Source organism: Synechococcus sp. OH30 (assembly GCF_047462175.1).
Classification (GTDB): Bacteria; Cyanobacteriota; Cyanobacteriia; order Thermostichales; family Thermostichaceae; genus Thermostichus.
The window spans coordinates 9,095-65,906 of sequence record NZ_JANSIP010000004.1; the positions used below are offsets into that span (position 1 = coordinate 9,095).

A 56,812-nucleotide genomic window follows, 5' to 3' on the forward strand; every position below is an offset into this window, starting at 1 on the left:
GCCAGCGGGTCTACGTCTATCGCCCAGGCCAGCCCCCCCAAATCCTAGAGCGGCCCGCCTGTCTGGAAGGGGATCCCGTCCTCCCCGGCTTCGTTGCTGATCTCAGTTTGGTCTGGGAATAGTTCCCAGGGAACTGGCCTATGATCGCGCTTAACCTACGGCCCAGCCTGGAGTTGACTGATGAAGTCTTTGAGCAGCTCTGCCGGCAGAACCCTGAGCTGCGCTTGGAGCGTACTGCCCGGGGGGAGCTAGTTGCCATGGCCCCTGTCGGCAGTGAGAGCGGACTTCGCAGTGCCGATCTGCTGGGGCAGCTCTGGCAGTGGAACCGACGCACGAGCTTAGGACTGGTCTTCGACTCCTCCACCGGTTTCGCCCTGCCCAATGGGGCCATTCGCTCTCCAGACGCCGCCTGGGTGGCCAAGGAGCGCTGGCAGCAGCTTACCCCTCAGCAGCGGCGCCGCTTTGCGCCCCTTTGTCCAGATTTTGTGCTGGAGTTGCGCTCCCCTACGGATGACTTGGCCACTCTGCAGGCCAAGCTACAGGAGTACCTTGAGAATGGCTCCCAGCTGGGCTGGCTCATTGACCCGGAAAGCCAGCGGGTCTACGTCTATCGCCCAGGCCAGCCCCCCCAAATCCTAGAGCGGCCCGCCTGTCTGGAAGGGGATCCCATCCTCCCCGGCTTCGTTGCCGATCTCAGTTTGGTCTGGGCGTAAACGGCGCGCTGGGATTGGCCTCTCCAACAAGCTGCCTCTAGCTCTTCCGAAAACCTTGCCTATCCTTTTCGTGGCTAACGTCCCTTAAGCCTCAACCCCATGCTGTAAGCCAAATTGCGGATGGTGGACCTCAAAGCGCAATTCCTTGGTTTGGTCACCTTCCTCAGGATCATGGCCAACCTCATCCCCAAAGCTGTGGAAGGGAGTTCCTGGCAATCCCCACCAACAGGCCTAGGGCCTTTAGCTCGTGCAGCAGTGTTACTCCCTGCTAGCGGGGCGTTTGGCCCAGGCGACGGTCTTGCAAACAGAGCCATGGTTTGGTGGGCCACCTGCCAACCCTGTCCCGAAAACTCATGGCGCAGAGTTGCCGCTGCCACAGGTCTCAAGGTGAGGGATCCTGGGTCATCCGTCCTAGCCGCATGAAATCTAGCCCCCGCTCCTTGGCCAGGGCACCCATCTGGCTTCGGCCCCATCACCGCCACCCCGCCCAGGATCCCGCCTAGGAGCCCTCGCAGACCAAGGGGGTGCCTACTGCTTGCAAGCTATGGACACAGCGGCAGTGCAAGCCAAAGGTGCAGCGGCGGTAACCGTCCTCCCAACGTTTTTCCCATCCGCCGGCGTAGGTCTGCTCCATCTCGAACTGCCCCAGCGAAAGTGCCGCTGGGGCTGGAGGTGCGCGGCCACACGTGCCTCTTGTCCAGGTGGGTGTGGACACACCTGCTACGCTCGCGATCCCCTGAGGTGGGATCCCAGTGGCTGCTCCCTTGGGGGTAGTCCCTGGCACCGCATCTTTGAGCACTGAGACGGAAACTTGGGCGTTTAGCAGCCAGTAGGGAGCAGGGCCAGGGATCTGCAGGGTGGTCCCGCAACTAGGCAAACTGGCCCACCACCTGCATGGCAAAACTCAGCAGAAGGAAAGCTAACCAGGGGGAGAAGTCCAAGCCGCCGATGGGGGGAATAATGCCGCGGAAGAGGTTGAGATAGGGATCCGTAAGCTGGCTAAGCACTGACAGGATGGGGTTGGACCAGTTCAATTGCGGGAACCAGCTCAGCAAAATCCGCACAATCAGCAGGGCATTGTAAATGACAATGAACTGGTAAAGGGAGCGCAACAGCAAAGACGCTGCACCGCTGTAGACCAACCCTAGGGTGAGACCGTCCATGCCAGCAGGAGAGGACAATAGGTGGCTGAGCATCATGACTGGAGAAGGGGAAACGACTCAATAGAGGCGGGCCTGCCCTGGGATCTCAATGGCATTCGGCCCCGGATAGTGCCGGCAAGACCTCCGCCGCCTCTAGTTTGGCATGGGCAGGGATCCTTTGCTCAAGACTTTTCCTCAATAGCCCCGGGGGAAGTTTCCTTGATGAGCAACTGTGCCCGCGTGGCCTGAATGGCCTCATTGAGCTCAGCAATTTTGGCCTCAAGGGCGCGGCGAGCCTGGGCAATTCGTTCCGCCTCCTGCTCCCATTCTCTGAACCCAACTGCCTCCGCTTGGCGGCGGGGGCGTTTAGGGGTCGTGGCGGTGCCCCTAGGGCGGTCTGGATCCTGGTGTTGGCCCTCAGCAGGGCCCTTGCCTAGCCTGGGCGCAAGCACAAACCCGATGATCCCGCCCAGGATCCCTCCCACCACCGCCCCGGTTACCACACCGGCCATGAAATCGTTCTGCTGATCTGCCACCCTTGCCTTCCAGAGGATTGAGTTTCTCTTCTTCCGTTCTAGCTTTCTTGCCCCACCCCTGCCAGCAATCTAGGCCAGAGCTGGGGGAGTTGCCAGTGGCTTAAACTTTCCAGTTGATCTTGCACCTGCTCCCTCAACCTAGCTAGGAGTGTCTCCAGTCTCTTGGTCAAGGGCAAGGAGGCTAGGGCGGCTTGCCAAAGGTGAGCTGGAGACAAGTCAGGGCTGACCACCCGCCACAGCCGCTGCAACTCCTCGAAGTGAAGGCGGTCATCCTCGGTAAGCGAGAGGACTAACTGGCGGCGCAGCTCCCGCGCTTCCTCTGACAGGAGGTAGTGCAAGCCCAGGCGGGTAGTAGAGATCCAGTCCAGGTCACCATCACTGCGGGCAACTTGAATCAGGTTCTCCAGGCGGTCCCAGCGGAACTTGCCATCTTTAACCAGCACTTGCAGCAGCCGCTGGCGAATCCGAGGGGATTCATCCGTTAGCAGGCGCTTGGCCACGTACGGATAGGCCACGCCTACGATACGAAACTGGGGATAGAGGCTGAGGGCCACTCCCTCTTGGGTAACCAAAGAGCGGATCACCAACGCAAAGTGGGAGGGCACCTGAAAGGGGTAGCGGTACATCAAATCAGAGAACTGGTCGGTGGCGGTTTTGAAGTTGAAGTTGCCCACCTCCTGGCTCAGCACATCCGCCAACACCTTCTCCAGAGCAGGGATCAGCTCTTGGCGGTTAACATCCGGCTGTAAAAAACCTAGATGGATAAAATCGTCAATGAGGGCGTTGTAGTCGCGATCCACCAGGTGAACCAGTGCGTCCACCAGGTATTCTTTCATCTCTTCCGTGAGCTGATCCATCATGCCAAAATCGATGTAGGCCAGCCGTCCATCGGGCAGGGCAAACAGATTGCCCGGATGGGGATCGGCATGGAAAAAGCCGTATTCCAGCAACTGCTTCAGGCCGGCCACCACGCCGATGCGCACCAGTTGTTTGACCTCTAAGTTGGCTGCCCGAATCCGCTCCACATCGGTAAGCTTGATGCCGTCGATCCACTCCAGGGTCAAAACCCGACGGGTGCTGTAGGCCCAGAAGATGCGCGGCACATACACATTGGGATCGCCGCGAAAGTATTCGGCAAAGCGCTCGCAGTTCCGTCCTTCCTGCAGGTAGTCGATCTCCTCAAAGAGCTTGTAACCAAATTCATCCACCACCGCTGTCAACGTGTTGCCCAGGTTCAAGGGCAACCAAGGGCCCAGCCAGGTGGAGGCCCAGCGGATAAGGTAGAGATCCAGGCTCAGCCGCTCCCGTAGGCGGGGCCGCTGCACCTTGACTGCCACCCACTCGCCACTGTGCAACTGCGCCTTGTAAACCTGCCCCAGGCTAGCCGCAGCCACTGGTTCAGGCGAGATCTGGGCGTAGATCTCACTAATTGGGCGGCCTAGCTCCGCCTCAATACAGGCAAATGCCTCCTCAGAAGGAAAGCTGGGCAGTTGATCCTGCAGCTTGGTCAGCTCTTCCAAGTAGTCTTTGCGCACCAAGTCGGGTCGCGTGGAGAGGGCCTGCCCCACCTTGATAAACGTCGGTCCTAGGTCGGTGAGCAGTTTGCGCAGCTGCTCTGCCCGCTGGGGCACCTTGCAATCGCCCTGCCCCCACAGCTGATCCCAGCGCAAACAGAGGACAAACCATAAGAGAGGACCGAGAATGGCTAGGGCCCGAGCGATGACTTGGGGCAGACGCCAGCGATAGTAACGGGCAATGAATTGCGGATCGTATACTTCCAGGTCAGCAACAGAAACAATCTTGTTAGGCACGCTCTAGTGATCTCAAATCGTTTTAAAGATTCCAGGTAATAACCTATTGTAATGGCAAAAGTTGCCTAATTTTTCTACATCTTCCTTAACATCGCCTCCTCAGCTTTTGCCGGCGGGATCCCCGAGCTTGCTTAGATGATGGTATTGTCCGGGATCACCGAGTCCTTAATGATGGTGACAATGCCGTTGCTAATCCAAATCCCTTCCTCTTCCCGCTGCGCTTCGCTGACGTGATCCTTGTTGATGATGCGGACGTTGCGCCCGATGCGGGCGTTCTTGTCCACAATGGCGTTGGCGATGTGGGAGTTGGCCCCGATGCCCACCGGCGGGATCCCAGCTTCCAGCTTGGCCCGCCGCTCTTCTGCCGACTCGTAGTAATCGGCCCCCATGACCAGCGTGTTTTCAATAACAGTGTTGGCCTCTATGCGGCTGCGAATGCCGATGATGGAGTTGCGAATTTGGGCGTTTTCGATGATGCAGCCGTCGGCAATCATAGAGTTGACAATGTGGGAGTCGAGGATCTTGTTGGGAGGCAGAAAGCGCGGGCGGGTGTAGATGGGCATTTCGCTGTCGAAGAAGCTAAAGGGCGGGTTGGGGTGCTGCACCAGCGCCAGGTTGGCTCGGTAGAAAGCCTCGATGGTACCAATGTCCTCCCAGTAGCCCTTGAACGGGTAGGCCTGCAGGTGGTATTTGCCAATAGCTGAGGGCAGCACCTCTTTGCCGAAGTCGGTATGGTCCTTCACTTGCAGCATCTCGATGAGGGCTTCCCGCCGGAAGACGTAGATCCCCATGGAGGCGATGTAGGGTTTGGCCTTGGCCTCTTCCGGATCTAGGCCGAGGACTTGGGTATCGACGCGGCAGGCCTCCAGCAGCTCCCCTTGCGGCTTTTCCTTGAAATCGATAACGCGTCCCTCGGCGTCGATCTTCAGCAAACCAAAGCTGGAGGCCACTTTTTCTTCGCAGGGGAGCACCGCCAGCGTCACATCGGCTCCCGTTTGCCGGTGATACTGAATGAAGGGGCGGTAGTCCATGCGGTAGAGGTGATCCCCAGATAGGATCAGGAAGTCCCGTGGCTTCCAGGAGTCCATCAGCCAGAGATATTGGCGAACGGCGTCAGCCGTGCCCTGAAACCAGTCGGGGTTATCGGGCGTTTGTTGGGCCGCCAAGATATCTACAAAGCCGCCTGTGAAGGGGGACATGCGGTAGGTGTTAATGATGTGGCGGTTAAGGGAAGCGGAGTTGAACTGGGTGAGGACGTAGATTTTGTCGATATCGGAATTGATGCAGTTGCTCACCGGAACGTCGATGAGGCGATACTTGCCTGCCAGAGGGACAGCCGGCTTGGCGCGGCGCTTGGTTAGAGGATAGAGGCGGGTGCCACGCCCACCGCCTAAGATGATCGCCAGTACATCGCGCATGGTTGTCCTCCACCAGGCTACACCCAATAGCATAGACTGCGGCGGGGGCGCCTGACCCCAGCGGGGAAACCGGAAGTTTGGGGAAGCTGATGGCCCGCATCCTGGCTTTTACCAACACCAAGGGAGGTACCGGCAAGTCCACCCTCTGCATCCACGCGGCCCAGTTAACGGCGCAGCGGGGCCACTCCGTTTTGCTGGTTGATCTCACCTCCCAGAGGACTGCCAGCAGCTTTTACCTAGAAGAGGCGGGATCCCTTCCTCCTGAGGAAACGGTTTGGGCCAGCTTGCATCCCCACCATCAGCGGCCTCTGGAGGAGGTTATCTACTGCACCGACAAGGGTGTGGACGTGGCGCCCTCCCACAGCACCATGGCCGAAGTGGCGGCCCACCTGGCGGCTGCTGGAGAGGCAGGCCAAGACCTCCTGCAGCGCCAATTGGATCCCTTGCGGTCGGATTACGACTTTATCTTTCTTGACACGCCAGGGGAGCTGAATGCCCTCACCGCCAATGCCCTACGGGCAGCCCAGCGGGTGCTGATCCCAACACGGCTCAACCGCGCCGATTTCTCCTGCACCGAAGTTACCCTGCGCTACATCGAGACCCTTAAGGGCGAGCTGAGCCAGGCCCGTGCCATCCTCACCATGTTGGATGATCGCTACCTGCCAGGGGGCATCTGGTCAAGATCCCATACTGGGCAATTGTATGTGCAAGCGCAACAGATTTTTGCGGATGTCCTCTCACCCGTTACTATTCCAGATAGTAGTGATTTGCGCACAGCTTTCGACTATGGCCTGACGGTGATGGACTACCGGCCTGGAGCGGCGGTGTGTCAGCGCTTGCGGCAATTGGTTGAACGTGAGGTGCTCCTGTGACTGGATCTGAGCGTAGCCTGTTTGCTTCTGCAGGAGGATCCCCTCGTCGCTCCGGCAAAGTTCGGCGTAGGGTCAGGGCGAGCGCTAAAACCGAGTCAGACTCCACCTCCACCCCTGGACGTGAGGAAACAGCAATGTCTGCAGCAGAAACGTCGGAACTCGAAGCCCTCAAAAGCCAGTTGGCGGAGGCCCAACGGCAGCTTCAGGAATACCAAAGCAAAATCTCCACCTTGCAAGCTCAACTCGAGCAAGTCACAGCCCACCGGGACGAGTTGCAAAAGGCGCTAGCCCAATTACAGGCAGTGGCGGAGGAGCGGGCCAAAACCATCCAGGAACTGCAAAGCCGCCAAGGGCAGGCCAGACTTCCAGTTAAGCCGCAAGCCCCTCCTTCCCCGCTGCAGGCGCAAAAGAAGATCCTGAACCGGCCTATCTTTGACAATGTGTCGCCCACTGACAAAGACATGCCCCCCCACATGCTGGACTAGGCCAATCGGGTGCCCCCCGCCGGCTGTAGGGCCAGTTGTCCCAGCAGTTCGGCATTGCGCCTAGGGAAAGGGGGGTGTATGGTTAGGGATCCCTGGTTCACGCTATGACTTCCTCCCAGGCAAAGATGACTGTTGCTGGCGATGCCATTCCACCCCACGGAGGCACTCTGATTAACCGCATTGCCTCCCCTGAGCAGGCGGAGGAGCTCCGCTCCAAGGCCCAGCACTGCCCTGTTATCCGCCTCAACGAGCGGGCTCAATCGGATTTGGAGATGATTGCCATTGGGGGCTATAGCCCGCTGACGGGTTTCATGGGGCAGGAAGATTACTATTCGGTTTTGGAAACGATGCACTTGGCCAATGGGCTGGCCTGGTCGTTGCCAATTACGCTGCCAGTTGCGGAGGAAATAGCTGCCGAGCTCAAGGAAGGGCAAACCGTTGCCCTAGCCAATGCTGAGGGCAGGCTTTTGGGCGTGCTGGAACTGACCGAGAAGTTTACCTACGACAAAACTCGTGAGGCGCAGCAGGTCTATCGCACTACGGACGAACAACACCCAGGGGTAAAGGTGCTCTACGAACAGGGATCTGTTTACTTAGCCGGCCCTGTCACCCTCCTGCAGCGGGATCCCCACCCCCTTTTTCCGGCCTACCAGATTGATCCCGTTCAGTCGCGGCAACTGTTTCGGGAAAGAGGCTGGAAGACGATTGTTGGTTTTCAAACCCGCAACCCCATCCACCGCGCCCACGAGTACATCCAGAAGTGCGCTCTAGAAATTGTGGACGGCTTATTCCTCCACCCGCTGGTAGGGGCCACCAAAAGCGACGACATTCCTGCCGAGGTGCGCATGCGCTGCTATGAGGTGTTGATTGAAAAGTACTACCCCAAAGAGCGGGTGATCTTGGCCATTAACCCTGCGGCCATGCGCTATGCCGGCCCACGGGAAGCCATTTTCCACGCTCTTGTTCGCAAAAACTACGGCTGCACCCATTTCATCGTGGGCCGGGATCACGCTGGGGTAGGCAACTACTACGGCCCCTATGACGCCCAGCACATTTTCGACGAGTTCCGGCCCGAAGAGCTGGGGATTATCCCTCTCAAGTTTGAACACGCCTTCTATTGCACAGTCACCGGCACCATGGCCACGGTCAAGACCAGTCCCAGCCAGCCCCACCAGCGCATTCACCTCTCAGGCACCAAGCTGCGAGAAATGCTGCGCCGTGGCGAAGTGCCGCCGCCAGAGTTTTCTCGCCCCGAAGTGGCCCAGCTCCTTGTGGAGGCCATGCGAGAGCGCAGTTCCCCCTAGCCTCTCGGATCGGGGCGTGTTGGGAAGATTCCAGACCCAGCTGAGGGTCAAAACGGGGCAGATTCCCCAGAGGTTAACGGCCTGACCTATCGACAGTTGTGGCTTTTGGGTTTATCACTGAGGGGAGGGCGGTGCAAGCTGCCCAGTCAAGGCTTCCGCTGCTCCACTCCAGCGCCCTGCGGAAGCAAACCAATGTCTCCTTCTTTGCCATCTCTAGGGTCAAACTATGCAGAAACCAGCCCATCTGTCTAAGCTTGCCCTCGCCCTGCCCGCCTCCTTCTTGCTGGCAGAGGCTGTTCTGGCCTATCCCTGTGACTGGGTTGGGGTTGAAGCTTACACCCTCTCCAGCCCCACGGTTGAGGTTGACAGCTTTGAAGTGGCGCCTGCCCCCACCGTTGCAGGTAACGGCTTCATTGGGGTTGCCATTGAAACAGTTGACGAGCAGATGGCTCAAGGTGCCATCAGCCGTCGCCTGTTTGGCCCTGCCCCTCGAGTGCAAGGGGTACGGGTGGTTGGCCTACTGCAAAATGGGCCGGCCCACCAAGCTGGTCTAGCTCAGGGCGATATCCTCCTTGGGGTCGACGGGCAGCGGGTTACCTCGGTGCAGCATGTCCAGCAGATCATCCAAAATACCCCTGTGGGCCAACGGGTACCGATTACCTTTCGGCGCGGCGGGCAGGTCCTGTCTACAGTAGTGGTAGTTGGGGATGGCCGCGTGTTGCGCCCCCTAATGCTGCAGCGGTAAGTTGGTGACCCCTGAGTTGGGCTCAGCAGGGACAGCCTGGGTGGTTTGCGCCCTCAATGGGCTGTTGTTTCTTGGCCTGCTAGCTCTACTTCGCCCCATTTTGCGCTTACGGGCAGCGCTTTGGGTTACGGAGCGCGCTCTAGAGAGTTGGCAAGTGGTTGCAGAACGGGCTTTGGCCACCACCTCAGCTGAGCTCCTCCACCTGCGGGCGCGCCTGCAAGCAAATCGTACTGCCCTTGACCGCTGGCGGCGCCGTTTGCAGTTCTGGCAAGGGATCCGCCAACTGGTGCTTTGGCTGCGCCGAAGCTTCTATGGATAGCCGCTACTCCCTACCCAGCCCCATCCGCCTGCAGGTCATGGCCAATGCTCTGGCGGGGATTGCCGAGGAGATGGGGGCCTGCCTCATTCGCGGCTCTTACTCAGCCAATATCAAGGAACGGCGGGATTGCTCCACGGCCTTGTTTGACGCCCAAGGAACCTGTATTGCCCAGGCGGCCCACATTCCGGTTCACCTAGGCGCTCTTGGGCAGGCGGTGCAGGCAGTGGTGGCAGCCACTCCCCAGCCGGGAGAGGTGTTTGTCCTCAACGATCCCTATCAAGGGGGATCCCACCTGCCAGATATCACCGTGGTGGCGGCTATTCCCGCGCTGCGGGATCCCAGCCAGGTCTGTGCCTATGCGGTGAACCGCGCCCACCATGCCGACATTGGGGGGATGCGTCCCGGCTCCATGCCCGCCGATTCCACCGAGATCTGGCAAGAGGGGCTAGTAATCCCGCCAGTACGGCTAGCGAGGTTTTCTCCAGAAGGAGAGTTGCACTGGCAGGGGGATCTGCTGCGCCTCATCCTGGCCAATGTGCGCAATCCTAAGCAGCGCCGTGGAGACCTCCAGGCTCAGGTAGGAGCCAGTGTGGTGGGGGCAAGCCGGTTTCGCCAGCTGCTGGCTCGCTTTGGCGAAGAGGAGGCGTGGCAGTTGATTGCAGAGGTGATTGCCTACAGTCGGCGGCGGATGCAGGCCCAGATCCGCCTTCTGCCCGATGGGGTCTACACGGCTGCAGATTGGCTGGAAGGGGAGGGGGATCCGCCCCAGCTACTCCGCATCCAGGTGCAGATTGAGGTGCAGGGGGAGAGGCTGCGGGTGGACTTCAGCGGTACGGCACCCGCCACAGCGGGCAACCTGAATGCGCCCCTGGCCGTGACCCGCTCAGCGGTGCTCTTTGCTCTACGCTGCCTGTTGGATCCCACTGCCCCCAGCAATGCTGGCCTGGAGGAGCCCATTGAGATCGTGGCTCCACCCGGCTCCCTGGTCAATGCCCAATTTCCGGCGGCAGTGGTGGCAGGCAACGTGGAAACCTCGCAGCGCATTGCCGATGTGGTGTTCAAGGCCCTAGCCCCAGTGGCCGGATCCCGGGCCATTGCCCAGGGGCAGGGTACCATGAACAACTGTGTCCTGGGAAACTGCCACTTCACCTACTACGAAACTCTGGGGGGCGGCCAGGGAGCCAGCCGGCAGCGGCCAGGCCTGGATGGCGTGCATGTGGGCCTAAGCAATACCCTCAACACCCCCATTGAAGCTCTAGAGCTGGAGTACCCCCTGCGGGTGCTGCGCTACGAGCTGCGCCAGGATTCTGGAGGCACTGGACAGCAGCGAGGTGGCTGGGGAGTGATTCGCTCCCTCCAGGTGCTGCAGGACTGTACCCTTTCCCTCCTCACTGATCGCCGCCACTACGCTCCTCAAGGAGAAGAGGGGGGCGGGCCCGGCCAGGTGGGGATCAACCTTGTCAATGGGGAGCCCCTCCCCAGTAAGATCAGCCGCCCCCTGAAAGCTGGTGATGTGGTAACCCTCTACACCCCCGGCGGTGGCGCCTGGGGCTCCAGCAAGGAGCAGGCTCGCGAGGAGGGGTAGCGCAGATGGGCCAGCAACAACTGCTCGCAGCGGCGGAGCACATCGTCGCGGCTGGTAAAGTGTTCCAGCCTTTGTACTTCTTGACCTTTCTCAAACAAAATTAAGGTCGGCAGTGAGCGCACCCGATAGCGGCGCGGTAGCCAAAAATTGTGATCCACATTTACCCGCACTACCTCCACGGCTCCTTCCCATTCAGAGGCAAGGCGGTCGATAAGCGGTTGAACGAAGTGACACAAACTGCACCAAGGGGCGCCAAACTCCATTAACACCAACCCATCACTTGTCAAAAGTTCTTGATTAAAAGCATCTAAAGCAACTGGCAAGATCATCGCTCCCAAACTAAAGCAGTTGTTTGGGATCATGCTACCAGGCAACTTTGCTAGCTGCAGAAACCAGTTGCGGATGGAAAGCATAAAGAATCCCAACAAAGCTCAACACTCCCAGGTAGGCCCAGCGGAGAAACTCGCGCGGGTGCAGTTGTTGGCGCCCCTGCAGAATGGCCAAGCCAGGGATTACGGAGGTGCGGGCTTTGAGGTCGCGGAAGGCTTGGCCGTACTTGCGCTCCAGGCGGTAATCCCCGTGCCAGACAGCAAACAGGTGGTAGGCAATAAGACCAAGGGAGGTCGCCACCATGAAGCTAGAGCCAATCCACAGCGCGTGGGCCGCACACCAGATGACCTGACCTACTAGCTGGGGGTGGCGGGTGAGGCGGATGATCCCAGTTGTAAACAAGTGCAGCTCCGGCTTGCGAATGGCGGCGATCTCCAGCAAATTGAACGTGGCCGGATACAAGAAGAAAAACGAGAGCCCAGATAAGAGGACAACGGCGGTGTGGATCCCAGGGACAGCTTGCAGATTCCACAGGATCACGCCGTCGTAGCAGTGGTTAGAAAAGTAGATGAGCAACAGGGGGGCCAGGCTAAGACTAACCAAGACAAAGAAAAGGCGGTACAGGCGCGCTCCTAGCCACGCTTCTCCCCAGGGGCGCAAATAGGCCAGCCCACTGTGGGCGCAGGCAAATCCCAAGATCATGCCTAACATGATGGCATGGGAGCGGTAGGGGGCCAGCGCTGGCAGCCAGTGGCTAAAGAGGGGGGACGACATCCTCTCGGGGGTTCCTCTTTTGCTCTCACCGTAACCTATGCTTAGCTTAAAGATAGGTTACATCCGATTCCCCATGCTGAAGACCTTGATTCTACGCCTTGTCGGCTTGCTCCTGTCGGTAACCCTCGTCCTGGGCTGGGCGATCCCAGGGGCTCAAGCAGCCCGTCTCACTGGCAAGTATTACGAAGACAGCATGACCATAATCCAAACGCTGCGCACTGCTCTCTTGGAAGGGGATCCTGTCCTGAAGCCGGAGGAGGCGCGGGCAGAGGTCATGGAGGCCATCCAAGAATTTGCAGGGCGCTACCATGGTCCTCGCTACAACAAGTTGCCCTCCTTCACCACCCTGCGCACGGTGTTCAACACGGTAGCTTCCCACTACCGCACCTCGGATCAGCCGCTGGAGCCGGAAAAGCTAGAGCGAGTGCTGATGCAACTGGATCGGGCAGAGATGGCCTTGCGCCGCGAAGGTTAAGCCTTAGGCAAGGCGCAGCGTTGCCCTGATGCTAGAGCGGTAGAGTCCGCTCTCGCAAAGTTCCAGATGGCCCTCCATTTCTCTTAGAAGCCGCTCGCTCACCCGCCAGGCAGCGCTCTCTTGGGGCTGAAGGGGCAGGCGGCACCGCCCTTCCAGGCTCCACTCGAGATAGAGGTGCTCCTTCCCAGCAGGATAGGTGCTTAGGGCTATTGAGCCGTAGTAGAGGGTGCGAATACCCCAGCGACACACGCCCAGCAGCGCCTGCACCAGGCCATGGGGATCCGCCCAAACAGCAAAGCTTTCAGGCAGCAAAGAGGGCTGGAGGGCAGGCCAGTCGTAGCGAATGCCCTGATCCTGGGCCTGGAGGCGAGTGAGGCTGTAGACATCTTGCAACAGAGGCCGCAGCCGGGTTGGCGTTGGTCGCAGGGGCTGAATGGGCAGGTCGTGGCGGGCCAGCCGAGTGTATTCTTCCAATAGCTGGAGCAGGCGCTCCCCCGCCTCCTTGGCGCTTTGGAGATACTCTCGCTCCTCTTCCCGAGAGTCGCACAGATTGGACAACACTAGCTGCAGAGATCCCATCTGGCTGCTGAGGGGGTTGCGCAGCTCGTGGCCAATGCTAACCAGCAGCTCCTGCTGAAAAGCGCGCATGACCTCAGAGCGCTCAAAGGCAAAGCGCCAGTCCATCCCCTCCTGCTCGGGAGGAGGAGTCAGAGAAGGGGGAGGATCGGGTGGGGTGGCAGGCAAGGCTTTGCGCACCTGAAGAGGCAAACTTGTCGTCAGCGGCTTTGGCCCCTTTGGGACCCGGCAACGCCGCTCTCCATTTTTTCTACCCGACAAAGCAGGCGCTGACTACCCGCTCAATTCCCGCTAGATCTCGGTGCAGCTGGATTTGCTGGTAACACCCCTGCGCCCGCAGTTGCTCGGCCACCCAAGGCGCTTGACCCTGCATCACCTCCACCGCCCAAAAGGAGTGGGGGGCTAGGTAAGCAGGTGCAGTTTGCACCAACAGCCGCAGGTGGGTCAGCCCATCTTCCCCCCCGTCTAGGGCCTGTCGCGGCTCGTGCAGCCGCACCTCAGGCATGAGGTGCTCTAGTTCCCCAGTAGGGATGTAAGGGGGGTTGGAGACGAGGCCGCGCAGCCGACCTCGCCAGGGATCCAAAGGCGCAAACCAGGATCCCTCGAGCAGCTGCACCCGCTCCTGCAAGCCATGCTCGGCTAGATTGGCTGCCGCCACGGCCAAGGCTGCTGGGCTCACGTCCACCGCTAGAAGCTGCAGCTGGGGGTGCTTGTGGGCCAAAGCAATGGCAATGGCGCCGCTGCCCGTGCCCAAGTCAGCAAAAAGGGAACCTGGCGGCAGAGGGTTGGCCTGCAGCCACAGAGAGGCTTGCTCCACCAGCAGCTCAGTCTCCGGGCGCGGGATCAGCACTGCTGGCGTTACCCGCAGGCTTAGCCCTGCCCACTCCACCTTGCCCAGTAGGTATTGCAAGGGGATACGCTCCTCTAGCCGACGTCGCCAGAGTGCCTCCACCTCGGCAACCGGATCCTCCTTCCCAAGCAGCGGCCGACCCAGCAGCCGCTCCAGTGGCCCCCAGCCCAGCCGCTCCTTGAGTAGGAGATCCACTTCCTGAGGCGAAATACCAGCAGCCTGGGCCTCCTGCCGAGCTTGGGCCCGCCATGCCAGCAATTGCTGCACCTGGGCCAAGGCGGATCCTGGCGGGGGTTGGCTCAGCGCTGCTGAGGCTGGGGAGTGGCAGAGGAATTGGGCTGGGGAGTTGCAGCGCGTATCCACGATTGCACGTACTCCAGTGAGGCGCGCGGTGGGATGAAGGCAATCTTTTGTACATCCTCTTGCGCGTCAGGGGCCAACATGCGCTCCACCACAATAGCCAAGGAAGTGACCTCAATCTGGGTTTTGCCAACCACCTCGGGGTTTTGCGCCGCCGCCCGCTCCAAAGCCCCTTTTAGATCGTTGCGGTCGAAGAAGAAAGGCACCACCTCCTGGCCATCCTGCTCGATGGTCAACAGCCCCTCCGGGGAGCGGCCATAGAACAGAGGCACGCCAATTGCCTCGGGTGGCACCTCCTGCCCTGTTTCTTTCAGCACCTGCTTGGCTGCCTCCACATCGCTAGGGCGGGGCACGACCTCGAAGTACAAGTTGCTATTTTTAGCCCGCTCCTCTTCCGATTTCTCATAGGCGTAGCCCAGGGGGATGGGCACCACTTGGGCTTGCTTGCCTATCTCAGGGTTTTTGGCTTTCACCTGCTCCAAGGCTTGCTGGGCTTGGTTCCGATCTAGCCAAAAAGAAGCAACCTGGATGGTGCGACCCTCCCGCTCTACGTTGGCAACTACAGGGGTGCCGTTCTGCGACACAATGGCAAAAACCGGCACCAGATTCAGCCGCTCTGCTACTTCTTGACGACTAAGGGGAGCTGCCACCGCTTGAGCCCACAGGAACTCTCCTGGAGGCAAAGGGGCAATCCCCCCCCAGCTCACTCCCGCCAGCCCCAACAAAAGGGTGCTGCGCACCGCTATTGCAATGGCGACCCGCCCGCTGGCTTCAGCTGCACGGCGGCAAAGGGATCCCAAAGGCTGCACTGCATGACTGCGCATCATTTTCCTCTCTATTCCCGGCATTGTGCCTTCTCCTTGTGGGTAGGGGGCGAGATCTCTAACACTAGCCGACAGCCTGTAGCCAAGGAGGCTTCTCAACCCTGTTGGGGCTAGGGATGTGGCTTCCTCTGCAGGTTGAAACTCCACCCACCCAAGGGCTTCTGTACCCCTCTCTTGAGGGGAGATCCTGCCTCATCCCCCTACTATATACGGAGTCTGACGAAGCGGATCCCCCCAAATACAGATTCCCTCCTCCCTTCTCTAAAAGCCTGAGAGGCCTATCCGGCTGCAGGCAAGGCTCTTGCTGCTGGATTGCTTGGCAGCACCCCAGGGTTAGAGATGGGAAACAGGCGGCCTTGCTCGACGGTAATCCGAACCCGGCTGCCCACTGGCAATGCTTCCCGCGCCAGGGCATGCAATTCCTTGCCCGTCTCTGTGACCAGACAATAGCGATACTCCCGCCCCAAAAACTGCCGGTCCCGAATGATCACGCCCCCCTGGGGATCAGGGTGTAAACGCAGCTCCTCCTGGCGGATCATCAGCTCTCCCCAGCGCAGATTGGGGTCGGGTTGATCCTGGAGAGCTTGGAAGGGGATGCGCAGCAGCTCCTCAGCTTGCCAACCAAACTCTCGCCGCTCACAGCGCAGAAAGTTGGCCTGGGTGATGAATTCCGCCACAAAACGGGTAGCTGGCTCCCGATAGACTTCCTCCGGGGATCCCCATTGCTCAATGCGGCCTTCCCGCATCACTGCCACCCAGTCAGAGAGGCAGAGGGCCTCCTCTTGGTCGTGGGTTACGAAAATGGCCGAGGTCTGCGTTTGCTTGAGGATTTTGCGGATTTCTTCCCGCAAATAGTAGCGCACCTGCACATCCAAGTTGCTCAGCGGTTCATCCAAAAGGATGAGGCTGGGCCTGGGGGCCAAAGCCCGGGCCAGAGCCACCCGCTGCTGCTGACCGCCTGAGAGCTCGTGCGGATAGCGGTGGGCATAGTCTTCTAGGCCCACCAAGCGCAACACCTCGTAAGCGCGTTCCCGCGCCTGTTGGGCAGTACTTCGCAACTCCGTCAGGGGAGGGCGATGGCTCCGCCGCGCCCCTGCCCCAGTCCCATGAGTGGGTCGGAGGCCAAACATCACATTGGCCAAAACGTCCAAGTGGGGAAACAGGGCAAAATCTTGAAACACCAGCCCCACCCCCCGCCGCTCCGGCGGGATCCACTGCCCCTCCCCGGCCACCACTTGCCCCCCCAGCAGGAGCCGCCCGCTATCCGGCTGCTCGAAACCGGCAATGATCCGCAAGAGGGTGGTTTTTCCGCAGCCCGACGGGCCCACAATTCCCAAGATGTCTCCCTGGCGCAGGCGAAACTCCACTTCCTGCAAAACCCACTGCCGCTGGCCGGGAAACCTCTTGCTAATGTCCTCCAGCTGAAGAATGTAGGGAGGGTCCGCCTGGTCAGTATTGGACGTCGAGGAAACCAAGAACTCGGCCATGACCGTTGTTGCAAAGTATTTTCACTATTTCCACCAGACTACCATACCCCAAGTCGCGCTGAGGCCGGTCGGCTTGGCATAGAGAGGGATCGGGATCCCGGCTTTGACCCTTTGTTTTGGGGGGCAGAAATCAGTGTTATATTTAGTTAACGAAGTTTCCCAGGCTGTGGTGGCGCTTGGTTTCGAGGGCGCACTCCAGGCTTACTGTTTTGGATGAGTTTTGAGACAAAGTTTCCTGAACGTGCGCTAATTACAGGAGCCAGCCGAGGGATCGGCAGAGCTGTAGCCTTGAGGCTTGCGCAGGAGGGGATAGCAGTTGCCTTGGTGGCTCGTTCTCTCCCCGATTTGCGGGCAGTGCAGGCGGAGATCCAGGCAAAAGGAGGAAAGGCGGAGGTCTTTCCCATTGACCTGGCCGACTTGCCCGCTCTACCGCAGCAGTTGCAAGCCCTTTTGGATCGATTTGGTGTTTGCGATGTCTTGATCAACAACGCCGGCATAGCCCAGGTCGGGCCCTTGGCTAGCTTGGCTTTGGCCGATTGGCAGCGCGTGATTGACTTGAACCTGACAGCAGCTTTTCTCTGTGCCCAAGCTGTCCTGCCTGGGATGCGCCAGCAGCGCTGCGGCGTAATTGTCAACATCGTCTCCATTGCGGGCAAGCGAGCCTTTCCCAATTGGGGGGCCTACTGCGCCAGCAAGTTTGGCCTGCTGGGCTTTTCTGAAGTCTTGGCCGCAGAGGAACGACAGCATGGCATTCGGGTAACCAGCCTCTGTCCCGGAGCTGTGGATACCCCCCTTTGGGATACAGTTCCGGTTGACTTCGATCGTTCCCGGATGCTCTCGCCGGAGTGGGTAGCGGAGGTCATTGCCCACATTGTTTGCCTGCCCAAGGGGGCTGTGGTGGAGGAGCTAACCCTCATGCCGGCAGCAGGGGCCTTTTAGGCCAGCCGGGAGCTGGCTTTTTCTGTAGTACAGAGGAAATCTGCCTGCACCGTCCCCTTGACGAGCCCCTTTAACCCTTCGTTCAACAAAAGGAATATCCTGCTATGACTCTTGCCAAGCCCAGATCCAGTGCTGAGTTGCGACTAAACGACAAAGCCAATCAAAAGTCTCGCCTTGTTCGAGATCAAGAGCCCGAGGGTTCAGAAAGCCTGGATCCGGCAATGGTGGCCGCGGTGGAGACGTTGCTGCGGGGGATTGGGGAGGATCCCGAGCGGGAGGGCCTCAAGAAAACGCCGCAGCGAGTGGTGGCTGCGCTGAAGTTTTTAACCAGTGGCTATCAGCAGTCTCTGGAAGATCTCATCAACGGCGCCGTCTTCGACGAGGGCCACGACGAGATGGTGATGGTGCGGGATATCACGTTGTTTAGCCTCTGTGAGCACCATCTCTTGCCCATCATTGGCAAAGCTCATGTGGCCTACATCCCCCGTCAAAAGGTGGTGGGCCTGAGCAAAATTGCCCGCATTGTGGAGATGTACTCCCGCCGCCTCCAGGTTCAGGAACGCCTGACCCGGCAAATTGCAGAAGCCTTGATGGAGGTTTTGGATCCGTATGGGGTGGGGGTGGTTATCGAGGCTACCCACATGTGCATGGTGATGCGGGGGGTGCAAAAGCCGGGCTCGTGGACGGTCACCAGCTCCATGGTGGGGGTGTTTCAGGAGGATCCCCGCACCCGGGAGGAGTTCTTGAGCCTGATTCGCCACCCGTCCAACTTTTAAGGCTCCCGCGGCGCTTTGCCGGCAAGAAAGCTAATCCTCTGCTCAGGCTGGGCATACTAGCTTAGAATCGACGCAGATCCTGCCCGAAGCGAGGCTTGTTATGAGCGGCCCTGAGAACCAATCTCCCACTGACTTACAGTCCGGTTGGAAGCCGCCGACTCCGCCGGTTGTCCAGCGTCCCCCCCAGGGGGCGGCACAAACGCCGCCAGCGGAGCCCCCAACCCAGTTGGATCCGGGGCTAGCGGCTGTCTATCCCCCTCAAGGACCTAGGTCACGTCCTGCTCCCAGTGCTCCTAAGCCCATCTTAGGTCGGCCCGTTCCACCGGGCGTGGCTGCCGCTCCACCCCAGACGCCAGTGCCCATGCCGGGCCCTGCCCCTGCCCCGCAAGTGCCTCTGGCCGCTCCGACTCCTGCTGCCCAGCCGCAGGCATCTCCCCCCAGCCCTAGTCCAGCTGCTCCGCCTTTTGTGCCTCCCGCTCGCCCCACGGCTGCCGGGCGAATCCCGGTGGCTGCGGCTGCTCCCAAGTCTGCCCCTCCTGGCCCGACGCTGCGCCAACTGGTGCAGGAAGCCTACGAGAAAGGCTACTCAGACATCCATCTGGGGGTGGGGGAAGTGCCTCGCTTTCGCGATCGGGGGGAAATCGTTATCAGTAACCACCCCGTTACCACCACTGAGATGTTCTATAGCTGGCTGCGGGAAAGCTTGCCAGAAAACCAAATCCGCCAGTTTGAAGAGTGCTTAGAGCTGGATACTGCCATTCAGTACGAGGGCTTGGTGCGCTGCCGGGTCAACTGTTTCGTCTCCCTTCTTGGCCCAGCCATGGTGCTGCGTCTGATCCCCCTCAAGATTTTGACGCTGGAGCAGTTGCGGGCGCCGGAAGTGCTCAAGCGCATTGCCGAGGAGCCCAAGGGCCTCGTGCTGGTAACTGGCCCAACTGGCTCCGGTAAGTCCACGACGCTAGCGGCAATGGTGGACTACATCAACTCCAACTTCGCCAAGCACATCATTTCCATTGAGGATCCTATCGAGTTTGTCCACCAGAGCAAGAAGTCGCTGATTCGGCAGCGGGAGGTCGGGATCCATACCCTGGAGTTTGCTAATGCTCTGAAGGCCTCCCTGCGGGAAGATCCGGACATCATCCTAATTGGGGAGATGCGGGATCGGGAAACGGTGGATATTGCTCTCAAGGCGGGCCAGACGGGCCACCTTGTGTTTGGAACGCTGCACACCAACAGCGCCGTCCGCACCATCGAGCGCCTCTTGGGGATCTACAAGCCGGAAGAGCAGGAGCCAATGCGACTGCAACTGGCTGAGACGTTGGTGGCCATTATTGCTCAGACGCTGGTGCGCACCACCGACGGCAAGCGCACCGCAGCCCATGAGATCATGCGCAACACCGATGCCATTCGCGACTACATCAAGCGCGGCGCCGTGGACGAGATCGAGGAGCTGATTGCCGATGGCTCCTACGAGGGCATGTGTACCATGAATCAGTCGCTGTTTCGGCTCTATCAGGAGGGACGGATTACCGCAGAGGTGTGTCTGGAGGCAGCTCCGCGCCGCAACGAGATGGCCCAATGGCTGCGGGGCCGGATCTAGAGGCAGTTTCCCAGATAGCTAGGCTAGGTGCTTGAGGAAAGGCCTGCCTTATCCTTGAGAGCAACTTGGCAGGGAAAGCAAGTTAGCTGCTGGAGTGGAGGGTGGATAAGCACCGCCCTATCCTTCCAGAGTGAGGGCCGAGATCCAGACACCCCTGCAAAGATGGGGTAGGATGGTTTCGGTTGCCATCGGGTACAACCCCACGGTGGCGTCTCCTGGGTCTCTTTGTAGAGGAACTGCAAGAGCCCGTTGAAGCAGAAATCCCGCCCTCTATGCGTTAGCATGAGGGGGGGAGGGTGTTACAAAACAGGAGAATCTATACCGTGAGCGTGATCAGCCAGCTTATCGAAACTGCAGATAACCAGCTGCGCTATCTCTCAGTTAGCGAGCTGCAGGCTATCAAAGACTACATGGACAGTGGCGAAAGGCGTCTGCAGATTGCTCAGGTGTTAGCTGAGAATAGAAAACGCATTATCGATCAGGCCCAGAAACAGCTATTTGCCAAACGACCTGAATACCGACAGCCTGGGGGCAATGCCTACGGCGAGAAGCGCTACAATCAATGCCTGCGGGACTACGATTGGTATTTGCGTTTGGTAACCTATGGCATTATCGCTGGCAGTAAAGAGCCAATTGAGTCCATTGGCCTCATAGGGGTGCGGGAAATGTACAACAGCCTCAACGTACCCATTGCCGGCATGATTGATGCGATTGTCTTTTTGAAGGAAGCAGCTCTCAGCCTGTTGGATCCCGACTCTGCGGCTGAGGCCGCTCCCTACTTTGACTACATCATCAATGCCCTGAGTTAGAGAGCTCCCTTTGCGGCCAGAGAGGCCAAGGCAGCGCGGGCGCAGGCGGCTACCTGTTCCTGGGAGTCCTGGGCAAGCCGAGCTAGCCCAGGGTAGGCAGCTTCTGTTCCCAACTGGCTTAGGGCAATGCAGACGCGGTAGCGCAGCTGCCAATCGTCAGAAGCGATGAGGGGCTCTAGGTAGGGGATGGCCCGCGGATCCCCCAGATCCCCTAGCGCTGCAGCAGCGGCGGTGGTCAGCAGTTCATTTCCCTCCTGGAGAACCTGCACTAGGGTGTCGAAGGCGGCGGGGTTGCCTAGCTCGCCGAGGGCAGCGACAATACTAAAGCGCACCAGCCACTCCGTCTCCCGCTGGTAGGCCTCCAGGAGATCAGTCAGGGCCTGCGGCTGCTTGAGATCCCCTAGAGCGGCAGCAGCGGCGGCTCGCACGTCGAACTCGGGATCCTCCCGCAAAGACTGCTGCAGGATTGGTAAAAGGGTGGCCGGATCGATCCCTTTTGCGGCAAGGGTGCCCAGCTGACTAATAGCAGCGTAGCGGACGCGTGCATTCTCGTCGGCTACTGCCTGCTGCAACAGAGTCAAGCTTTCTGGCGGGGAGAGTTCTCTGGCTTTGTTAACAGCGCGCAGCCGCTCCCCCAGATCCTGAGAGCCCAACAGCTCCAGCAAGGTCGCCAGTGAGGGCGGATCCCCAGCAGTTGTTGTCATCGTTCCTTTCTCTCCGTAGCTTTCTCTGGCTGTAGCAAAGAAGGAAAACTCGATGTTATCATTTTGAGGCAGTGTGTGCTGTCTTTTGGTCCTATGGCCTTATTGCAGAAAGAAAAGCAGGAGATCATTGAGAAATATCGACTACACGACACCGACACCGGCTCTGCCGATGTGCAGGTTGCCTTGCTAACCAGCCGCATCAACCAGCTCTCGCAGCACCTGCAGAGAAATCCTAAGGACTTTAACTCCCGCCGCGGCTTGCTGATGATGATTGGTCGCCGCAAGCGGCTGCTCAACTACATTGCCAAGCATTCTCCCGAGCGCTTTCAGGAGCTGGTTGAACGGTTAAACATTCGAGTGAAAAAGTAGCTACCTAGAAAGCACAGTCGAGGAGCTACCTGCGTGGGCAAGTCTAGTCGCTACTCTAAAGCTTCTCGAGGCCGCTCCAGTCAAGCTGCTGGTCAGGTGGAGCAGCAGCCGGCCAGAGGAGATCGAGCTGCTGTCATTCCTCCCGAGGTAAGCCGGCGCATGGTGCGGCGAATCCTCATTTTTTCCGGGATCCCTTCTACGCTTGGCTTAAGTAGCTTTGTTGTCAACTACTATCTTTTAACCAACCATGTGATAGCCCTGCCCCCCTACTTTACTTTGGTGGAGTCGCTGGCCTTTTTTGGCCTTGGCTTTTTGGGCATTAGCTACGGTGTCTTCTCGGCCTCCTGGGATCCAGAGCCTGGATCCCTGCTGGGGATTGGTGAGTTCCGCCGCAACCTGGGTATTTTCCTCCAGCAGTGGCGTGAAGCAACAAGCAGCTCTGCCTCTTCAGAAGCTGACGAGACCTAGCTGCTTTGGGCGCTGGGGGAGTTTCCTAGACAAGATACAAGCCCAGCCTCAGGGGGCCGGGCTGAGGGGGTTCAAAATAGGCTGCTGGGGCTAGAGCCGCACCTGCGCGCCCTCAAAGAAACCGCGGATGATCAAGATCGATCCCTCGAAATCCACTGGAGTGGTCTCTATATTGTCCGTGGGGAATTCTTGTTCCAGGAACCACTGGCCAGAGATCCGGTCGGCAGAAGTCGTTGAGTCGAAGACAAGGCTTAGAATCCCTCTTTGCGTACCGCCACCGATGTCAAATCGATTAAACGGCCCAGCCAGTTGCGCCCCGGCGAGGGTGCGGAAGACAAAATCGCCAGTCACGGGCACAATGCCCTGCAAAACAACCGGCCCTGGAGTTGTTTCCTCTCCATCCTCTCCATCCTCTTCATCTCTTTCAGTCCGCAAGGAGAAGAAATAATTGAAGGCTGTAGGCGCACCTGGACGCTCAGGAACAGGTAACTGCGGGATCGGCGTGGGGAAAGGTTGCGGCGGCGGGCTGACCTGGACAAAGTTAAGGACTGTGCTGACATTGGCCGGGTCAAACTCTGCTTGTACCCGACCGTTCAAGAGGCGCCGGATGCGCACCAACTGGTTGGGCAGAATGTTCGGACGAGTGGGATCCGGAGCAAATAGCACCGACTGCGTACCCACCTGGGTGGGACGATAGACGATCTCCGCCTGGTTGGGGCGGAAGTTCAGGCGGGCAAAGAGAGTCAGGGCATCTTCAGGAGTGCCATCGCCGGCCACGCCCCGCTGCCGCACCACAAAGCTGGCGGAGAAGGATCCCTGCTGTAAAATTACGTCGATACTGCTTTCTCTAAGATCAGTGGAACCCAAAAACTCGCCTGTGACTTCGTTGAGAACGCCAGGAACCCTTGTAGTCAGAGAAGCCTGCCCCTCCAGAACTACCTGGTCTCCAGATCTGCTAACTAGAATTCTCGTAAGTCGGAGGGTCAACCTTCCTATAGGAACGGGTTCTTGTACTTCTTCTCTGCTCTCAAATACTTCTAGTGTCCCGTCAGGCCTTAATGTTGTCAACGTACCTGAAACTCTCTCTCTTAGCTGCGTGATTACTACCTCACCTGAAAAGGTTGTATTAACTCTCAAGCGCCGGTCACCAACGCCACTGGAGAGCAACGCAAGACCGCTCGATGTTGAAAGATCTACGCGAGTGCTCAGCCTGGCGTCGTTTGGGGCAAAAGCTACAACCTCAAGTGGAGGAACCCGTTCGGCAATACGAATGGCGATGCGGTTGTCGTTTGTGGGGGCGAGCACGGCTTCTATGCCCTCCAGACGGGCTGCCCCACTCCCTTGAGTTGGTGTTGACCGAACAGGGATGACAGGAGAACCCCCAAATTTAGGATTGACGAAATCTAACCGCAGGCTAGTGGTCTCCAGCACTGAGCCGGGGGTAAAGCGGTACTCCTGCGCCGAGACAAACGCCGTGGGATCCACCTGGACAGGCCCCGGCAAGGCAGGAGACTCGTCAATTTGACCGCAGCCGCCTAGGAGCAAGACTCCACACAAAACTGCCAATGAGCGACCTTTGAAGTTCATACGGCACTGCCTCACACACCCTAATCTGGGGAAATCCACACACAAAATGGAGGAAAAGGCACCCAACCCCAACGCTACAGGTAAGCTGGCCGCCCCTGCTCGAGGCTATGATACCCCATATCTAGGGGATGGGCCATTTCCAAAAAAATTTCTTGGATTTGCTTTGCCGCTTGCTTGACAACGCCCCAAGATGCAGTAGAACTAACAGCAGGCATCCGCCTTTGAAACGGGATCCCTCATAATCTTGCCCATGCATAGGGGCAGATTCAGTGGATCCCGGCTGGGCGCTGTTGGAAAGTGGTGTGAGTGAGTGGAGAATTCCCCGATGAAACGACGTTCTGGCTCAGGCCCTGGCCGTGGCGGCCTTTCTCTTCTGGTAACTTGGGCTTCGCTAGCGCTCGCCACTGCCTGCAGCAGCGAGACTACGGGCGGTCTGCCACCCCTCCTGACTGCCGATGGATCCACCCCTCCCCCCGTGGCCGTGGCCCCCACGATCTCGCCCGACCTCACACCCATCACCTTCCGCCCTGGGCCAGACTTTGCTCCTATCACGCCGCCGCCCATTCAGCCCGACCTGCCGGATCCGCCGCAATTTGGGCCAGGGGGCGGCTTCAATGTCGATCAGCCTGTCTCGATCTCTTACAGAGTGGAATTGACCAACCTGATTGTCCGAGGGGTGATTGCGAGTGTAGACATTCAGGTCTTGAATATCACTTGCGGAACGGATGTTACTGGCGTAATCCGGCCCGAGGCCCTGAGCCAGTTTAGGAACCTGCTGATTGGAAGAGGCAACACGTTCACCGACGCTAACGGATTTAACTTTAGCTATACATTTCCAACAGACCCTAGGTTTTTCGAGGACTTGAGGATTTTTTCAAAGGCGATTAGAAGGATCGAAGGCGAAGAAATACTGACAGGGGACGACATTGTTTTTGTTCTAACTATCCGAGATAGCTTTGGTCAAGTTTTACGGGTTGACGACTCGATTTTCAATCCAGGGGAAACTCGAAGCGAAGTTCGTGGCTTTGCAATTCCAGCCTGTAGCAATCTCCCTCAGCCAACGCCTACCCCGACGCCGACACCCCTGCCGCCTGTACCTACGCCGACTTCAGGCCCTACCCCTGTTCCGACGCCGGTTCCTGTAGGGCCGTCGCCTTCGTTTACCCGCTTCTTACTGCCCAATCCAGCGCCGGTCAACACGCCTGTTACTCTCACTTTTGTGGTCGATAACCGAGTGGCTGGAGCCATTCCCTTGAGTGGTCTGAACTTCCAGGCAATCTTGCCTGAGGGGCTGGTTGTTGCTAATCCTTCCACCCCCGCCGGCCTTGCTGATCCAAATACTTGCGGAGGAGTTCTTGGTGCCTTACCTGGGACGAGGATCATTAGTCTTTCAGGCGGAGTCTTAGCGGCAGGTGCCACTTGCGAGGTCAATGTTTCTATTCAGGCAACAGCTCCCGGGATCTACACCTTGCCGCTGCTGTTTGTGTCGAACAATCAGACTCTGCCCAGCGCAGCTCCTCCCATCAATCTGGTGGTTAACTAGTGGCTAACCTGTGATGACGACTTTAGCCAGATTTGTGATGCCTATTTTGGTAAGTGAGGGTGGCAGGAAATGAACGTGAAGAGGATCAGGATTAGAAAGAATTGGTCGCGGGCTTTGGGCAGTGTAGGCGCTGTTTTCTTCACCACAGCCAGCTTGGTTGGCTGCCAGCAAGCCAAGGACAAGAACGCCACCAGCTTTGTCCCTGGACCGATCATTCCGCCTCAGACTCCTAGCGTGCCCACTGGTGGTACCGAGGTGGGCCTACCTCCCGTAGCACCACCAGGGATCCCTTTGCCGGCTCCCACAATTGTTATCCAAACTCCCGTTGCAGCCCCAACCATTCCTCCAATCCCCTCTCCTATTCCTCTCCCCACCATCAAGGCAGAAACTCCGGCTCCTTCTACCCCTTTCCCTCCTCCTCCCCCTACTCCCTTTCCTGTTGAAACAGTTAGCGTTGATCCAGCAGCAGTTACGTTTGCCTCAGGGACGACTGTTGGCTCTATAGAAACTCTCACGCTTACGCCGTCTGCTCCTCCGGCCAACGGCAGCTTGGTGTTGAAGGTAGAAAGCAGCAACCCGCAGGTGGTAGGCGTTTCCACAACAGCTGCCTCGTTCGTAACAGTTGTCCTTCCACCGGGATCCCCGGATACACCTAAGGTTGTGCTGACGCGTTTGATCCCGGCTACACAGGAGGGCAATGCCACCATCACAGTTACCCGCGACCCGGCCACAACCGCTGCCAATTATCCGGTGGGCAGCGTGAATGTTGCCGTGCCGGTGACCTTAAAGCAGCAAGAGCCGCCTAGCATTACCGTTGATCCCGAGTCCATCACCTTTGATGATAAGCAGCCAGTTGGCACTTCTGCTAAAGTAGCGGTCAGCCTTAATCCAGTTGCTCCGATTGGTGGGCAGGTTGTGTTGGATGTGAGTGGAACTCCCAATCCTTTTGTTCCAGGGGCGTCGTTTGCTATTTCGACCAGCACGCTGGTCTTCAAGGAAGGCAACAAGGGACCTCAGGAATTCGAGGTTGTTCGCCTGACGCCTGGCGAAGCTGCCGGATCGGTGACCATCAAGCTCAATCCCGCGCTGACGACGGCTACCAACTTCTTGACTGCCGACCTCAGTGCTGTGATCCCTGTTGCAATCAAAGCTCTGCCGACTCCACCACCCGCCACTCTTGCAATTGAGTATAAGGATACTTCCTTGAAGTGTAGCACTAACCTTAACTTGAAGCTCACTGCGCCTCCAACTGTTACCATTACTGGCGCTGTTAAAAGCCCACTCACTTTCAAAGCCGAGCCAGCACCTAATCCTCCCTTCTTTTTTGACACATCCACAGGGGTCATTTCCGTTCAATGTCCAGCGGCAGCAAACCAGCCTCCGATTGGCCTTTCTTTCTCTGCATTGATAACGGTTACGGATTCTTCAGTTCCGCCAATTTCGGCTCAGAAGTTTGTATCGATTAAAGTCGAGTAGTCAGCACTGCAGCAACCCTAAGGCATAGGGGGTTCCAAAAGTTATCTGGGGTGGGAAGCTGCTGTGTTGACCAAGCCGGCTGCCCAATCCAGCAGATGATTGACTGCTTCTAGAGTTTTGACTTCAGAGTACAGCCGCAGCAGAGGTTCAGTGCCGCTGCCGCGGATCATCACCCAACTGCCGTCGGCAAGGGTAAACTTATAGCCGTCTTTGTCGAAATGCTTGATCACCTTCTGCCCCAAAATCTCAGAGGGGGGATCCGCTTGCAGTTGTTGGAATAGCTGGGTTTGTTGGTTTTGATCCGCCAGGTGCAGGTCGCGGCGCAGGTAAACCGAGCTAAATCCTTCCCGTTCCTGCAAAGCCCGGTAAAGGGCGCTCAGATCTTGGCCGGTTTCGGTGACGGCTTCGATGAGATACAGAGCAGAAAGCATGGCATCCCGCTCGGGGGTGGGGCCCAGGTAGCATTCTTCTCCCCCCAGCCGCACCTGGGTGCTCAGGCGGGATCTCTTCAAGAGGTGGCTGCAGCCTGCCGCGCCAAGACCCACTCCACCAGGGTGCGCACGCCGTAGCCGGTGGCGCCTTTGTTGTTGTAGCCCGCATCCTTCTCTGTCCACACCGGGCCGGCTATGTCCAGGTGGGCCCAGGGGGTTTTCTCCACAAATTGTTTGAGGAAGAGGGCAGCGGTGATGGAGCCGCCGGAGCGGGGGCCGGTGTTCTTCATGTCGGCCACGGTGGAGCTGAGGCCCTCGAAGTAGCTCTCTTCCAAGGGTAGGCGCCAGATCTTTTCGCCAGAGAGGTTGGCCGCCTGCTGCAGCTCTTGAGCCAGGGCCTCATTGGGGGTAAAGAGGCCGGCAATTTCTTCTCCCAGCGCAATAACGCAGGCGCCGGTTAGGGTGGCTAGATCCACAATGGCGTCCACCCCCAGCTTTTCGGCAAACACCAAAGCATCGGCCAGGGTGAGGCGGCCTTCGGCATCGGTGTTGTTGACCTCAATGGTCTTGCCGTTGGAGGCGGTGAGGATGTCCCCGGGGTGGAGGGCACGGCCGCTAATCATATTTTCAGTGGCGGCGACGATAAAGTGCACCTCTACCTGCGGCTTGAGGGCAGCTAGGGCCCGGGCCGCTCCCAAGACGGCTGCAGCTCCGCCCATATCGGTTTTCATCATGGCAATGCTGCGGGAGTCGGTTTTGATGTTCAGCCCGCCGGAATCGAAGGTGAGGCCCTTGCCCACCAGGGCCAGCTTGGCGACGGGATCCCCTTCTTTGGGCTTGTAGGTGAGGTGGATAAACTGGGGCGGCAGATCTGAGGCCTGGGCCACGCCGAGGAAAGCCCCCATGCCTAAGGCTTGGCACTCTTCCCGTCCTAGGATCTCCACCTCTAGGCCGTAGTCTTGGGCCAGTTGCCGGGCAGTGTCGGCCAGGGCAGGGGGGGTGACGACATTGGCAGGGGCGGCCACCAGTTCGCGGGCCAGGATCGTCCCGGCAGCCATCTCGGTGGCCCGCTGCAGGGCGTTTTCATAGTCTTGGCGGGCCTGGGCCAGGCCTGGCACCAGGAGGGTGACTTCCTCAACGGAAAAGCCGCGCTCTTCCTCGGGCTTGGGCTGGGATTTAAAGCGGTTATCCTGGTGGGCCACAAGGAGGCTGGCTTCGGCTACTGCCTGCACCGCCCGCACCGGATCCAGCCCCGTTTCTGGCAAGGACAGCACCACCTGCTTAGCTTTAAGGCTGTGGGCCTGGCGCAGACCGTTGGCAGTGGCCCGCCGCAGCGCTTCCAGTGTCAGCGCAGCCGGATCCCCAAGCCCCACCAACACCAGCTTGCGGATGGCTCCTGGCAGGCGCAGAGCAAGGCTGCTATTAGGCTTGCCCTGAAACTTCTGTTCTTGAACCGCTTCCGCCACCAGCCCCGACCCCACTTTCTCGTCCAAGGCAGCAATCTCGGCAGGCAGCGAGAAGGTGGCGTTTTCGCCGGTGGGGGCAAAGCAGTAAACCAAGGCGCATTCTGCCTGTGTTAGGGGCGGCTCGCCAAGACGAAGCTGCATGGGAAACCTTTGGCCAAGCTAGGGACAGCAGATTTTCAGTGTAGCCAATTCCGCCACTTCTAGGACAGGGGATCCCTTGGCTGGCATCGACGTTGGCTTTTCTAGCCAATAGCCTTTAATCAGGAAGGGAGGAAACCAAGGTATGGCCTGGCGGCGGCGTTCCATCCTTCAGCTTGGGGTTATTGCCGGCGCAATGCTGCTGGCGCTGGCGCTAGGGGGGGTGGGATCCCTGGCCCAGGCGCAGAGGCCCCTGGAAGAGCTGCCGCAGCCGGTTCGCCTCAAGCTGCCCCCCGGCCTAGCCCGCTACACCTATGACAAGTCGGCGGGAGACTACTTCGAAGAAATCGAGCCGCTGCTGCCGGGCGGAGCTTACGCCCAGTGGGCCTTCTACCCCGTCCCTGTCTACATTCAGGGGGATCACCCCCAGTGGAAAACCTTTGTGGAGCAGGCGGTAAAGGAGTGGTCGGCCTACATCCCCCTGAAGGTGGTGGGCAAAGAAGAGGAGGCCCTCTACGGGATAAGCATCTACCGCGTTCCTGCCATTGGCAAAGGGATAGCGGGGGCAGCCCGGCCTGAGTTTTTCTTTGCCGCCGATGGCTCGCTGCAGCAGCGGGTGCGCATTGTCATTGCCGAAGGCCAGGGGTTGGCAGAAGTGACGGCGGTGGCCCGGCACGAGATTGGCCATGGGCTGGGGCTGTGGGGCCATAGTCCCAACCCGCGGGATCTGATGTACGGCGGCCACCATGCAGCGGCTACCGGCAATCGCCGCCTGCTGCGGGTGCCCACCATCACCAAACGGGATCTCAATACCCTCAAGCGGGTTTACGAGCAGCCCACCCTCATGGGCCAGGTCTTCCCGGAGAGCTACCGCCGCCTGTTTGGCCAGCTTCTGCCAGAGAGAATTTTGGGAATGGCCGGCAGCTAGCGCCGCAGCAGTTGCGCTCCCCCCTTCAGCCCCATGGCCAGGAGAAAAAACAGCAACTGGGTGGCCACAATGCTGGGGCCAGAGGGGAGGTTGAAGGCGGCTGAGAGGAGGATCCCCAGCACGGCGCTTAAGCCCCCCAAGCCCATGGCCAGCAGCACATAGGTTGTAAAGCCGGAGGCCAAAAGCCGCGCCGTCGAGGCAGGGATCACCACAAAGGCGCTCACCAATAGCACCCCCACCGAGCGGATCGACAGGGCCACCACTAGCGCTAGCAGCACCACAAAGGCCAGCCGCTGCCAGCCCGCCTCTACCCCCCGCGCCCGCGCCAGCGACTCATCCAGGGTGAGCAGCATCTGGGCGGGCAAGGTCAGCCCAATGTACCCCAGGGCTAAGAGCAGGAGCAGGCCGCTTACCCACAAGGCCGGCAGGCTGATGCCGAGAATATCCCCAAACAGCAACTGGTTAAGGTTGCCGCGGTAGCCAGGGATCAGGCTAAGGCCAATGATGGCCAGGGCCAAGGAGGAGGAGTAGATGATGTTTAGCACCGCATCCGCCGAAAGCTGGGTGCGTTCCAGGACAAAAGTCACCCCCACGGCAAACACCACCCCAAACACCATCAGCACTGCCGTGGGATCCAGCCCCAGGGCCACTCCCACGAGAATACCCAGCAGCGCCGAATGCCCCAAGGCATCACTAAAAAACGCCAACTGCCGAAAGATGGCAAAACTGCCCAAAAGCCCCCCCGTCACCCCCGTCAGGATGCCGCCTAGGAGAGCCCGCTGCATGAAGGGCAACTGCAGCCATTCCACCACCTGCGCCCAGGTCTCCGGCATTGCCCCTCCTCAGTGGTGGTGGATGTAGCGGGCAAACGCGGGGCCGTAGACGCGGCTGAGCATCTCCGGCGCCAGGGCCGCCTCAGGGGATCCCTGACAAATCAGGGAGCGGTTGAGACACAGCACGCGGTCACAGTAGCGGGACACCATCTCTAGGTCGTGGGAGACCTGCAGGATGGTCCAGCCCAGGGAGCGGCGCAGCTCTTCCAATAGCCGATAGAACTCCCCTTCGCTGAGGCTATCTAGACCAGCGGGAGCCTCGTCCAGCACCAGCAGCCGCCGCGGCCAGACTAGACAATAGGCCAACAGCACCCGCTTCAGCTCGCCGCCGCTCAGTTGACCCAGGGGCTTAGAGGCCAGGTGCAGAGCCTCGGCCCGTTGCAAGGCTTTTTTGACGGCCTCCTGCCGAGCAGCTCGCTGCTGCCAGGGCCAGCGGGGCCTAAGGGATCCCCAGCCCAGGGCAACAAACTCCGCCACTGTTAGGGGGAGGGCGGGGTTGAAGTGCAAGCGCTGCGGCACATAGGCAAGCTGCTGCCGCACTTTCTGGGGCAAGTACCCTGACAGGCGCAGCGGCTCCCCTAGGATCCAAACCGAGCCGCATTGGCGGGGCAGGATGCCCAAGATGGCCTGCACCAAGGTGCTCTTGCCGGCGCCGTTGGGGCCAACAATGGCCGTATGGGATCCCGCCGCCAGCTCAAACGAGACATTCTGCACCGCCAACTGGGATCCCCGATAGACCGTCAGTCCCTCCACCCGCAGGACAACCTCGCCAGAATGGAAGCTCATCGCCCCCTCGCCAGCAGGTGTTCGAGAGCAGTCTGACCCACCAAGGGCAACTGCAGGGGAACCCAGGCCTTCTCTTTCTCGAAGGCGGAGACTAGGTTTTCCACGTTCTGCCGCAGGATGGTTAGGTAGTACTCCGGCTCGATCCCCTCTGGGCCAGCGGTTTCGAGGGGATCGAACACGCGGACTTGTACCCCCAGATCCCGGGCCAAGACCTCAAAGGGGTTGTCCTTCCCCACTTGTGGCTCCACCAGGATTGTCTTTAGGCCCGACTGCCGCACCGTCTCCATCACCCGGCGCACATCTTCCGGAGAGGGGCTGGCTTCCGGGATCTCCACCAGGAACTCCGCTTCGAGGTTGTAGCGCTCGGCAAAGTAAGGGGCAAAGTTGTGGAAGACCACAAACTTTCTGCCGGCAAAGGGGGCCAAGCGCTGCTCGATTTCCTTATCCAAAGCCTCCAGTTGCTGGATAAAGGCAGCGGCGTTGGCGCGGTAGGTCTCTGCCCCTTCTGGATCGACAGCAATGAGGCCATCGCGAATATTTTCCACCTGCCGGATGGCTCGCCTGGGATCTAGCCAGATGTGGGGGTTCAACTTGCCGTGAGAGTGCCCGTGACCATGAGAATGGCCATGGCCGTGGCTGTGACCATGTGAATGGCCATGGCTGTGGGAGTGGCCATGCTCTGGCTCCTGGGTCTGCAAAGTCGGGATCCCTTGGCTGCTGTCAATGATGCGCAGCTTCGGATTGCCGGCGTTGGCAATCAATCCCTCCAAAAAGGTCTCCATTCCCAACCCGTTGATCACCAGCACATCCGCCTGGGACAGCAGGCGCGCATCCTCGGGTCGGGCCTGAAAGTCGTGGGGCCCCATCTGGGGAGGGATCAGGGGCGTTACCTCAGCCCGCTTCCCGGCCACGGCGCGGGTAAATTGCGTTATCGGCAGGATTGTGGTCACCACCTGCGGGGGGGTGGATCCCTGCTGGGCCTGGGACTCTTCTTGGCGCATCTGCAAGGTGCCTAGGATCCCGACCGAGAGGGCCGCCACCAGCGAGGCCAGTGATCGCAGGGGTCGGGCCGAACGCAGAGAGTTATTAGCCATGAGCCCTAACACCTCACGAGACAACAGAGACAGCAGCGTCGGAAGCGCCTGACTTCTGGAAAGCCAAGGCCCGCTGCTGCAGCAGCGAAAACATGCTCACCAGGCCGTTGCTGCGGGAAGGGCTAAGGCTGAAGTTGAGGCCCATTTCCCGCACAAACTCCAGGGAAACCCCCAAAATTTCCTCTGGTGCTGAGCCACTTAGCCCCTCCACCAAAACGGCCACCAAGCCCTTGACCAACTGGGCATCGGCATCTCCCTGGATGTAGACCTTGCCGTCCCTTAGCTCGGTGGCCAGCCACACCCGCGAAGCACAACCCCGCACGAGATTCTCCTCTGTTCGCTGGGAATCGGGGAAAGGGGGCAGGCGCTTGGCATAGGCCAGCAGCAACTCGTACTTCTGACGAGAGGTTTTGGCCTTTTGAAAGCGCCCGACAATCTGCCGCAGAGCTTCGGGCATCAACCCACTTGCCTGAATGAGAATGATAATCAAAAGTCATCGTAGCACGCGGCTTGGGGAGCCCAAGGGGTTGGCGCGGGAGGAAACAACTACCGCACTGAGCGGTAGCCGCCCCTTACTCCCCTGGGCGAGAGGACTAGTTGCCAAAGCTGGCTGGCGCGGGCCTTGAAGCTGCCGGCACTCATCAGCAGGTAAAGCTTCCACATGCGGCGAAAGCGCTCGTCGTAGCGACCAGCCAGTTGGGGCCATGCCCGCTCAAAATTGGTGTGCCAAGCTTTTAGGGTGGCCACGTAGTTGGTCCCAAAGTTGTGCCAGTCTTCTAGGACAAACAAGCCCTCGAAAGCCGCTGTTATCTGCCGAGGCGAGGGGAGCATCGAGTTGGGAAAAATGTAGCGCTCAATCCACGGATCCCGCCCCTGGTAGGCAACGTTGGTGCCGATGGTGTGGAGAAGAAACAAGCCATCCTCTTTGAGAAGGCGACGGGCTACCTGCATAAATGTTCGGTAGTTGCGGTAGCCCACATGCTCAAACATGCCCACAGAAAGGATCCGATCAAACTTTCCCTGCGTCTGGCGATAGTCTTCCAGCCGGATCTCTACCGGTAGGCCGCGGCAGCGTTCGCTGGCTAGCCTGGCCTGCTCTTGCGAGACGGTGATGCCCACCACCTGCACACCGTAGCGTTCGGCCAGGTACTGTGCCGTGCCGCCCCAACCACAGCCGATGTCGAGCACGCGCATGCCGGGCTGGAGATCCAGCTTGCGGGCAATGAGATCTAGCTTGGCTTCCTGGGCTTCGTCGAGGGTTTGTGCCCCCCCATCCCAATAAGCACAGCTGTAGATCTGGCGGCGATCCAGCATGGCTTCGTAGAGGTCATGGCCAAGGTCGTAGTGGCGCTGGCCAACCACAAACGCTCCCTTACCCCGCTGGCGGTTGATGAGGCGACTGTCCAGGGCAAGCAGGAGCCGAACTGGCCAGCCCACTCGCTCGGCTGCCTGACTGGTGAGGAGACGACAAACCAGCTCATCAATAGCCTCGCAATCCCACCACCCCTCCAGGTAGGCCTCGCCAAAGCCCAGGGATCCATAGAGCAAGCAGCGCAGGTAAAGCCGCTCGTCGTGGACTTGCAGATCCCAGGGCCGCGAGCCATTGACGGCTATATCGGCAGCCTCCAAAAGCCTAAGTCCATAGCTGCGCGCCAGCCGATGCCAGAGGCTGAGGCCTTTCCCCATTCCCAGAACCCCCCTGCGCCTGGAAAGCCTAGTAAAGGCAACTAGACATTAAAGCGTAGCCTCTCTAGCGCGTTTCCAATTGTTGCCAATTGTTTCCAAGGGATCCTGCGAACGGAGAACCTCCAACCTCTTGGTGAAGAAGGAGTAGGAGGACAAATTTCTAGGGATCCCCCCGAAGGGGGAACCTGAGGTGCAGAACGCCTGCACCTACTTTAACCTGCTGTTTCCAATTTCTAGGGATCCCCCCGAAGGGGGAACTCGAAAGAGTAAGGACAGAGATTATGTACCTACTCGAGTTTCCAATTTCTAGGGATCCCCCCGAAGGGGGAACGCAACCTACTAAGATGTACACTCCGGGGAGCCCCGGAGAGGGAGTTTCCAATTTCTAGGGATCCCCCCGAAGGGGGAACACTACCCCTATTAAACCCAAGCGGGGCAAGGAATGCAAGACCCATTTGCGAGGGGGTCGGTCGAAGACGGCAAAAAAGGGCCTGGAAGAGGGGGGGCAAGAGGCCTGAAAGCCTTGTGGGGCAAGGCATCGAGCGGGTCAACGAAAGAATCGGCCTTTGCGGGATTTGGCGAGGCGCTCGCAGAGCTGCTGATACCATTTTTGTGTGCTTTCGAGAACATCAAGTACTTAGGTAGGGGGAAAGTTGCCTGAGCTACACGATGACCGAGCCAGGGGGTGCAGTTAAAGGGGGTTCACCCCAGATTTCCACTTGATCGAGGGCGTGGCTGGTGAGGGGATAGAAGCGGACGCTGTCTTCGTTAGGCTTGATCCTTTTTCGGAGCCGTAGCTTGAGCTCCTCGAACTTGTCCCTGTTGAGGACGCACTCGAAGACACTGTACTGCACCCGCTTGCCGTAGCCTTCTAGCAAGTCCGCAATTTTCTTGCGGCGCTTGTCACAGGGGGTATCGTAGGTAACAACATAAAGAAACATCAGCGAATCCGGTAAGGCTGATACAAGTCTTGAGGATTATAGACGGACTGCTTAAACTTCTTAACCTGCTGTGTTAGCAAATCCCAGCGGGGCTGATCCCCATCGGGGGTTTGGATGGATCCCTCCATTCTCTGGAGAAAAGCTTTGAGGTATTTCTTTCTGCCAGCATCGTTGAGAAAACAGCCCCCATCTCGATACTCGAAGTCTTCTTGGATATCCATAACACCGCTATTGACAAGCCACAGTACCAGGGAGTCCACAATAGGCGCTCGAAACTCTTCCAGCAAATCGGAAACCAGAGCAGCGTGGCGTTCACTGCTGGCATGTAGGCAACCTTGATAGGGATCCAAATCTTGCAGCTCAATCAAGGTTAATAGGTGGTTCCAGAGCACCATGTAGCCAAAGCTAAGCATGGCATTGACTGGATTGGTGGGTGGTTGTCGGGTGCGCTTGAGCAAAACAAATCCTTTTTGTTGTAAGCAATTGCCCAGTTCCGGGAAATACAGGGCTGCGCCGATCCCTTCAATGCCGCGCAGTTGATCTAGAGACTTAGCCTGCAGAGCTTGCTCAGCCAGATGTTCCAAGCTGCGCAGGGTTAGATCCCCAGTTTCGCTGGGGCGCTGCCTAAGTTGCCGCATTAACAACACGCGGCTATTGAGGAGCTTAGCTCGCACTATCTGGGCTGCTGTTTGCAACCGCCATGCCTCAGAGAGTGCCTGTTGCCAATGGGCCAAGCGGCGGTAGCCCCTTTCAATGGGAATGAGGCGACCGTAGCAATAGCCGAGCCGGGAGAGATAGGCAATGGGAAGATTGCGCTTCAAGCACTCTCTTACAACATCGGTAGTCACCTGAGAGCGGCCGAAGATTAACGATTCTGGCCTATCATCGTGGAGTCTGCCATTTGCCGGGCAACCGTTCTCGGCCAAGGGGATCCAAGTGAAGATAGCGCTGTTGCAACTCAACTACACCGTTGGCGATCTCAGCGGCAATGCTGAACGCATCCGTGCGGCGGTCGAGGCAGCGGCGGCTGCAGGAGCGGAGCTGGCCATTACGTCTGAGCTGGCCCTGTTGGGGTACCCACCCCGGGATCTGCTGCTCTATCCAGCTCTCATCGAGAGGGCCGGCCAAGTTTTGCAGCAGTTGGCCGCCCGGCTGCAGGAGAGCATTCCGGTGGTGGTGGGATCCGTGCAGTCTAACCCTCTGCCGGAGGGGCGGCCCCTCTACAATGCGGCAGCCTGGCTGGAAAGGGGGCAGATCCGCCACTGGTTTCAGAAGTCGCTCCTGCCCACCTACGATGTCTTCGACGAGGATCGCTACTTCGAGCCGGGATCCCCGCCCCCGCCCATTGAGTACCGGGGCCGCCGACTGGGCTTTACCATCTGTGAAGACATCTGGAACGACCGCGACTTCTGGCAGCACCGCCGCTACCACCGCGATCCAGTAGAAGAGATGGCCCGCTGCGGCGCCGATTTGCTGATTAACCTTTCCGCCTCCCCTTTTAGCTTGGGCAAGCAAAAATTGCGGGTGGAGATGCTGGGATCCCTAGCCCGCAAGCATGCCCTGCCCATCCTCTATGTCAACCAGGTGGGAGGCAACGACGACCTCATCTTTGACGGGGCCAGTTGCGCCCTAGATTGCCGCGGCCGGCTGGTGGCCCAAGCCGCTGCTTTTGCGCCGGATCGGCTCATCGTGGATGTGGAGGCGCTGCTCCATCCCCGTGATGAGGAACCCAGCCCGCCGGAATCCCGCTGGCCAACAGAGCCGGAAGCGGAGCTCTACGAAGCCTTGGTTTTGGGCACCCGCGACTACGTCAGCAAATGCGGCTTTCGCGAGGTGTTGCTGGGCCTGTCGGGAGGGATCGACTCGGCTGTTACTGCCGTCATTGCCGCCGACGCCCTAGGGCCAGAGCGGGTGCTGGGAGTGCTCATGCCCTCTCCCTATTCCAGTCCCGGCAGCCTGACGGACGCCTACCAACTGGCGCAAAACCTAGGGATCCCGACCCTAAAGCTGCCCATTCACTCGATTATGGAGAGCTACCACCATCTCCTGGCCGAGCCTTTTGCTGGCCTCCCCCCCGACATCACCGAAGAGAATCTGCAGTCCCGCATCCGCGGCACCCTACTCATGGCCCTCTCCAACAAGTTTGGCCGGCTGCTTTTGACCACGGGCAACAAGTCGGAGCTGGCGGTGGGCTACTGCACCATCTACGGGGATATGTCCGGCGGCTTGGCGGTGATCTCCGATGTGCCCAAAACCTGGGTCTACCGCCTGGCCCGCTGGATCAACCGCCACCAGGAGCGGATCCCTCTTCCCATCCTCACCAAGCCCCCCTCGGCAGAGCTGCGGCCGGACCAGCGAGATAGCGACAGCCTACCCCCCTACGACGTGCTGGACGCCATCCTGCAGCGGCACATTGAACAGCACCAATCCGCTGCCGAGCTGGTGGCCCAAGGGTTTGATGCCGATACTGTACAGCAGGTGCTGCGGCTGGTGCAAAATGCCGAGTTCAAGCGCCACCAAGCCCCTCCGGGACTGCGGGTTACCGACCGGGCTTTTGGCACCGGCTGGCGCATGCCCATTGCCAAACGCCAGGAAGGGATCAGCTAGAAACCGCAGGGGCCCCGCCTTCTACCCGTAGGGTCAGGGCCAGGAGGAATGCCGCATAACGTCGATTGGGGCTGAAGGTAAACCAGTCCAGAGGCTCGCGGTTGGCTTGCCAACTGCAGGGCTACCAAAAGTCTGCTTAGTTGGAGGCAGGTGGTTTACTTGATTTTGCCCTCGCTCCCCCCTCTCCTTGAGGGAGAGGGGGGTTGCCGCAAGCCAAGTTTCTAGATCAGCCCCAGCCAGGAGGCGACGCCTTGGCCGGTCACCGCCTCGATGACAATGGCCAGGACAAAGCCAATCATGGCTGCGCGACCGTTGAGACGCTCGGCATATTCGTTAAAGCCAAACTTGGGCTCAGACAGGTTGGGGTTGGACATAGGAACCTCCGCTGGGTGCTCTGGGGCAAATCTGGAAGAACGCTCCCTGCCCTTTAGTATAGTTTGCATTTCTTCATAATTGCAAGAAGACGATTAGGCAACCGTTGACACTCCCCCGGTCGGGGGATGCTTACGCAGTCCACAGTTGGACTCGTAAAGGCGCTGTCAAGACGCCCCTAGACCGTTCCTAGAGACAAAGCCTCAAGGTTCCGCTTACTGACTGGCTTTCGGCACTGCCCGGGTTTTTCAGGGGGGTAGGTGCACTCAAGTCGCTCGAAGGCTTTTCTGCCCCCCAGTAATCGCGCTAGCGGGACGAAGGGCTACCAAGCTACTCTGCTGTGTTCCTCCCCTTAGCCCAGAACGGCAGGGATCCCTGTTACAAAAGTTCGGAAATCGCAGCCGTCCCACCGACTAGGGTAATCTGAAGTGCAGGTCAACGGAGAAAACCCCTATGGCGATTCAGCGTGGTGCCAAAGTCCGTGTGTTGCGGAAAGAATCCTACTGGTATCGGGATGTGGGGACGGTGGCAGCGGTGGATACCAGTGGCATCCTCTACCCGGTGATCGTCCGCTTTGACAAGGTTAACTACTACAACATCAACACCAACAACTTCCGCGAGGACGAGCTGGAGGTGGTGGAAGAGCCCAAGCCCAAAGCCAAAGCTACCTCTGCCAAGTAAACCCAGCTTTCGGCCTTCTTGTTCTGTGCCCGAGCTGCCCGAGGTTGAAACCGTCAGGCGGGATCTGCAGCGCCTTACTCTAGGTCTGCGCATCCTGGCGGTGGAGGTGCTTCTCCCTCGCACCGTGGCCTACCCTGGCAAAGAGGAGTTTGAGCAGGGGCTGGCTGGCACCTGTTTGACCCAGTGGCAGCGGCGAGGCAAGTATCTCTTGGGATCCCTGGACTCCGGAGCGGTTCTGGGTGTGCATCTGCGCATGACCGGGCAACTGCTCTGGGTTCAGGGATCCGCGCCTTTGCCGGTTCATACTCGCGTCCGGCTGCGCCTAGAGCAGGGGTGGGAGCTGCGCTTTGTTGATCTGCGCACCTTTGGCCAGATGTGGCTGGTGCCCGCCGGGGTGGAGCCGGAGACGGTGATCCCCGCCCTGCAGAGCTTGGGACCGGAGCCGCTGTCGCCGGCCTTTTCAGAAATCTATTTCCAAGCTGCTTTGCAGAAGAGCCGCCGCCCCATCAAAACTGCCCTGCTGGATCAGGGCCTGGTGGCGGGGGTGGGCAACATTTACGCTGATGAGGCCCTGTTTTTGAGCGGCATTCACCCTTTGACGCCCGCCTCGCAGCTTTCCGACGCTGCCAAAAGCCGCCTGCGGCAAGCTTTGATCGAGGTGTTGCGGGTTGGGCTGGAGCAGCGGGGCACCACCCTGCGCGATTACCGGGATCTGCGTGGGCTCAACGGCAACTATCAAGGTCAAGCCTGGGTGTACGGTCGGGAAGGGGATCCCTGCCGCCTCTGTGGCACCCCCATTCAGCGGCTTAAACTGGCGGGCCGCTCAGCCCACTTTTGCCCCCGCTGCCAGCCGCCCCCAGGCCAGGTGGCAACTGGATGGCGGATCCCCCGCAAGCAGCTATAGTTCTAGATTGATCCCCAGCTCCCCTCTCCCAGAGGAGAGAGGCCGACGGTGAGGGAGGGATCCCGGTGAAAAAGATGGCATGGCCCCAGTTTTGGGTCGGTCTCCTCGGCGGGGTGGTCGGGATCCCGGCACTTCCTGTTTTTGCTCAACTGGAGCTGGATGCCCAACTGGGCCGATCCCAAGTTGTTGCCCCCAGCAAAGATTGCCCCGCCTGCGACCTAACGGGAGCGGAGCTGCCAGGCGTGGATTTGCGGGGGGCCAACCTCAAAGAAGCCATCCTCAAGCAGGCCAACCTGCAAGCTGCCGACCTCTCCCAGGCAATCCTCAACTTGGCCGATTTGCGCGGCGCCAACCTGAGCAGCACGGATCAGGGCGGGGCCTTTCTGTGGGAAGCGGATCTCAGGCAAGCCAACCTGCAGCAGGCCAATCTCACAGGGGCTAACCTTCAGGTAGCCAACCTCAGCGGTGCCGATTTGCGCGGGGCCATTCTCGCCGGCGCCGACCTGACAGGAGCCAACCTAATCCAGGCCGATCTGCGCGGGGCCGACCTGCGGGGAGCTTTTCTGGAGGGAGCCGATCTAACTGGCGCCTTGTACAACGCCCAGACCCAACTGGATCCCACCTTTAGCCCCAGCGCCCACGGCATGGTCTTTGTGAAAAACTAGCTCTCTCCCCCTGGAAGAGGGATCGGGGGTGGTGGCGTTAGCGGCGCGGAGCGCTTGGGCTAGCTCCCTTTTTGGGCAGATTAAGCTTAGCTCTCTCCCTGGCCGGGATCCCCTGCCATGAGTTCCCCTGTGCGAGTTCTGATTGCCGACGACCATCCCCTATTTCGGCTGGGGCTAAAGTTTGCCCTGCAAGCGCAAGGATTTGAGGTGGTGGCCGAAGCGGAGACGGGATCCCAGGCCGTTGAGTACTGCCGCCACAACCCTCCCGAGGTGGCCATTTTGGATGTGCGCATGCCGGATGGAGATGGGATCCTGGCCTGCCAGCAGATTGTTGAGCTGGGCCTGTCGGTGGTGGTGGTGATGATGACCACCTTTCAGGAGCCGGCCCTGATCGAGGCGGCGCGACGAGCGGGGGCCAAAGGCTACCTCTCCAAAGAAACTGACCCGGCGGAGCTGGCCCGCGTTCTTCGCCAGATCTTGGCCAACCCCGACCAAGACTGGCTGCCTGCTTCCCAAGAGTTGCCCAAGCTTACCCCCCGCGAGCTCTGTGTGTTGCAACTGATGAGCCAAGGCTTGGCCAACAAGCAGATTGCCCGCCGCCTGGGCCTCAGCGTGGAAACCGTGAAAGAATACGCCAGCACTGCCTACCGCAAGCTGGGCGCCACCGACCGTGTCACTGCTCTGCTCAAGGCGCAACAACTGGGAATTCTCTAAGTACAGAGCCCCTATCCTCCTCCCCTCTCCCTGAGGGAGAGGGGCCGGGGGTGGTCGCGTGAGCGGCGCGGAGCGCTTGGGCAGTCCGGCGTTTCCCCCCAGAGGTGGGGATGCCTGCAATCGGGATCCCTTGCATACTGTTGCTATCCTGGTAGCCTTTACCCGCGTACGGCTATGTCTGCTCCTTCTCCGCTGTTGCTCAAGCTTGCCCTGCGTCTGCTTGGCTCTCTGAAGATCCCGGTGGATCGGCGCAGGATCCGCGAGCGCGGCTTTGTTCTACCGGTCGCCATCTTGATTGTGCTGGTGTTGAGCTTGGTAACGGTGGGCCTGCTTACCCGCTCCACCCAGCGCAATATCCAAACCCAGGTGGAACGGGCGGGGCAGACGGTTAGTCGACAACTAAACGCCGCCATCGACCGGGCGCGGGCCAAGATTGACTACCTGCTGCGGGATCCCCGCCTGCCCGCCGGCACCCCTACTGATGCCCAACTTGCCGCGGCCTTGATTAACGACGGGGCGGAAGGGCTGCTCCCGCGGGATGAGAACGAGCCCTACATCCTCCCCGATGAAACCCAGTTCATAATTAGAACCGAAATTGAGGTGGAGGATCCCAACAACCCCGGGCAAACCCTGCCTGTACCGGTACGGGCGCCGGCCTGGTGGTTTTTGGTGGACACCGACAACAACGGCGTCAACGACTCTGTAACTGCCTACACTATTCTCAACACGCGTCGGGCTGCTGGCGCTGGCTTTGAGGACAGCCGGCTAACGGATACGGAGCGGGCGCGGCGCCTGATGATCCGCAGTGGCCCTCTGCAAGGGTCGGCTCTGGGCGCTTGTACCGACAACCCCGCCGAGCAGACCGCCAACCCCAACGTGGGAGACTGGTTCCAGGTGGGATCGGCGCTGTACAAGCCTTTCCAAGTCTTTGCCGTCACCTTGCCCATTCAAGGCGCCGACTCCACCACCCGCGCCATCTCGGCTTTGCAGTTCCAGCAGGATCGGAAGCGGGATCTCCTCAACAAGTGGGGGGCCTTCAGCCGCAGTGACCTGGAGTTCTTCTTCACTCCCCCCTACAACTGGAACGGCGCCATCTACACCGGCGGCAGCCTTTTCTTCCGCTATCGCTCCACCAACTCGTTCCGGGCTTTCACCATCAGCTCGGAGCAATCCTGCTTCTACATGCCTGTAGATAACTCGGAGATTACTGCCTTCGGAGAGCTGGTGGCAGGGGCTATTGGTTACGCTGGCCAGGAGGTGAGCGATAGCCTGGTTTTCGATGTGCACTCCGGCGAGCAAGACGTAGCACCGAGGGTGTCGGTCAGTCTAAACAACCTGAACTTTGACTCGGTGCAAAACGGGGTGGAGCCGGAGAGTGTGGCCCTGGATCCGCTGGAGCTCCACCTTTTCGGCCGCATACGCACCCGAGGAAATTACCAGCAAGACGCGGCTGGATGGGCGGCTTCTCCTCTCAACGCCAAACGGGAGCCCAACCCCGGACGGATCAAGGCCGGCGGTTTTCAGGCCGGTTCCGACCAGGTCTGCCCGCCCTACGTGGACGATGTCTATCGGGCCGACAACCGCTTTGGGCCCAAGGCCAGCTACGAGCGTCCACCCGTGACGCCTGACCCGCAGAAGGGCTGCAACGTGCCCACCTTTGCCGAAAAGTTCAACAACGCCAAGGCAGGTGACCGGATCCCGTCTGAGGCCAAAAATGAGCTGGGCGAATCCCTCACCGAAGACAACCCACCCCAAGGCGCGCTTGCCGAGGTGGGGCTGGATGGCTACTGGGAGCGGCGGGCCCGCGTGGAGGGCCTGCGGGTGATCGTGGGGCAGCGCCTGGAGCTGACCCGCACCGACTCTTTGCCCTTGCCGCTGGTGCCTGATGGTGATCCCAATGATCCCACTAAGCTACAGGCCATTTTCATCAGCAACGAGGCGCGGCAACGCCTAACCCTGCGGGATAACCCGGCGGCGGTGCAGGCCACGGCGGTTTACCACTACAGCCACCAAGATGGGCGCTTCCCTATCGCCTGCCTGGCCACGGTGGCCCACCCCGGCACCCCTTGGAGCTTGCGGCGGGCTTCCACCTTCCCTGCCGGCGATCAGACCAATCAACTGGGCATCAACTTCTTCACCGGCCAGGGCACCAACGTCTGGGAATATGACCCTGCGCCGATGCAAGAGCGGCTGCAGCCTGGCACGCCCCTGTGGACGGCGCTAACCAACCTGGCCAATTTTGCCGGTGACCCCGACGGGGCCTATCCGCCCAGGCAGGAGCCGGGCCGCATCCACCCAGATCCGTTCATCACCGCCTTTGGCAACTTCTCCGAGCTGCGGCGGGTGATCGACACAGTTAACAGAGGCACCCCCGTCGATCAGCTCAGCCTGGCCGACCAGACCACGCTGCAGACGGCGGGCTGCATGTTGGGCATGCTGGCCGACAACATTCTACGGATTGAGGCTGCAGAAGCTCGTGGAGATCGATTTGCTCAGGATCTCCTACGAGATATCAATGATAGCCGTGACGGAGACACTAACGGCGATCGCCAAATCTTGGATAGACTTGATAGCCAGCGTGCTTATCTCCCGCTGCGCTACATCTTCCCCACCAGCAACTTTGACGAGAATGATCCCATAGAGAGGGCGCGGCGGGAAGCGTACCCCTGGCTGCCGGCTGCCACCTACCAGGCAGTAACCGACCTCGAGCAAGTGGCTCTTCGGCCTCGCTCCACCATCAACGACTGGCGTTTGCCCCATGCCGCTGCCACTTGCCCCAGCAGCACCCTACTCGGTGGCAACCATCCCAACAGCAACCAGATGGAGCTGATCCAGGTCGGCAACCAGTGCCGTCGCGTGCCCTTCAAAGATTCGGTGTTTTACGATGGCCGCGAGGCAATGGCGGTGCGGGCCCTCAACATCGACCTGGCTCTTTTGACCAACAACGTCCCGGGCCAGGCCAACGGCTTGATCAACGGAGATACTTGGCTGCCTGCCGGCGTGCAAGAAGGCCGCGAGGGGGGTATTTTCTACGCCTTCCGGGAAGATGCGGTGCGAGAGGATGCCATTGCCCGCCCGCCTTTGACCAACTTCGCCGCCTATCAAACTGCCTGGCAAGCGGCAAACGCCCGCGGCACCCTTCCCTTCATCATGAATGCCGGTCAGCCTGGTCGCAACCAACCGGTCGGCGATCCGCCTGTTTCCGATCAAGGCCTCAGTCCCAAACCGGTGGACTACTACCCCGATCCGGATCGGCGGCCCTATGGCTTCCGGCTGCGCAATGGGGCAGTGCTGGCCCGCGGCGGGTTTAACCTCGATGAAGCCGTCTTTGGCCTCTCCTTTATTTCCGACAACCCCGTCTACATTCAAGGGGACTTTAACCTGCACCAGACGAGGCGAGGCGAGCGGCTGGAAGAGTTCAAGACTCTCCTCGACTTCGGATCAGACGGCCTTTACAGCAACTTCTACCGGCGACTCCGGAGGGATGAAGACCGGCGCTTTGCCCGGGCAGCGGAAGATCTCTGGCGGCCTACTGAGATCATAGGCGACTCGATCAATATCCTCTCCGCCGATTTCTGCGATGGCAGCATTGACGATGGCTTTGTCCAGGATGGCACCCTCAATGGCGGCGGCAGCAGCTTTGTAGCCAACCGCGACTACCAGGGCAACCCACAGCGGGCCTCGGCTCCTCGCCGCAACGACTACTACGGCTGCAGCGGGCCAAACCTCGGGGCCAACACCTCCTTCCTCAACCAGGCGCTGGTGATCCGGGGCAACAACTGGCCGGCTCCGGATCCGAATAACAATGGCGCTGGTGTCCTGCGCTTCGACAATACCGGCGGGGCCCAGAACCTGGGCGACAACACCAACCAGCCCGGCTGGCCGGATGTGTTTGCCCGCGACACCCTCTTTGCCCGCCGCGACAGCCCCAATCCTAACTCCAATGAAGCCGACTGGACAGTAGGTCGGGGCGTGCCGGCGGAGCGGCAGTTGCGGGCGCCAGATAGGGACTATGCCGACTTCGGCGTGCGCATCTCCGCCCTGGGCAACCCGGTGCTGGATACCTCCCGCTGGGTGATGGTGGCTCCCATCGGGCCCTGCCCGAACCCTGGCGGCGCTGGCCTGCTGGCCGAGTACTACAACGGCTGGATCACCAACCCGCGGGATCAGTACAACCGCAACACAGCGTTTGCCATCACTAACGATAAAGACCGTTTGCTCTTAACTGATCCTGAAAACCTGCGCTACCTGCGGGCGGTGCGCTGGCCGGATCCGGTGTTCCCGGCCCAGGGGGTGCCGGAGGCCATCGGTCAATACAACAACGGCTATACCAGCAGTGCGCCGAGCTGTCCCACGACCAACTTGGACAGCGCCAGCAACGACCAGCGCTGGGCCTGCGTGCGCAACGCTATCAGTAACGCTATCAGTAATGACGGTGGCACCGTCAATCCAAGCAGCTTTGCCCGCAGCGGCCCTGGTTTCCCCTCGTGGGGTGGCTTCCAGTACCAGTTCGGTAGCAGCACGTCCCGGGATTCAAGGTCTCCCTTCAAGCGGATGCTGTACAACAATTTCCCCACTTGCAATGGCTCTTTGTCTGACATCCTGCAGCCCCTTTGCCGCCTGTCGGTGCCGATTCTCGCGCCGCCAAATCTTTGGGATTGGGAGCGGGATTGGGAGCCTAAGCCACCTTTCATCCCGCCTGATCCTAGTCCGGATCACCGGGATCGCGGCGACTGGTTCTGGATGCCCAGTTGCGGAGAGCCAGACGGCAACAACGGCCTGCCGAACGCGCCCATCGATGCGGATGACATCGGCTATTCCTATGTGCCTGTCGGCAACCCTCGCATTGGATACAACTTCAATCCCCCCAACAATGGAACTACAAGGTTCGAATTCAAACCCAACCAGTTCAACTTCCTACGCTCCTGCTGGCGGCGCAGAAACGGTGGATCCGGCAGTGGCAACAACAACGGCAACGATTTCTTCGTCGTCCGCTGGGTAGGGGAGCTCTATCCCCGCTGGCCGGGCCTGCAGAGCTACCACATCCTCAATGGTGATGATGGCGTGCGGCTGATCATCCGGCGCAACCCCAACTACAACCCTCCCAACCCCGCGGAGCCACCCACCTTCATCAACCACGGCGTTTCGAACGGCACTCCCCTCAGCCTAGGGCCGAACGCGGCAGGTGCCGAAGCCTGGTCAGATGGCGGCGGCAAGCAGTTCACCCTGCGCCTGGAGCTGGACTGCGCGGATCCATCCCAGCCCTCGCCCTACTTGGTGGAGATCCAGACCTATGAAAATAGCGGCAACGCTAGTGTGCGCTTTGCTACCCGCGATGGCAGCGATCAGGAAAACTATGACCTGCGCTACCTGAAGCCGCTGCCGCCGGAGAACAAACCTTGCCTGCCGAGCGGAACTCCAGCGAATAATCAGGCTCTCTGCTCCAACCCGACGCCGACGCCCACGCCGACGCCAACCCCAACGCCGACGCGGACACCGACGCCAACCCCCACGCCGACGCGGACACCCACGCCGACGCCAACACCTCCTCCTATCGAAACCTTTGTGCCGGATGCTCCCGGCAAGAGCCCCTTGGGCGAGTGGATGGCGGCCAAGCCCAACACGGTGGAGCTGCGCCCGGTGGGCGAAGTTCAAGCCGAGCCGGAGCCGGAGACGATCAGCGTCCACGACGTGGCCCAGGCTGCCGATGAAGGCGTAACCATTGCCCTGGAGCCGCGGCTTTCGCCGGTGCTGGAGGTAAAAGCAGGGGTGCCCAAGCCGCCCAAGTGGCCCAACCCTGCCGAAGCCCTGCAGGCCGCCTTCAACTGGATCTTCGGCGAGCCGGCCCACGCCGCCCGCAACGGCCTGAGGAGCAACTTGCTGCTCCTCCAGATCGCCAACCCCAGCAAAGAGCCGGGCATCCGCCCTGCTGAAAGCGACGCTCCAGAGATTCCTGGCAACCCGGAGCAGGCTCCAGGCACCAAGGACTGGGCACGGTGGCTGCGGCGCCGGTTGCTCGACGAAAAACAGAAGCCAACCGTCCGCTGCGACTCTGAAGAGAACATCGGCCCCGATGGCGGCTTCTGGGTGCCGGGCGTGTTCCGCCCCAACTTCAACGACCGCTTCCGCTACGAGGCCTACACGGGCCGCAGCCGCCCCAGCACGTTGCGTACCAATGACGGCAAAGATCCCACATTCACAGATCTCAACAAGAATGGTGTCCTGGATCCAGGCGAGCCTACTAATGTAGTGGACCGGGATCCGCTGTTTGGGGTGAATTTGATTCCTGAAAACCCAGGGAACCCAATTCAACTGGAAATCCAACCCCAAATGGCGCTCAACCCCTACGCTCGGGTGAAAAATGCTACGGCGCAAGCTTACGCCACCACATCCACCTATCTGGACGGCTACTACATCGACCATAGGGGCAGCGAAGACATCCGCAACGGCCTGTGCTTCTACGTCAAGCCCAACGGCAACACCATCCAGGTACAGGTTGACCGGGATGGCGGCAACGGCAATAAACCCGAGTGGGTGGATGTAGAGCCCTTTACCCTGGATCTGAACAGGCCCACCACGGGCTTTGCTGGCGACAACCCGGTGCTGGGCGTGATCCTGGACGAGGTGACGCGGCGACCTATTCCCATTCCTCGCTTCCAAGAGCTGGCCTCAACTGATGTGAACCAGCGTCGCCGCAACGAAGACGGCAGCCAAAACTGGCAACTGCAGCCGGCCCGAGAGACGCGGGTCAACGCGGTGGCCGTTAGCGGGGTGCTCCCGTCGCGGCTGCATCAAACCGCCGGCGGCATGCACAACTTCCTACGCCTCAATGAGATGTGGAGAGGTACCAACCTCTTCTTCAGCGGCTCGATGATCCAGCTCAACTACAGCACCTATGCCACCGGCCCCTTCCTGCAGCACAGCTTCGAGCCGCCCAACCTGGTGCAGGATTCAACCTTTGTGCGCGGCTACGACTACTACTTCCCACCTCGTCGCCGCTTCGGCTACGACGTGGGCCTGCAGATTGCTCGCCGCCCTGGCGCTGTCTCCAGCCGCTTCCAATTCCCCTCCAACGCGCGCACAGAGTTCCTGCGGGAGCTGGATCCACAAGATCCGTATGTGCGGCGGCTGCGCTGCGCGCTCCAGAATCAGCCGGATGTGCCGTTGGATCCGTCTGCCCAGATTGGCGGCTGCAATGAGTTCAACTGATATTGACCCGTCCCGTCAGGGGTAGATTCAAGGTAGGGGCGAAATAGGGAGGGATCCATGGGCAAGGGTCGGCTTCGGTGGCAACTGGCAGCAGAGGGCTTTACCCTCATTGAGGTGTTGGCTTCGGTGGTAATCGTGGCCTTGGCCATGGCCGCCCTAGCCCCCACCCTCACGGTGATTGCCTACCGGCGGGCCATGAGCGAGCGGGTGGAGCTGGCCAACCGCCTGGCCCAGGAGGAGGTGGATCGCATCCGCACCCTGGTGGATATCGAGCTGTCGGCTGCTCCAAAGGCTTTTCAGGCTCCGGAGCAACAGGCTCGTCTGCCCAAAGTGGGAGAAGACCCGCTGGCCAACACCCCACCCCCTGACGAGATGCCCGCCGATGCAAATGACGGTAACTACACGCACAAAGACAACTATTCCCTTCGCCTGGCGCAAGTTCAAGTGCCGGGGCGGAATCCGGAAGAATACGTCATCCAAACCTTCCGCGATGAGGGAGCGCCCTGCATCGACCGCCGTGAAAACAGGGTCATTCAGGGAGTGCCCTGCAGCTTTCGCCTAGGCGTGCGGGTTTACCACCGCTTTTCTTTTGATCCAAACACGCGCCAAGCGCTGCCTGGATTGAGAACGGAGCCAGCCTCGGCCAACCAAAACTTGGCCAATGCCGATGTCTGGCTCTTTCCCCTGGCCACCTCCTTTGTAGAAATTAACCCCGCTGCCAACTTGGGAGATGTTTGCCGGCAGATAGCCCGGCACATTCGCAGAGATGAGGAGGATCGGGATCCCATCGAGAGGTGCCAGGCTTTCCCCCTGCCTGTCGATCCTGTTGAAAACCTGAGGTAGAGCCTGAGTTCCTGCCCGCAAACCTGTTGCAAGATGGGGGTGTTGCCCTATGTTGTTCAAGATCTTTCGCCGCCGAGCCAGCAGAGGGTTTACCCTCATCGAGCTGTTGGTCTCGCTGCTGATTGCCTCCATCTTTCTCCTGGCCACCGCCATGATCGTCATCGAGACGATGCGGCTGGATCGGGAAGAGACGGGCCGCACCCAGGTGCAGGCGGAGCTAACCCAGGCCATGGAATTTATCCAGCAGGATCTGGCAGAAGCTCTCTACATTTACAACGACACCGAACAGCCCAACGGCGACGGGATCCCAGATGTTATCCAGCGGCTTTACGAGCCAGGCTGGATCCGCCGCCCCGATGATGCTATCCCGGTTGTTGCCTTTTGGAAGCTGGAACCGATCCCGCGGGGATGCTACGAGGGCAACCCCACCTTGCAACAGGTTCGCGAAGGCCGTGCTACCTTACCTGCCCAACCACCTGCTGGGTTCCCGCTCACAAACGGCAAAAATGCGGATTGGGACACGCTGGTCAGCCGCCGCGGCATCTACACCCTGGTGGTGTACTACCTGCGCCGCAACTACAACAACGCCGGCAACCCAACAGGGGACACTCCCTGGGAAGGCAACGCGCGGATCGAGCGTTTTGAGTTACGCCCCCTCAACACTCAGGGTCAAAATGACTGCGCTGGGCGCAGCCCGTTCTTTGTTGAAGATCCCGATCCGTTCCGGGAAGGTTTCCTTGCGTGGCCTTCCGAGCAGGCCCGAGCACGCCAGATCCCCATTGCCAGCAGGGCGGATGGCCCCCGCCTGATAGCTCTGGTCTCCAACATCTTCAGCAGCCGGGAGGGGAGTCCGCAGGTTGCACCCGCTTGCCCGCAGGGCTATGCCTTTGGCGGTGGCAAACCCAACGGCGTCACCTTCTCAGGGTTGGCAGATAACCAGAACGACGTGGGCTTCTACGTCTGCGTGCGGCGCAGCCCCGGCGCCGACCGACCCCAGGATGTGATCATCAACATCGTGGCCACGGCCATGGAGCGGGCCAACCCCGGCCTCTTCCGCCGCTATATCCAGGATGCCACCAGCGTCGATATCTCAGAGGTGTCGCGCTACCTGCTGCCGCTGCAAACTCGGGTTCTTGCCCGCGGTGTTATCAACCGTCCACTCTCCTAGGGGGAATGTCCACCATGTTGGCCTTGGAGAAAAAAACCATTGGCCCGACGCGGCCGCTTCGATCCCAGGGCTTCACGCTGATAGAAGTCCTGGCGGTGGTGGTCATTATCGGCATTCTGGCCGGGCTGGCCGTCCCTTCCGGGATCAACATCTGGGCGCGCATCCAATTGGAGGACGCGCAAAACAAGGTGGAGCGAGCCCTGCGCACTGCCCGCACCAACGCCAGAGCCTCTCTTCAAGGCCGCGCTTGGGTGGTTGAAATCGATAACTCAGATCCAAGTGTCCCCACGCTGGTAATCCAAGACGAGGAAGGCCATTGCGATGAGCCGATCCCGTGCCAGCGGGTGCGCCTGAATAATTTTGTAACTGTAACTAGTACCTTTGCCAACGAAAGAGGGAGGGCTGTTTTCGACTCGGAAGGGCGGGCGCGTCAGCTGGGGCGCTTTGTGGTTAGCAGCACCTACTCCCAGGGGGAAAACCGCTGCGTGGTGGTGAGCACTTTGATCGGCACTCTCCGCAAGGACAACAGGCCAGAATGTGGCAACGTGGCCAACGAGGCAGAGGAAGGATAGTTGGGGTAGGATAGTCAGGCTGCCGATCCCAGCCCCTCTCCCAGCCCAAGCGCTCCGCGCCGCTCACGCGACCACCCCCGGCTTCTCTCCCAAGGGGAGAGGGGAGTTGTCTAGGTTCACAGGTTATGGTCTCCTCAACTCTTGAAGCTCCGGAAAAAGTCTTCCCCTGGCACGCTCGGCAGCCGGCTCTGCTGGTGCTGGCCGATGGCACGGCCTTTGCCGGCTGGTCGTTTGGAGCAGAGGGCACGGCGGTGGGTGAGGTGGTGTTCAACACAGGCATGACCGGCTACCAGGAGGTGATGACGGATCCAAGCTACCGGGGGCAGTTGATCACCTTCACCTACCCGGAATTGGGGAACACGGGGGTAAATGACCTGGATCAGGAATCGGCACGGCCCCAAGCCGCCGGGATCATCGCCCGCAACGTGTCGCGCCTGGCCAGCTCCTGGCGCGCTACGGGGACGCTGCCTGACTACCTCAAGCAGCACGGGATCCCGGCCATTGCCGGGGTGGATACGCGGGCCCTGACGCGGCGGCTGCGCTCGCAAGGGGTAATGAACGGGGCCCTCTCAACCGAGATCTTGGATCCGCAGGCGTTGCTGGAGCGGGTGCGCCAGGCCCCTGCCATGCAGGGGCTGAGCCTGGTGGCAGAGGTGACAACGCCCAAGCCCTACGAGTGGCTGGAGCCCACCCCCGCCGATTGGGACTATGGCCGCAGCCAAGGGATCCGGATCCCGGATCCCCCTTTGCGGGTGGTGGCGCTGGATTTTGGCATCAAGCGCAACATCTTGCGCCGCCTGGTTCGCTACGGCTGCCGCGTGATGGTGTTGCCGGCCCACGCCAGCCTGGAGGAGATCCTGAGGTACAACCCCGACGGGATCCTCCTCTCCAACGGGCCCGGGGATCCAGCGGCAGAGACAACGGCCATCCGCACCACCCAGGCGCTGCTGCAAAGCGGGAAACCCCTGTTTGGCATCTGTCTGGGCCACCAGATCCTCAGCCTAGCTCTGGGCGGATCCACCTACAAGCTGAAGTTCGGCCACCGCGGCCTCAACCACCCCTGTGGGCTGGAGCAGAAAGTGGAGATCACCAGCCAAAACCACGGCTTTGCGGTAGATGCCGCTTCGATCCCGGCGGAGGAAGTGGAAATTACTTACCTTAACTTCAATGACCGCACCGTGGCCGGGATCCGCCACCGCCACCTACCTTTGTTTTCCGTGCAGTATCACCCAGAGGCCAGCCCCGGCCCCCACGATGCCGACCATCTCTTCCAGGAGTTTGTGGAGCTGATGCTGCAGAAGAGAGGGCGGGAGTAGCTTAACCCTCACCCCCGGCCCCTCTCCCTGAGGGAAAGGGCAGCACGGGCCTCTTCCCGGTCGTCGAAGTGGATCTTCTCGGTGCCTAGGATCTGGTAGTCTTCGTGGCCTTTGCCGGCAATCACCACCGTATCGCCTGGCTGGGCCTCCAGGATGGCCAGGCGAATGGCTTGGCGGCGATCCACCTCCACCGCCCAGGGGGATCCAGGGATCCCGGCCAAAATGTCCTGCAGGATCTGCTGCGGATCCTCGGTGCGGGGGTTGTCGGAGGTCACCACCACCCGATCGGCCCAGGTGGCGGCAATGCGGCCCATCTGCGGGCGCTTGCCCCGGTCGCGATCCCCGCCACAGCCAAAGACGCAGATCAGCCGGCCTTGCACTTGCGGGCGCAGGGCCTTGAGCAGGTTTTCCAGCCCATCGGGGGTGTGGGCATAGTCCACGATTACCGTGATGTCCTGCCCCGGCAGGCTCACCCGCTCCATCCGCCCCGGCACACCGGGAAAACGGGGCAGGGCCGACTGGATAACCTCAACCGGGATCCCCAGGTGCAGCGCCACCCCTACTGCCGCCAGCAGGTTGGCCAGGTTGAAGGATCCCACCAGCGGCGCTGCCACAGCAAAGCTGCCCAAAGGAGTGTGCAGGGTTGCCTGCAGGCCATTGGGGTGAAGTTGAACGTCACTGGGCCAGAGGGCAGGGATCCCTTCCAAAGGCCGGAGGGAATAGGCCCAGGGCTCTAGGAGAGCTGGGAGGGCTTCGAGCAGCCGTCGTCCCCCCTCGTCGTCGGTGTTGACCACCGCCCGCCCCTGCAAGTACTCCGGCCGGAACAGAGTGGCCTTAGCCTGCCAGTAGTTTTCCATGCTGCCGTGGAAATCCAGGTGATCCTGGGTGAAGTTGGTCCAAACCGCAGCGGCAAAGCTACACCCCCAAGCCCGATCCTGAGCCAAGGCATGGGAGCTGACCTCCATCACCGCCACCTCCGCCCCAGCCCGCTGGGCTTCCCTGAGGCTGCGCTGCAGCTGCAGCGGAAAGAGAGTGGTGTGGGGAGCCCCTTCGCAGTGGCCGGGCCAGCGGTTGTAGAGGGTGCCCAGCAAGGCAGTGGGGCGACCGGCAGCCTGCAGCAGATGTTCGATGAGATGGGTGGTGGTGGTTTTGCCGTTGGTGCCAGTGACCCCTACCAAGGTAAGCTGGCGGGCCGGAAAACCATAGAAGGCTGCCGCCACCTGGGCCACAGCCCGGTTCAAGCCAGCGCGGGGCAACACCAAAATGGGCCGACTGCCCCATTCAGCCTCTCCGCTAACTTTCTTCCAGGCCTCCTGGGAAATGAGGGCCGCCACCGCTCCTCCGGTAAGCGCCTCCTGGACAAACTCGCCGCCATCGACGCGGGATCCCGACATGCCCAAGAAGAGATCCCCGGCCTGCACTTGGCGCGAGTCAGTGCACAGACCCCTGACCTGCACCCCCTCCAGGGATCCCTGAACCAACTGGGGCTGGATCCCGGCTTGGCCGAGCAATTGGCGCAGATCCATCCCGTTGCTTCCCATGCTTTTGCCACTCCCCACAGCTTTGCAGCTTAGGGTAGCCGCTGGGCCGGCTTTCTGGCCAGAGAAACCCTAGGCCAGGGCCTCTTCCAGCTTTTGCTTGGCCCAGAGGCGGGCGTAGAGGCCGTCGGGATCAGCCAGCAACTGGGCATGGGATCCCTGCTGCACAATGCGGCCCTTCTCCATCACCCAGATCTGATCCGCCTCCACCGCTGCCGTGAGGCGATGGGTAATAAAGATTACCGTTTTCTGGGCCGTGGCCTGGCGCAGGTGGCGGAGAATGGCCTGGGCCGTCTCATTGTCCACGCTGGAGAGGCAGTCATCCAAGATCAAAATTGGCGCATCCACCAGCAACGCCCGCGCCAGGGCCACCCGCTGTCGCTGGCCGCCGGAAAGGGTGATGCCCCGCTCCCCCACCAGCGTGTCATAGCCCTTGGGAAAGTGGAGGATCTCGGCGTGGATGTGGGCAACTTTGGCGGCCCATTCCACCTCCCAATCTTCCGCCTGGGGCTTGCCGTAGCGGATGTTGTCCCGGATGGTGGCGCTAAAGAGGAAGCTCTCCTGGGGCACGTAGGCAATGGCCCGGCGCAGGGATCCCAGTTGAATCTGGGTAATATCCTGCCCATCCAAAAACACTTGCCCCGGCTGGATCTCCAGCAGGCGGGGCAGGGCATTGGCCAGGGTGGACTTGCCCGCCCCAATTGGCCCCACCACCGCCACCAGTTGCCCCGGCTCAATGCAAAAGTGCAGATCCTGCAGCGCCGGCGTTGCGGATCCCCCATTGGCATAGGCAAAAGTCAGCCCCCTAGCCTCGATACGCCCCTGCACCTTTTCTAGAGGTAGCGGCAGAGCTTGAGGAGCATCGCGAATGGTGGGCTCTACCCGCAGCAAGGCGTCGATCCGCTCCAGGCTGACCTGGCCCCGCTGGTAGGCGGTGAGGGTAAAGCCCAGCAAAGCGGTGGGAAACACCAACCGTTCCACGTAGAGGGTGAGGGCGGAAAAATCCCCAATCGTCAGCCGCCCGGCGGCAATCTGCGGCCCCCCTACTGCCAGCAGTAGCAGCAGGCTTAGGCTAACCAAAGCCACCAGGGAGGGGAAAAGCAGGTTGCGGGTGAGGGCCAAGCGCAGATTGGCCTGCAACAGACGGTCGTTGCGGCGGCGAAACTCCCGCTGCTCGCGCTCTTCCTGGCTATACACCTTGATCAGGGTGATGCCGTTTATGTCCTCCTGGATGAGATTGCTGAGATCGCCCAGCTCCTGCTGCACCTGAAGCTGCTCCTGCTGCAGGCGATGGCTGCTTAACTTCACCAGTCCCAGCATCACCGGAAACACCGATAGGGCCAGGGCGCTCAGACGCGGCTCAATGCTCAACATGGCCGGCAGCGTAGTGCCGTAGGCAAAGATTGTGTTGGTCAAATTGAGCAGGGCAAAGCCCACTAGGCGACGGACATTTTCCACATCACTGGTGATGCGGGTGAGAATGTCCCCAATGGTCTGCTGAGCAAAGTAGGAAGGCTGCAGGGTGAGCAAATGCTCGAAGATGGCCTGCTTGAGGCGAAACTCCACCTGCCGTCCTGCCCCAAACATCCACACCCGCGAGGCAATGCGAATGCCCATCATCAGGGTGGAGACAGCTAGCACCACTAGGGCGTGGAGGACAATGCGGCTGGAGGCCAGCATGTCCAGGTTCTGGTTGAGATCATCAATGGCCAGCTTGACATACCAGGGCAGGAACACCCCTAGCCCGTTCACCACCAGTAGGGCTCCAATGCCCAACACTACTTGCCACCAGTGGGGGCGCAGATAGTGAAGCAACTGCTGCCAATGGGATCCGGTCACTCAAGGGCTCCTCCAGCTTCTTCCCACTCTAGCGCTGGGCCGGATCCCCCCGGTAGGGATTAGGCCAGAACCTGCGCTGGGGCCTGCTGCGCCAAGAGTTCCACCTGCTGTCGCGCCCAGGCGTCTACCTCCAGAATGTCCTCCAGGCTGGGATTGGCAATAACCTCGTGCCGCTCACACACCCGCTCCAGAAGGCGGGGGATATCCAAAAAGCGGATGCGCTCTTGCAGGAAGAGGGCCACGGCCGCCTCGTTGGCAGCATTCAAGGCAGCAGGCAACGTCCCTCCCGCCCGTCCAGCAGCATAGGCCAGCTGGAGGCAGGGGTACTTGCGGTGATCCGGTGCCTTAAAGGTAAGGGATCCCAGCTTAACCAAATCGAGAGGCTCCCAGGCGGTGGCTAGGCGCTCCGGCCAACTGAGGCCGTAGAGAATGGGCAGGTGCATATCCGGCCAGCCCAACTGGGCCAGAACCGAGGTATCGGCTAGCTCAATCAGGGAGTGAACGATGCTCTGGGGATGGATGAGGATTTCGATGTGGTCATAGTCCAAGCCAAACAGCCAGTGGGCTTCGATGACCTCCAAGCCTTTGTTCATCAGGGTGGCCGAGTCGATGGTGATCTTGCGCCCCATCACCCAGTTGGGGTGTTTGAGGGCATCCGCCAGAGTTGCCCGATCCAGTTGCTCGGCAGGCCAATCGCGAAAGGCCCCCCCTGAGGCTGTCAGCCAGATGCGGCGCAGGGATCCCGCTGGCACCCCCTGCAAACATTGAAAGATAGCCGAATGCTCTGAGTCCACCGGGATGAGCTTGACGCCGTGCTTTTGCACCAGGGGCAGCACCACCGGGCCGCCTGCCACCAGGGTTTCTTTGTTGGCCAGGGCAATGTCTTTGCCGGCGCGGATAGCGGCCAAGGTGGGCAAGAGGCCGGCACAGCCAACGATCCCGGTCACCACCCGCTGGGCCGCGGGGTGGGCTGCCACCTGGCACAGACCCTCCGTGCCCGCCACCAACTCCGGCAGGGGTCGCATCCCGGTCAGCAGCGACCGCAGTTCCGGCAGCAGCTCCTCCCGGCCAATGGCCACAATCTGGGGGCGAAACCGCCACACCTGTTCCGCCAGGAGAGTAACATTGCTGTAGCTACTCAAGCCAACAACTCGAAAGCGATCGGGATACTGGGCCACCAAGTCCAGAGTTTGGGTGCCAATCG

53 protein-coding genes (1 of these 53 only partly in view) are annotated in these 56,812 nt (G+C 60.2%); 27 read left to right on the plus strand and 26 right to left on the minus strand.

Features of this window, described 5'->3' with window-relative positions; all coding sequences use genetic code 11:
* The first annotated feature begins 140 nt into the window (after positions 1-140).
* A complete protein-coding gene (locus tag NW830_RS05705; protein WP_414404608.1) occupies positions 141-713 on the plus strand; it encodes a Uma2 family endonuclease in 573 nt (190 codons plus the stop codon).
* A gap of 499 nt (positions 714-1,212) precedes the next feature.
* On the opposite strand, the gene NW830_RS05710 is transcribed toward NW830_RS05705, so the two are convergent.
* The 5 genes from NW830_RS05710 to NW830_RS05730 form a co-directional block, all read right to left on the minus strand.
* Positions 1,213-1,590 carry a hypothetical protein gene (locus NW830_RS05710; RefSeq protein ID WP_414362318.1) on the minus strand — a complete coding sequence of 126 codons (378 nt, stop codon included), beginning with the start codon at positions 1,588-1,590 and terminating at the stop codon, positions 1,213-1,215.
* Positions 1,583-1,876: a YggT family protein gene (locus tag NW830_RS05715; RefSeq protein WP_414362319.1), complete on the minus strand. Its 294-nt coding sequence runs from the start codon at positions 1,874-1,876 to the stop codon at positions 1,583-1,585. Before NW830_RS05715 ends, NW830_RS05710 begins: the two co-directional genes overlap by 8 nt.
* Before the next feature lie 161 nt (positions 1,877-2,037).
* Positions 2,038-2,391: a hypothetical protein gene (locus NW830_RS05720; RefSeq protein WP_414362320.1), complete on the minus strand. Its 354-nt coding sequence runs from the start codon at positions 2,389-2,391 to the stop codon at positions 2,038-2,040.
* Between the two features lie 38 nt (positions 2,392-2,429).
* Entirely contained in the window at positions 2,430-4,202 is a 1,773-nt protein-coding gene (locus tag NW830_RS05725; protein WP_414362321.1) for an ABC1 kinase family protein, read from the minus strand.
* Between the two features lie 131 nt (positions 4,203-4,333).
* Complete coding sequence (locus NW830_RS05730) at positions 4,334-5,620, minus strand: glucose-1-phosphate adenylyltransferase (RefSeq protein WP_414362322.1); 1,287 nt, start codon at positions 5,618-5,620, stop codon at positions 4,334-4,336.
* An 89-nt stretch (positions 5,621-5,709) separates the two neighbouring features.
* Between NW830_RS05730 and NW830_RS05735 the strand changes: the two genes are divergently transcribed.
* The 6 genes from NW830_RS05735 (at position 5,710) to NW830_RS05760 (ending at position 10,930) form a co-directional block, all read left to right on the plus strand.
* Complete coding sequence (locus NW830_RS05735; RefSeq protein WP_414362323.1) at positions 5,710-6,492, plus strand: ParA family protein; 783 nt, start codon at positions 5,710-5,712, stop codon at positions 6,490-6,492.
* A gap of 134 nt (positions 6,493-6,626) precedes the next feature.
* Positions 6,627-6,977 (plus strand): hypothetical protein, encoded by a 351-nt coding sequence (locus NW830_RS05740; RefSeq protein ID WP_414362324.1) that lies wholly within the window; start codon positions 6,627-6,629, stop codon positions 6,975-6,977.
* Between the two features lie 125 nt (positions 6,978-7,102).
* Positions 7,103-8,281 (plus strand): sulfate adenylyltransferase, encoded by a 1,179-nt coding sequence (sat, locus tag NW830_RS05745; RefSeq protein ID WP_414362325.1) that lies wholly within the window; start codon positions 7,103-7,105, stop codon positions 8,279-8,281.
* Between the two features lie 226 nt (positions 8,282-8,507).
* Complete coding sequence (locus tag NW830_RS05750) at positions 8,508-9,026, plus strand: PDZ domain-containing protein (protein ID WP_414362326.1); 519 nt, start codon at positions 8,508-8,510, stop codon at positions 9,024-9,026.
* A gap of 4 nt (positions 9,027-9,030) precedes the next feature.
* Positions 9,031-9,345, plus strand: coding sequence for a hypothetical protein (locus NW830_RS05755; RefSeq protein ID WP_414362327.1), 315 nt, complete (start codon positions 9,031-9,033; stop codon positions 9,343-9,345).
* Positions 9,338-10,930 (plus strand): hydantoinase B/oxoprolinase family protein, encoded by a 1,593-nt coding sequence (locus tag NW830_RS05760; RefSeq protein WP_414362328.1) that lies wholly within the window; start codon positions 9,338-9,340, stop codon positions 10,928-10,930. The genes NW830_RS05755 and NW830_RS05760 overlap by 8 nt, the downstream gene beginning before the upstream one ends.
* Here the strand turns inward: NW830_RS05760 and NW830_RS05765 are convergent.
* Together NW830_RS05765 and NW830_RS05770 are read right to left on the minus strand one after the other, a co-directional pair.
* Positions 10,870-11,259, minus strand: coding sequence for a thioredoxin family protein (locus NW830_RS05765; protein ID WP_414362329.1), 390 nt, complete (start codon positions 11,257-11,259; stop codon positions 10,870-10,872). The genes NW830_RS05760 and NW830_RS05765 overlap by 61 nt on opposite strands.
* Positions 11,260-11,293: 34 nt before the next feature.
* Positions 11,294-12,034 carry an NnrU family protein gene (locus tag NW830_RS05770; protein ID WP_414362330.1) on the minus strand — a complete coding sequence of 247 codons (741 nt, stop codon included), beginning with the start codon at positions 12,032-12,034 and terminating at the stop codon, positions 11,294-11,296.
* Positions 12,035-12,107: 73 nt separating this feature from the next.
* Here NW830_RS05770 and psb27 point away from each other — a divergent pair, with 73 nt between their 5' ends.
* Positions 12,108-12,509, plus strand: coding sequence for a photosystem II protein Psb27 (gene psb27 / locus NW830_RS05775; RefSeq protein WP_414362331.1), 402 nt, complete (start codon positions 12,108-12,110; stop codon positions 12,507-12,509).
* Positions 12,510-12,512: 3 nt separating this feature from the next.
* Here the strand turns inward: psb27 and NW830_RS05780 are convergent, their stop codons facing one another.
* The 4 genes from NW830_RS05780 to NW830_RS05795 form a co-directional block, all read right to left on the minus strand.
* Positions 12,513-13,193: a sensor histidine kinase gene (locus NW830_RS05780; protein ID WP_414362332.1), complete on the minus strand. Its 681-nt coding sequence runs from the start codon at positions 13,191-13,193 to the stop codon at positions 12,513-12,515.
* Positions 13,194-13,335: 142 nt separating this feature from the next.
* A complete protein-coding gene (gene prmC, locus NW830_RS05785) occupies positions 13,336-14,202 on the minus strand; it encodes a peptide chain release factor N(5)-glutamine methyltransferase (RefSeq protein ID WP_414362444.1) in 867 nt (288 codons plus the stop codon).
* A gap of 32 nt (positions 14,203-14,234) precedes the next feature.
* Positions 14,235-15,122: a Tic22 family protein gene (locus NW830_RS05790; protein ID WP_414362333.1), complete on the minus strand. Its 888-nt coding sequence runs from the start codon at positions 15,120-15,122 to the stop codon at positions 14,235-14,237.
* Between the two features lie 275 nt (positions 15,123-15,397).
* Complete coding sequence (locus NW830_RS05795; protein WP_414362334.1) at positions 15,398-16,606, minus strand: ABC transporter ATP-binding protein; 1,209 nt, start codon at positions 16,604-16,606, stop codon at positions 15,398-15,400.
* 213 nt (positions 16,607-16,819) lie between these two features.
* Here NW830_RS05795 and NW830_RS05800 point away from each other — a divergent pair, with 213 nt between their 5' ends.
* From NW830_RS05800 to apcD, 4 genes are all read left to right on the plus strand, one after another.
* Positions 16,820-17,545, plus strand: a complete 726-nt coding sequence (locus NW830_RS05800; protein WP_414362335.1) for an SDR family oxidoreductase — start codon at positions 16,820-16,822, stop codon at positions 17,543-17,545.
* A gap of 104 nt (positions 17,546-17,649) precedes the next feature.
* Complete coding sequence (gene folE, locus NW830_RS05805; protein WP_414362336.1) at positions 17,650-18,321, plus strand: GTP cyclohydrolase I FolE; 672 nt, start codon at positions 17,650-17,652, stop codon at positions 18,319-18,321.
* 361 nt (positions 18,322-18,682) lie between these two features.
* On the plus strand, positions 18,683-19,921 hold the full coding sequence (locus NW830_RS05810; protein ID WP_414362445.1) for a type IV pilus twitching motility protein PilT: 1,239 nt from the start codon (positions 18,683-18,685) through the stop codon (positions 19,919-19,921).
* Positions 19,922-20,244: 323 nt separating this feature from the next.
* Positions 20,245-20,730, plus strand: a complete 486-nt coding sequence (apcD, locus tag NW830_RS05815) for an allophycocyanin subunit alpha-B (RefSeq protein WP_414362337.1) — start codon at positions 20,245-20,247, stop codon at positions 20,728-20,730.
* Here apcD and NW830_RS05820 read toward each other — a convergent pair.
* Positions 20,727-21,434: a HEAT repeat domain-containing protein gene (locus NW830_RS05820; RefSeq protein ID WP_414362338.1), complete on the minus strand. Its 708-nt coding sequence runs from the start codon at positions 21,432-21,434 to the stop codon at positions 20,727-20,729. The genes apcD and NW830_RS05820 overlap by 4 nt on opposite strands.
* Before the next feature lie 93 nt (positions 21,435-21,527).
* Here NW830_RS05820 and rpsO point away from each other — a divergent pair, with 93 nt between their 5' ends.
* Positions 21,528-21,803 (plus strand): 30S ribosomal protein S15, encoded by a 276-nt coding sequence (gene rpsO / locus NW830_RS05825; RefSeq protein ID WP_414362339.1) that lies wholly within the window; start codon positions 21,528-21,530, stop codon positions 21,801-21,803.
* 33 nt (positions 21,804-21,836) lie between these two features.
* A complete protein-coding gene (locus tag NW830_RS05830; RefSeq protein ID WP_414362340.1) occupies positions 21,837-22,271 on the plus strand; it encodes a photosystem II biosynthesis protein in 435 nt (144 codons plus the stop codon).
* Between the two features lie 90 nt (positions 22,272-22,361).
* Here NW830_RS05830 and NW830_RS05835 read toward each other — a convergent pair whose 3' ends face one another.
* Positions 22,362-23,138: a hypothetical protein gene (locus NW830_RS05835; RefSeq protein WP_414362341.1), complete on the minus strand. Its 777-nt coding sequence runs from the start codon at positions 23,136-23,138 to the stop codon at positions 22,362-22,364.
* A gap of 1,045 nt (positions 23,139-24,183) precedes the next feature.
* On the opposite strand from NW830_RS05835, the gene NW830_RS05840 reads away from it, so the two are divergent.
* Together NW830_RS05840 and NW830_RS05845 are read left to right on the plus strand one after the other, a co-directional pair.
* Positions 24,184-25,401 (plus strand): hypothetical protein, encoded by a 1,218-nt coding sequence (locus tag NW830_RS05840; RefSeq protein WP_414362342.1) that lies wholly within the window; start codon positions 24,184-24,186, stop codon positions 25,399-25,401.
* A 555-nt stretch (positions 25,402-25,956) separates the two neighbouring features.
* Positions 25,957-26,877, plus strand: a complete 921-nt coding sequence (locus tag NW830_RS05845) for a hypothetical protein (protein ID WP_414362343.1) — start codon at positions 25,957-25,959, stop codon at positions 26,875-26,877.
* A 41-nt stretch (positions 26,878-26,918) separates the two neighbouring features.
* On the opposite strand, the gene NW830_RS05850 is transcribed toward NW830_RS05845, so the two are convergent.
* Both NW830_RS05850 and NW830_RS05855 read right to left on the minus strand, forming a co-directional pair.
* Positions 26,919-27,389 carry a hypothetical protein gene (locus NW830_RS05850; protein ID WP_414362344.1) on the minus strand — a complete coding sequence of 157 codons (471 nt, stop codon included), beginning with the start codon at positions 27,387-27,389 and terminating at the stop codon, positions 26,919-26,921.
* On the minus strand, positions 27,386-28,915 hold the full coding sequence (locus NW830_RS05855) for a leucyl aminopeptidase (RefSeq protein ID WP_414362345.1): 1,530 nt from the start codon (positions 28,913-28,915) through the stop codon (positions 27,386-27,388). The genes NW830_RS05850 and NW830_RS05855 overlap by 4 nt, the downstream gene beginning before the upstream one ends.
* Positions 28,916-29,057: 142 nt before the next feature.
* Here NW830_RS05855 and NW830_RS05860 point away from each other — a divergent pair, with 142 nt between their 5' ends.
* Entirely contained in the window at positions 29,058-29,840 is a 783-nt protein-coding gene (locus tag NW830_RS05860; RefSeq protein WP_414362346.1) for a hypothetical protein, read from the plus strand.
* On the opposite strand, the gene NW830_RS05865 is transcribed toward NW830_RS05860, so the two are convergent.
* The 7 genes from NW830_RS05865 to cas1 all read right to left on the minus strand — a co-directional run bounded on the left by NW830_RS05865 (position 29,837) and on the right by cas1 (position 36,142).
* Entirely contained in the window at positions 29,837-30,673 is an 837-nt protein-coding gene (locus NW830_RS05865) for a metal ABC transporter permease (RefSeq protein WP_414362347.1), read from the minus strand. The genes NW830_RS05860 and NW830_RS05865 overlap by 4 nt on opposite strands.
* A gap of 9 nt (positions 30,674-30,682) precedes the next feature.
* Positions 30,683-31,459, minus strand: a complete 777-nt coding sequence (locus NW830_RS05870; protein WP_414362348.1) for a metal ABC transporter ATP-binding protein — start codon at positions 31,457-31,459, stop codon at positions 30,683-30,685.
* Complete coding sequence (locus tag NW830_RS05875; RefSeq protein ID WP_414362349.1) at positions 31,456-32,553, minus strand: metal ABC transporter solute-binding protein, Zn/Mn family; 1,098 nt, start codon at positions 32,551-32,553, stop codon at positions 31,456-31,458. Before NW830_RS05875 ends, NW830_RS05870 begins: the two co-directional genes overlap by 4 nt.
* Before the next feature lie 13 nt (positions 32,554-32,566).
* The gene (locus NW830_RS05880; protein ID WP_414362350.1) at positions 32,567-33,010 is read right to left on the minus strand and encodes a SufE family protein; all 444 of its coding nucleotides are present in this window, start codon (positions 33,008-33,010) and stop codon (positions 32,567-32,569) included.
* A gap of 89 nt (positions 33,011-33,099) precedes the next feature.
* The gene (cfa, locus tag NW830_RS05885; RefSeq protein ID WP_414362351.1) at positions 33,100-34,239 is read right to left on the minus strand and encodes a cyclopropane fatty acyl phospholipid synthase; all 1,140 of its coding nucleotides are present in this window, start codon (positions 34,237-34,239) and stop codon (positions 33,100-33,102) included.
* 662 nt (positions 34,240-34,901) lie between these two features.
* Positions 34,902-35,180, minus strand: coding sequence for a CRISPR-associated endonuclease Cas2 (gene cas2, locus NW830_RS05890; RefSeq protein WP_414362352.1), 279 nt, complete (start codon positions 35,178-35,180; stop codon positions 34,902-34,904).
* On the minus strand, positions 35,180-36,142 hold the full coding sequence (gene cas1 / locus NW830_RS05895) for a CRISPR-associated endonuclease Cas1 (RefSeq protein WP_414362353.1): 963 nt from the start codon (positions 36,140-36,142) through the stop codon (positions 35,180-35,182). Before cas1 ends, cas2 begins: the two co-directional genes overlap by 1 nt.
* Here cas1 and NW830_RS05900 point away from each other — a divergent pair.
* Positions 36,117-37,787, plus strand: coding sequence for an NAD+ synthase (locus NW830_RS05900; RefSeq protein ID WP_414362354.1), 1,671 nt, complete (start codon positions 36,117-36,119; stop codon positions 37,785-37,787). The genes cas1 and NW830_RS05900 overlap by 26 nt on opposite strands.
* 221 nt (positions 37,788-38,008) lie before the next feature.
* On the opposite strand, the gene NW830_RS05905 is transcribed toward NW830_RS05900, so the two are convergent.
* Positions 38,009-38,161, minus strand: coding sequence for a chlorophyll a/b-binding protein (locus tag NW830_RS05905; RefSeq protein ID WP_011429120.1), 153 nt, complete (start codon positions 38,159-38,161; stop codon positions 38,009-38,011).
* 451 nt (positions 38,162-38,612) lie between these two features.
* Here NW830_RS05905 and NW830_RS05910 point away from each other — a divergent pair, with 451 nt between their 5' ends.
* The 9 genes from NW830_RS05910 (at position 38,613) to carA (ending at position 52,231) form a co-directional block, all read left to right on the plus strand.
* Entirely contained in the window at positions 38,613-38,840 is a 228-nt protein-coding gene (locus tag NW830_RS05910; RefSeq protein ID WP_414362355.1) for a photosystem I reaction center subunit IV, read from the plus strand.
* Between the two features lie 25 nt (positions 38,841-38,865).
* Positions 38,866-39,744, plus strand: a complete 879-nt coding sequence (locus NW830_RS05915; protein WP_414362356.1) for a DNA-formamidopyrimidine glycosylase — start codon at positions 38,866-38,868, stop codon at positions 39,742-39,744.
* Between the two features lie 74 nt (positions 39,745-39,818).
* Positions 39,819-40,409, plus strand: coding sequence for a pentapeptide repeat-containing protein (locus NW830_RS05920; RefSeq protein ID WP_414362357.1), 591 nt, complete (start codon positions 39,819-39,821; stop codon positions 40,407-40,409).
* Between the two features lie 117 nt (positions 40,410-40,526).
* Positions 40,527-41,123: a response regulator gene (locus NW830_RS05925; protein ID WP_414362358.1), complete on the plus strand. Its 597-nt coding sequence runs from the start codon at positions 40,527-40,529 to the stop codon at positions 41,121-41,123.
* A gap of 174 nt (positions 41,124-41,297) precedes the next feature.
* Positions 41,298-48,332 carry a hormogonium polysaccharide biosynthesis protein HpsA gene (hpsA, locus tag NW830_RS05930; protein WP_414362359.1) on the plus strand — a complete coding sequence of 2,345 codons (7,035 nt, stop codon included), beginning with the start codon at positions 41,298-41,300 and terminating at the stop codon, positions 48,330-48,332.
* A gap of 57 nt (positions 48,333-48,389) precedes the next feature.
* Complete coding sequence (locus NW830_RS05935) at positions 48,390-49,175, plus strand: prepilin-type N-terminal cleavage/methylation domain-containing protein (protein ID WP_414362360.1); 786 nt, start codon at positions 48,390-48,392, stop codon at positions 49,173-49,175.
* 49 nt (positions 49,176-49,224) lie between these two features.
* Entirely contained in the window at positions 49,225-50,343 is a 1,119-nt protein-coding gene (locus tag NW830_RS05940) for a type II secretion system protein J (protein ID WP_414362361.1), read from the plus strand.
* A gap of 5 nt (positions 50,344-50,348) precedes the next feature.
* Positions 50,349-50,915 (plus strand): Tfp pilus assembly protein FimT/FimU, encoded by a 567-nt coding sequence (locus NW830_RS05945; RefSeq protein ID WP_414362362.1) that lies wholly within the window; start codon positions 50,349-50,351, stop codon positions 50,913-50,915.
* A gap of 125 nt (positions 50,916-51,040) precedes the next feature.
* Positions 51,041-52,231, plus strand: coding sequence for a glutamine-hydrolyzing carbamoyl-phosphate synthase small subunit (gene carA, locus NW830_RS05950; protein WP_414362363.1), 1,191 nt, complete (start codon positions 51,041-51,043; stop codon positions 52,229-52,231).
* 8 nt (positions 52,232-52,239) lie between these two features.
* Here carA and NW830_RS05955 read toward each other — a convergent pair whose 3' ends face one another.
* The 3 genes from NW830_RS05955 to NW830_RS05965 all read right to left on the minus strand — a co-directional run.
* Entirely contained in the window at positions 52,240-53,772 is a 1,533-nt protein-coding gene (locus tag NW830_RS05955) for a UDP-N-acetylmuramoyl-L-alanyl-D-glutamate--2,6-diaminopimelate ligase (protein ID WP_414362364.1), read from the minus strand.
* A gap of 69 nt (positions 53,773-53,841) precedes the next feature.
* Positions 53,842-55,608: an ABC transporter ATP-binding protein gene (locus tag NW830_RS05960; RefSeq protein ID WP_414362365.1), complete on the minus strand. Its 1,767-nt coding sequence runs from the start codon at positions 55,606-55,608 to the stop codon at positions 53,842-53,844.
* 59 nt (positions 55,609-55,667) lie between these two features.
* Positions 55,668-56,812, minus strand: partial view of a 1-deoxy-D-xylulose-5-phosphate reductoisomerase gene (locus NW830_RS05965; RefSeq protein WP_414362366.1) — the 3' portion only. It continues 34 nt past the right edge of the window; 1,145 of the gene's 1,179 nt are visible here — the last part of the coding sequence; its start codon lies off the right edge, out of view; the stop codon is at positions 55,668-55,670.

Bases quoted from the DNA above. Each gene is read 5' to 3' on its own strand.
- NW830_RS05705 (WP_414404608.1), top strand. From the start codon at position 141: ATGATCGCGCTTAACCTACGGCCCAGCCTGGAGTTGACTGATGAAGTC.
- NW830_RS05715 (WP_414362319.1), bottom strand. From the start codon at position 1,876: ATGGACGGTCTCACCCTAGGGTTGGTCTACAGCGGTGCAGCGTCTTTG.
- NW830_RS05730 (WP_414362322.1), bottom strand. From the start codon at position 5,620: ATGCGCGATGTACTGGCGATCATCTTAGGCGGTGGGCGTGGCACCCGC.
- NW830_RS05735 (WP_414362323.1), top strand. From the start codon at position 5,710: ATGGCCCGCATCCTGGCTTTTACCAACACCAAGGGAGGTACCGGCAAG.
- NW830_RS05740 (WP_414362324.1), top strand. From the start codon at position 6,627: ATGTCTGCAGCAGAAACGTCGGAACTCGAAGCCCTCAAAAGCCAGTTG.
- sat (WP_414362325.1), top strand. From the start codon at position 7,103: ATGACTGTTGCTGGCGATGCCATTCCACCCCACGGAGGCACTCTGATT.
- NW830_RS05750 (WP_414362326.1), top strand. From the start codon at position 8,508: ATGCAGAAACCAGCCCATCTGTCTAAGCTTGCCCTCGCCCTGCCCGCC.
- NW830_RS05760 (WP_414362328.1), top strand. From the start codon at position 9,338: ATGGATAGCCGCTACTCCCTACCCAGCCCCATCCGCCTGCAGGTCATG.
- NW830_RS05765 (WP_414362329.1), bottom strand. From the start codon at position 11,259: ATGATCTTGCCAGTTGCTTTAGATGCTTTTAATCAAGAACTTTTGACA.
- NW830_RS05770 (WP_414362330.1), bottom strand. From the start codon at position 12,034: ATGTCGTCCCCCCTCTTTAGCCACTGGCTGCCAGCGCTGGCCCCCTAC.
- psb27 (WP_414362331.1), top strand. From the start codon at position 12,108: ATGCTGAAGACCTTGATTCTACGCCTTGTCGGCTTGCTCCTGTCGGTA.
- NW830_RS05780 (WP_414362332.1), bottom strand. From the start codon at position 13,193: ATGGACTGGCGCTTTGCCTTTGAGCGCTCTGAGGTCATGCGCGCTTTT.
- NW830_RS05790 (WP_414362333.1), bottom strand. From the start codon at position 15,122: ATGATGCGCAGTCATGCAGTGCAGCCTTTGGGATCCCTTTGCCGCCGT.
- NW830_RS05795 (WP_414362334.1), bottom strand. From the start codon at position 16,606: ATGGCCGAGTTCTTGGTTTCCTCGACGTCCAATACTGACCAGGCGGAC.
- NW830_RS05800 (WP_414362335.1), top strand. From the start codon at position 16,820: ATGAGTTTTGAGACAAAGTTTCCTGAACGTGCGCTAATTACAGGAGCC.
- folE (WP_414362336.1), top strand. From the start codon at position 17,650: ATGACTCTTGCCAAGCCCAGATCCAGTGCTGAGTTGCGACTAAACGAC.
- NW830_RS05810 (WP_414362445.1), top strand. From the start codon at position 18,683: ATGCCGGGCCCTGCCCCTGCCCCGCAAGTGCCTCTGGCCGCTCCGACT.
- NW830_RS05820 (WP_414362338.1), bottom strand. From the start codon at position 21,434: ATGACAACAACTGCTGGGGATCCGCCCTCACTGGCGACCTTGCTGGAG.
- rpsO (WP_414362339.1), top strand. From the start codon at position 21,528: ATGGCCTTATTGCAGAAAGAAAAGCAGGAGATCATTGAGAAATATCGA.
- NW830_RS05840 (WP_414362342.1), top strand. From the start codon at position 24,184: ATGAAACGACGTTCTGGCTCAGGCCCTGGCCGTGGCGGCCTTTCTCTT.
- NW830_RS05855 (WP_414362345.1), bottom strand. From the start codon at position 28,915: ATGCAGCTTCGTCTTGGCGAGCCGCCCCTAACACAGGCAGAATGCGCC.
- NW830_RS05860 (WP_414362346.1), top strand. From the start codon at position 29,058: ATGGCCTGGCGGCGGCGTTCCATCCTTCAGCTTGGGGTTATTGCCGGC.
- NW830_RS05865 (WP_414362347.1), bottom strand. From the start codon at position 30,673: ATGCCGGAGACCTGGGCGCAGGTGGTGGAATGGCTGCAGTTGCCCTTC.
- NW830_RS05870 (WP_414362348.1), bottom strand. From the start codon at position 31,459: ATGAGCTTCCATTCTGGCGAGGTTGTCCTGCGGGTGGAGGGACTGACG.
- NW830_RS05875 (WP_414362349.1), bottom strand. From the start codon at position 32,553: ATGGCTAATAACTCTCTGCGTTCGGCCCGACCCCTGCGATCACTGGCC.
- NW830_RS05880 (WP_414362350.1), bottom strand. From the start codon at position 33,010: ATGCCCGAAGCTCTGCGGCAGATTGTCGGGCGCTTTCAAAAGGCCAAA.
- cfa (WP_414362351.1), bottom strand. From the start codon at position 34,239: ATGGGGAAAGGCCTCAGCCTCTGGCATCGGCTGGCGCGCAGCTATGGA.
- cas2 (WP_414362352.1), bottom strand. From the start codon at position 35,180: ATGTTTCTTTATGTTGTTACCTACGATACCCCCTGTGACAAGCGCCGC.
- NW830_RS05905 (WP_011429120.1), bottom strand. From the start codon at position 38,161: ATGTCCAACCCCAACCTGTCTGAGCCCAAGTTTGGCTTTAACGAATAT.
- NW830_RS05910 (WP_414362355.1), top strand. From the start codon at position 38,613: ATGGCGATTCAGCGTGGTGCCAAAGTCCGTGTGTTGCGGAAAGAATCC.
- NW830_RS05920 (WP_414362357.1), top strand. From the start codon at position 39,819: ATGGCATGGCCCCAGTTTTGGGTCGGTCTCCTCGGCGGGGTGGTCGGG.
- NW830_RS05925 (WP_414362358.1), top strand. From the start codon at position 40,527: ATGAGTTCCCCTGTGCGAGTTCTGATTGCCGACGACCATCCCCTATTT.
- hpsA (WP_414362359.1), top strand. From the start codon at position 41,298: ATGTCTGCTCCTTCTCCGCTGTTGCTCAAGCTTGCCCTGCGTCTGCTT.
- NW830_RS05935 (WP_414362360.1), top strand. From the start codon at position 48,390: ATGGGCAAGGGTCGGCTTCGGTGGCAACTGGCAGCAGAGGGCTTTACC.
- NW830_RS05940 (WP_414362361.1), top strand. From the start codon at position 49,225: ATGTTGTTCAAGATCTTTCGCCGCCGAGCCAGCAGAGGGTTTACCCTC.
- NW830_RS05945 (WP_414362362.1), top strand. From the start codon at position 50,349: ATGTCCACCATGTTGGCCTTGGAGAAAAAAACCATTGGCCCGACGCGG.
- carA (WP_414362363.1), top strand. From the start codon at position 51,041: ATGGTCTCCTCAACTCTTGAAGCTCCGGAAAAAGTCTTCCCCTGGCAC.
- NW830_RS05955 (WP_414362364.1), bottom strand. From the start codon at position 53,772: ATGGGAAGCAACGGGATGGATCTGCGCCAATTGCTCGGCCAAGCCGGG.